General features: G+C 60.4%; 52 protein-coding genes and 2 pseudogenes (1 of these 54 running past the window's edge). 39 read left to right on the top strand and 15 right to left on the bottom strand.

Annotated features, from left to right (window positions below; translation table 11 throughout):
* Nucleotides 1–271: 271 nt before the first annotated feature.
* The 9 genes from NKI79_RS24500 (at nt 272) to NKI79_RS24540 (ending at nt 10,752) form a co-directional block, all read left to right on the top strand.
* On the top strand, nt 272–1,240 hold the full coding sequence (locus tag NKI79_RS24500; RefSeq protein WP_352805186.1) for an SDR family NAD(P)-dependent oxidoreductase: 969 nt from the start codon (nt 272–274) through the stop codon (nt 1,238–1,240).
* Nucleotides 1,241–1,383: 143 nt separating this feature from the next.
* A complete protein-coding gene (locus tag NKI79_RS24505; protein WP_352805189.1) occupies nt 1,384–4,254 on the top strand; it encodes an ATP-binding protein in 2,871 nt (956 codons plus the stop codon).
* Nucleotides 4,255–4,394: 140 nt separating this feature from the next.
* Nucleotides 4,395–5,375, top strand: a complete 981-nt coding sequence (locus tag NKI79_RS24510) for a zinc-dependent alcohol dehydrogenase family protein (protein WP_352805316.1) — start codon at nt 4,395–4,397, stop codon at nt 5,373–5,375.
* A gap of 38 nt (nt 5,376–5,413) precedes the next feature.
* On the top strand, nt 5,414–5,713 hold the full coding sequence (locus NKI79_RS24515; protein ID WP_352805192.1) for a tautomerase family protein: 300 nt from the start codon (nt 5,414–5,416) through the stop codon (nt 5,711–5,713).
* Nucleotides 5,714–5,972: 259 nt separating this feature from the next.
* Nucleotides 5,973–6,797, top strand: coding sequence for an alpha/beta fold hydrolase (locus NKI79_RS24520; protein WP_352805319.1), 825 nt, complete (start codon nt 5,973–5,975; stop codon nt 6,795–6,797).
* A gap of 92 nt (nt 6,798–6,889) precedes the next feature.
* Entirely contained in the window at nt 6,890–7,855 is a 966-nt protein-coding gene (locus NKI79_RS24525; RefSeq protein ID WP_352805193.1) for an MBL fold metallo-hydrolase, read from the top strand.
* 131 nt (nt 7,856–7,986) lie between these two features.
* Nucleotides 7,987–8,424: a DsrE family protein gene (locus NKI79_RS24530; protein ID WP_352805196.1), complete on the top strand. Its 438-nt coding sequence runs from the start codon at nt 7,987–7,989 to the stop codon at nt 8,422–8,424.
* Nucleotides 8,425–8,548: 124 nt separating this feature from the next.
* Nucleotides 8,549–9,394, top strand: coding sequence for an SDR family NAD(P)-dependent oxidoreductase (locus tag NKI79_RS24535; protein WP_352805198.1), 846 nt, complete (start codon nt 8,549–8,551; stop codon nt 9,392–9,394).
* 272 nt (nt 9,395–9,666) lie between these two features.
* A complete protein-coding gene (locus NKI79_RS24540; RefSeq protein ID WP_352805200.1) occupies nt 9,667–10,752 on the top strand; it encodes a Gfo/Idh/MocA family protein in 1,086 nt (361 codons plus the stop codon).
* 233 nt (nt 10,753–10,985) lie between these two features.
* On the opposite strand, the gene NKI79_RS24545 is transcribed toward NKI79_RS24540, so the two are convergent.
* From NKI79_RS24545 to NKI79_RS24560, 4 genes are read right to left on the bottom strand one after another with little or no spacing between them, the layout of a single operon-like run.
* Nucleotides 10,986–12,185, bottom strand: coding sequence for a mandelate racemase/muconate lactonizing enzyme family protein (locus NKI79_RS24545; protein WP_352805202.1), 1,200 nt, complete (start codon nt 12,183–12,185; stop codon nt 10,986–10,988).
* A gap of 17 nt (nt 12,186–12,202) precedes the next feature.
* Entirely contained in the window at nt 12,203–13,564 is a 1,362-nt protein-coding gene (locus tag NKI79_RS24550) for a mandelate racemase/muconate lactonizing enzyme family protein (protein WP_352805205.1), read from the bottom strand.
* A 55-nt stretch (nt 13,565–13,619) separates the two neighbouring features.
* Nucleotides 13,620–14,786, bottom strand: a complete 1,167-nt coding sequence (locus tag NKI79_RS24555; protein WP_352706358.1) for a mandelate racemase/muconate lactonizing enzyme family protein — start codon at nt 14,784–14,786, stop codon at nt 13,620–13,622.
* Nucleotides 14,787–14,840: 54 nt separating this feature from the next.
* Entirely contained in the window at nt 14,841–15,551 is a 711-nt protein-coding gene (locus NKI79_RS24560; RefSeq protein WP_352739431.1) for a GntR family transcriptional regulator, read from the bottom strand.
* A gap of 208 nt (nt 15,552–15,759) precedes the next feature.
* Between NKI79_RS24560 and NKI79_RS24565 the strand changes: the two genes are divergently transcribed.
* From NKI79_RS24565 to NKI79_RS24590, 6 genes are all read left to right on the top strand, one after another.
* Nucleotides 15,760–17,238, top strand: a complete 1,479-nt coding sequence (locus NKI79_RS24565; protein WP_352805208.1) for an ABC transporter substrate-binding protein — start codon at nt 15,760–15,762, stop codon at nt 17,236–17,238.
* A gap of 65 nt (nt 17,239–17,303) precedes the next feature.
* Nucleotides 17,304–18,263 (top strand): carbohydrate ABC transporter permease, encoded by a 960-nt coding sequence (locus NKI79_RS24570; protein WP_352480360.1) that lies wholly within the window; start codon nt 17,304–17,306, stop codon nt 18,261–18,263.
* Entirely contained in the window at nt 18,260–19,150 is an 891-nt protein-coding gene (locus tag NKI79_RS24575; RefSeq protein ID WP_352805211.1) for a carbohydrate ABC transporter permease, read from the top strand. The genes NKI79_RS24570 and NKI79_RS24575 overlap by 4 nt, the downstream gene beginning before the upstream one ends.
* A gap of 10 nt (nt 19,151–19,160) precedes the next feature.
* The gene (locus tag NKI79_RS24580; protein ID WP_352805213.1) at nt 19,161–20,258 is read left to right on the top strand and encodes an ABC transporter ATP-binding protein; all 1,098 of its coding nucleotides are present in this window, start codon (nt 19,161–19,163) and stop codon (nt 20,256–20,258) included.
* 33 nt (nt 20,259–20,291) lie between these two features.
* Nucleotides 20,292–21,455 carry a mandelate racemase/muconate lactonizing enzyme family protein gene (locus NKI79_RS24585; protein ID WP_352805216.1) on the top strand — a complete coding sequence of 388 codons (1,164 nt, stop codon included), beginning with the start codon at nt 20,292–20,294 and terminating at the stop codon, nt 21,453–21,455.
* Between the two features lie 22 nt (nt 21,456–21,477).
* Nucleotides 21,478–22,227 carry a ribonuclease activity regulator RraA gene (locus tag NKI79_RS24590; RefSeq protein ID WP_352480356.1) on the top strand — a complete coding sequence of 250 codons (750 nt, stop codon included), beginning with the start codon at nt 21,478–21,480 and terminating at the stop codon, nt 22,225–22,227.
* A gap of 171 nt (nt 22,228–22,398) precedes the next feature.
* Here the strand turns inward: NKI79_RS24590 and NKI79_RS24595 are convergent, their stop codons facing one another.
* On the bottom strand, nt 22,399–23,538 hold the full coding sequence (locus NKI79_RS24595) for a mandelate racemase/muconate lactonizing enzyme family protein (protein WP_352805219.1): 1,140 nt from the start codon (nt 23,536–23,538) through the stop codon (nt 22,399–22,401).
* Between the two features lie 135 nt (nt 23,539–23,673).
* Here NKI79_RS24595 and NKI79_RS24600 point away from each other — a divergent pair, with 135 nt between their 5' ends.
* The 5 genes and pseudogenes from NKI79_RS24600 to NKI79_RS24620 all read left to right on the top strand — a co-directional run bounded on the left by NKI79_RS24600 (nt 23,674) and on the right by NKI79_RS24620 (nt 28,584).
* Nucleotides 23,674–24,309, top strand: a complete 636-nt coding sequence (locus tag NKI79_RS24600) for a GntR family transcriptional regulator (RefSeq protein WP_352805322.1) — start codon at nt 23,674–23,676, stop codon at nt 24,307–24,309.
* A 116-nt stretch (nt 24,310–24,425) separates the two neighbouring features.
* Nucleotides 24,426–25,664: an extracellular solute-binding protein gene (locus NKI79_RS24605; RefSeq protein WP_352805221.1), complete on the top strand. Its 1,239-nt coding sequence runs from the start codon at nt 24,426–24,428 to the stop codon at nt 25,662–25,664.
* 129 nt (nt 25,665–25,793) lie between these two features.
* A complete protein-coding gene (locus tag NKI79_RS24610; RefSeq protein ID WP_352805224.1) occupies nt 25,794–26,657 on the top strand; it encodes a carbohydrate ABC transporter permease in 864 nt (287 codons plus the stop codon).
* Complete coding sequence (locus tag NKI79_RS24615; protein WP_352805226.1) at nt 26,650–27,495, top strand: carbohydrate ABC transporter permease; 846 nt, start codon at nt 26,650–26,652, stop codon at nt 27,493–27,495. The genes NKI79_RS24610 and NKI79_RS24615 overlap by 8 nt, the downstream gene beginning before the upstream one ends.
* A 10-nt stretch (nt 27,496–27,505) precedes the next feature.
* Nucleotides 27,506–28,584 (top strand): annotated as a pseudogene (locus tag NKI79_RS24620) (ABC transporter ATP-binding protein).
* Nucleotides 28,585–28,707: 123 nt separating this feature from the next.
* Here NKI79_RS24620 and NKI79_RS24625 read toward each other — a convergent pair.
* The 3 genes from NKI79_RS24625 to NKI79_RS24635 are packed head-to-tail and all read right to left on the bottom strand — an operon-like array spanning nt 28,708 to nt 32,271.
* Nucleotides 28,708–29,529 (bottom strand): alpha/beta hydrolase, encoded by an 822-nt coding sequence (locus NKI79_RS24625; RefSeq protein ID WP_352805229.1) that lies wholly within the window; start codon nt 29,527–29,529, stop codon nt 28,708–28,710.
* Nucleotides 29,530–29,538: 9 nt separating this feature from the next.
* Nucleotides 29,539–31,026: an NAD-dependent succinate-semialdehyde dehydrogenase gene (locus NKI79_RS24630; RefSeq protein WP_352805232.1), complete on the bottom strand. Its 1,488-nt coding sequence runs from the start codon at nt 31,024–31,026 to the stop codon at nt 29,539–29,541.
* Between the two features lie 18 nt (nt 31,027–31,044).
* Nucleotides 31,045–32,271 carry an iron-containing alcohol dehydrogenase gene (locus NKI79_RS24635; protein WP_352805233.1) on the bottom strand — a complete coding sequence of 409 codons (1,227 nt, stop codon included), beginning with the start codon at nt 32,269–32,271 and terminating at the stop codon, nt 31,045–31,047.
* A 188-nt stretch (nt 32,272–32,459) separates the two neighbouring features.
* Between NKI79_RS24635 and NKI79_RS24640 the strand changes: the two genes are divergently transcribed.
* Nucleotides 32,460–33,161 carry a GntR family transcriptional regulator gene (locus tag NKI79_RS24640; protein ID WP_352739437.1) on the top strand — a complete coding sequence of 234 codons (702 nt, stop codon included), beginning with the start codon at nt 32,460–32,462 and terminating at the stop codon, nt 33,159–33,161.
* Between the two features lie 153 nt (nt 33,162–33,314).
* Nucleotides 33,315–33,908: a DJ-1/PfpI family protein gene (locus tag NKI79_RS24645; protein WP_352805234.1), complete on the top strand. Its 594-nt coding sequence runs from the start codon at nt 33,315–33,317 to the stop codon at nt 33,906–33,908.
* Nucleotides 33,909–33,962: 54 nt separating this feature from the next.
* On the opposite strand, the gene NKI79_RS24650 is transcribed toward NKI79_RS24645, so the two are convergent.
* Nucleotides 33,963–34,874: a GntR family transcriptional regulator gene (locus tag NKI79_RS24650; protein WP_352480346.1), complete on the bottom strand. Its 912-nt coding sequence runs from the start codon at nt 34,872–34,874 to the stop codon at nt 33,963–33,965.
* Between the two features lie 168 nt (nt 34,875–35,042).
* Here NKI79_RS24650 and NKI79_RS24655 point away from each other — a divergent pair, with 168 nt between their 5' ends.
* The 7 genes and pseudogenes from NKI79_RS24655 (at nt 35,043) to NKI79_RS24685 (ending at nt 40,000) form a co-directional block, all read left to right on the top strand.
* Nucleotides 35,043–36,095: an ABC transporter permease gene (locus NKI79_RS24655; RefSeq protein WP_352480345.1), complete on the top strand. Its 1,053-nt coding sequence runs from the start codon at nt 35,043–35,045 to the stop codon at nt 36,093–36,095.
* Nucleotides 36,092–36,874: an ATP-binding cassette domain-containing protein gene (locus tag NKI79_RS24660; RefSeq protein ID WP_352480344.1), complete on the top strand. Its 783-nt coding sequence runs from the start codon at nt 36,092–36,094 to the stop codon at nt 36,872–36,874. The genes NKI79_RS24655 and NKI79_RS24660 overlap by 4 nt, the downstream gene beginning before the upstream one ends.
* Nucleotides 36,875–36,968: 94 nt before the next feature.
* A complete protein-coding gene (locus NKI79_RS24665) occupies nt 36,969–37,883 on the top strand; it encodes a sugar ABC transporter substrate-binding protein (protein WP_352480343.1) in 915 nt (304 codons plus the stop codon).
* A 95-nt stretch (nt 37,884–37,978) separates the two neighbouring features.
* Nucleotides 37,979–39,004, top strand: coding sequence for a zinc-binding alcohol dehydrogenase family protein (locus tag NKI79_RS24670; protein ID WP_352805324.1), 1,026 nt, complete (start codon nt 37,979–37,981; stop codon nt 39,002–39,004).
* A 75-nt stretch (nt 39,005–39,079) separates the two neighbouring features.
* Nucleotides 39,080–39,205 (top strand): annotated as a pseudogene (locus NKI79_RS24675) (EamA family transporter); the annotation flags it as partial.
* Nucleotides 39,206–39,338: 133 nt separating this feature from the next.
* Nucleotides 39,339–39,566, top strand: a complete 228-nt coding sequence (locus NKI79_RS24680) for a CopG family transcriptional regulator (RefSeq protein ID WP_352479447.1) — start codon at nt 39,339–39,341, stop codon at nt 39,564–39,566.
* The gene (locus NKI79_RS24685) at nt 39,563–40,000 is read left to right on the top strand and encodes a TA system VapC family ribonuclease toxin (protein WP_352805236.1); all 438 of its coding nucleotides are present in this window, start codon (nt 39,563–39,565) and stop codon (nt 39,998–40,000) included. The genes NKI79_RS24680 and NKI79_RS24685 overlap by 4 nt, the downstream gene beginning before the upstream one ends.
* Before the next feature lie 704 nt (nt 40,001–40,704).
* Here NKI79_RS24685 and NKI79_RS24690 read toward each other — a convergent pair.
* The 4 genes from NKI79_RS24690 to NKI79_RS24705 all read right to left on the bottom strand — a co-directional run bounded on the left by NKI79_RS24690 (nt 40,705) and on the right by NKI79_RS24705 (nt 44,085).
* A complete protein-coding gene (locus NKI79_RS24690; RefSeq protein ID WP_254819863.1) occupies nt 40,705–41,160 on the bottom strand; it encodes a type II toxin-antitoxin system VapC family toxin in 456 nt (151 codons plus the stop codon).
* Nucleotides 41,141–41,383, bottom strand: a complete 243-nt coding sequence (locus NKI79_RS24695) for a type II toxin-antitoxin system Phd/YefM family antitoxin (protein ID WP_292653697.1) — start codon at nt 41,381–41,383, stop codon at nt 41,141–41,143. Before NKI79_RS24695 ends, NKI79_RS24690 begins: the two co-directional genes overlap by 20 nt.
* Nucleotides 41,384–41,891: 508 nt before the next feature.
* Nucleotides 41,892–43,019, bottom strand: a complete 1,128-nt coding sequence (locus NKI79_RS24700; protein WP_352479450.1) for an NAD(P)/FAD-dependent oxidoreductase — start codon at nt 43,017–43,019, stop codon at nt 41,892–41,894.
* Between the two features lie 64 nt (nt 43,020–43,083).
* Nucleotides 43,084–44,085, bottom strand: a complete 1,002-nt coding sequence (locus NKI79_RS24705; protein WP_352479451.1) for an SIS domain-containing protein — start codon at nt 44,083–44,085, stop codon at nt 43,084–43,086.
* Between the two features lie 99 nt (nt 44,086–44,184).
* Between NKI79_RS24705 and NKI79_RS24710 the strand changes: the two genes are divergently transcribed.
* From NKI79_RS24710 to NKI79_RS24725, 4 genes are all read left to right on the top strand, one after another.
* On the top strand, nt 44,185–45,051 hold the full coding sequence (locus tag NKI79_RS24710) for a PfkB family carbohydrate kinase (protein ID WP_352805240.1): 867 nt from the start codon (nt 44,185–44,187) through the stop codon (nt 45,049–45,051).
* Nucleotides 45,052–45,198: 147 nt separating this feature from the next.
* On the top strand, nt 45,199–46,005 hold the full coding sequence (locus NKI79_RS24715; protein ID WP_352479453.1) for an ABC transporter substrate-binding protein: 807 nt from the start codon (nt 45,199–45,201) through the stop codon (nt 46,003–46,005).
* Between the two features lie 77 nt (nt 46,006–46,082).
* Nucleotides 46,083–47,612: an amino acid ABC transporter permease/ATP-binding protein gene (locus tag NKI79_RS24720; protein ID WP_352805242.1), complete on the top strand. Its 1,530-nt coding sequence runs from the start codon at nt 46,083–46,085 to the stop codon at nt 47,610–47,612.
* 81 nt (nt 47,613–47,693) lie between these two features.
* Complete coding sequence (locus NKI79_RS24725) at nt 47,694–48,818, top strand: LacI family DNA-binding transcriptional regulator (RefSeq protein WP_352805245.1); 1,125 nt, start codon at nt 47,694–47,696, stop codon at nt 48,816–48,818.
* Between the two features lie 232 nt (nt 48,819–49,050).
* On the opposite strand, the gene NKI79_RS24730 is transcribed toward NKI79_RS24725, so the two are convergent.
* Both NKI79_RS24730 and NKI79_RS24735 read right to left on the bottom strand, forming a co-directional pair.
* On the bottom strand, nt 49,051–50,127 hold the full coding sequence (locus NKI79_RS24730; protein WP_352805248.1) for an FAD-binding oxidoreductase: 1,077 nt from the start codon (nt 50,125–50,127) through the stop codon (nt 49,051–49,053).
* Between the two features lie 91 nt (nt 50,128–50,218).
* Nucleotides 50,219–51,076, bottom strand: coding sequence for a LysR family transcriptional regulator (locus NKI79_RS24735; protein ID WP_352647118.1), 858 nt, complete (start codon nt 51,074–51,076; stop codon nt 50,219–50,221).
* Nucleotides 51,077–51,209: 133 nt separating this feature from the next.
* On the opposite strand from NKI79_RS24735, the gene NKI79_RS24740 reads away from it, so the two are divergent.
* From NKI79_RS24740 to NKI79_RS24765, 6 genes are all read left to right on the top strand, one after another.
* Nucleotides 51,210–52,292 carry an amidohydrolase family protein gene (locus tag NKI79_RS24740; protein ID WP_352647120.1) on the top strand — a complete coding sequence of 361 codons (1,083 nt, stop codon included), beginning with the start codon at nt 51,210–51,212 and terminating at the stop codon, nt 52,290–52,292.
* Nucleotides 52,293–52,303: 11 nt separating this feature from the next.
* Nucleotides 52,304–52,657 carry a Rieske (2Fe-2S) protein gene (locus tag NKI79_RS24745; protein WP_292653661.1) on the top strand — a complete coding sequence of 118 codons (354 nt, stop codon included), beginning with the start codon at nt 52,304–52,306 and terminating at the stop codon, nt 52,655–52,657.
* A gap of 113 nt (nt 52,658–52,770) precedes the next feature.
* The gene (locus NKI79_RS24750; protein ID WP_352805251.1) at nt 52,771–54,378 is read left to right on the top strand and encodes an ABC transporter substrate-binding protein; all 1,608 of its coding nucleotides are present in this window, start codon (nt 52,771–52,773) and stop codon (nt 54,376–54,378) included.
* Nucleotides 54,379–54,478: 100 nt separating this feature from the next.
* A complete protein-coding gene (locus NKI79_RS24755; RefSeq protein WP_352507561.1) occupies nt 54,479–55,525 on the top strand; it encodes an ABC transporter permease in 1,047 nt (348 codons plus the stop codon).
* Complete coding sequence (locus NKI79_RS24760; protein ID WP_352507562.1) at nt 55,522–56,406, top strand: ABC transporter permease; 885 nt, start codon at nt 55,522–55,524, stop codon at nt 56,404–56,406. Before NKI79_RS24755 ends, NKI79_RS24760 begins: the two co-directional genes overlap by 4 nt.
* Nucleotides 56,396–57,671: the 5' portion of an ABC transporter ATP-binding protein gene (locus tag NKI79_RS24765; protein WP_352805254.1), read on the top strand. Its footprint extends 356 nt past the window's final position; 1,276 of the gene's 1,632 nt are visible here — the first part of the coding sequence; it begins with the start codon at nt 56,396–56,398; the stop codon falls past the right edge of the window. The genes NKI79_RS24760 and NKI79_RS24765 overlap by 11 nt, the downstream gene beginning before the upstream one ends.

Raw genomic sequence — 57,671 nt, forward strand, 5'->3', positions numbered from 1 at the left:
GCGTCTCACCTGCGGACTTGCGTGGCCGCCTCGTAAATACGGTCATGAGCTGAATGGCTGCTTTGCCAACTAGATGCTCGAAAGATGCCAGTCCGCTCCCGGCCCCAGTGCCGTCGGCGCTCCGCAAGAACTTTCCTCTCCCGCTCAGTCAAAGGACAGGCATCTATCATATCTCCAACCGTCCCGTCCTTTGGCGACACCGCGTAGGAACATCGCTAAAGAGTCTACCTGTGCTGAGCACTAGACGGGTTGGAATTTTGGGGAACAAAAAATGCGACAACTGCAAAATCCGCTCCACACCGCTTTTGGGCCTGCCGTGACCGCGGAGGAAGTGGCACGTGGCGTGAACCTCACCGGGCAAATTGCACTGGTGACCGGTGGTTCCTCCGGGCTGGGCCTCGAGACTGTCAGAGTGCTGGCAGCATGCGGGGCCAGCATCTGTGTACCCGCGATAGACCCTGTCGCCGCCCGAGCTGCTTTGAGGGGGATTGACGGGGTTGAGGTGTCGCCTGTTGACCTAATCGATCACGTCTCAATCAAAGCCTTTGCCACGGCGTTTCTCGAGCGACAAAGCCGACTTGATCTTCTGGTCCTGAACGCGGGCGTGATGGCGCGGCCGCTGTTCCGCGATTCCGATGGCCACGAAGGCCATTTCTCTATCAACTACCTCGGGCACTTTCGGCTGACGGCGCTCCTGTGGCCAGCTTTGCTTGCGGCGGGAAAATCCCGGGTGGTGGTCCTCTCGTCCCGAGGCCATCAGATATGTGATATCGACCTCGACGATCTCGATTTTGCCCGACGTCCCTATGATAAATGGATGGCCTATGCCCAATCAAAAACTGCGAGCGCGCTTTTGGCGGTCGCGCTCGACATGCGTGGGCGTCGTCACGGCATCAGCGCCTTTTCCGTACACCCGGGAATGATAATGACACCTGGGATTCGTCACCTGACCCGGTCCGAACTCGACGCTTTCGGTGCTGTCGCTCCGGATGGGTCCCCCATAATTGATCCGGCGAGGGATATGAAAACCGTGGAACAAGGCGCAGCGACGACAGTCTGGTGCGCCACGGCTCCTGTATTGGCCTCGGTAGGCGGTGTCTATTGCGAGAACTGTGATGTTGCACGCGTAGAGTCCAATGGAGGGTTCGGGGTGCGGCCTTATGCAATCGATCCGGATGGGGCCGAAAGGTTATGGTGCGCGAGCGTGAGGCTGACCGGACTGGACATCGCAAGCAGTTGAGGCGCGATGCGTGACCCTTCGAAGTCCTGTCCGAGCCAAGGGAAATCATTCGGTCGCCCAGCAACTCGACTCTGGCACACTCGCCCCTTGCTTCGCAGCATCACTCCATATTCCGGGCCGCTCTGTTACCAGTGAAGGATAGAATGCGAGGACAAGCTTTCCCAAACGCAACCGCTGCGGCAGATGTCGCGACCACTTTTGGTTCATTCCTGCTCTATCCGGGGCGACACCTTCTGCTCAAGGACAATGAGCCCGTCACGATCGGCTCCCGAGCGCTCGAAATACTCATCGCGTTGACCGAGCAAGCGGGCGAACTGGTAACGAAGGATGAATTGACCGCGCGAGCCTGGCCCAACACCACGGTGGAGGAGTCGAACCTCAGAGCTCAGATCGCGTTGCTCCGCAGGGTGCTCGGCGACGATCAAGCCGCTCCGCGATACATCGTCGCCGTTCCATCAAGAGGTTATCGGTTCATTGCGCCTCTTACCCGCACTCATGTTGAGAACGAGCCTGCGACGACGGCGGCCCCGAACAACCTTCCAAGACAGCTGACGCACCCCATCGGGCGTGACGAAGCGATCAAGATTGTCGAAGGGCGGTTTCAACGGTTCCGGCTGGTCACCATTGTGGGACCGGGCGGCATGGGAAAGACCACCGTCGGCATCCGTGTGGCAGAACAACTGTCGTCATCGTATGAGCATGGCTTGTGCTTTCTGGACTTAGCACCAATTGCGAATTCGCAACTCCTGGCGTCATTGCTGGCGTCACAGCTTCGGCTCGTGGAGACATCGGGTGATCCGATCGCGAGCATCATCGGGCACCTTCGCGGCAAACGTATGCTGCTCATGTTCGACAGCTGCGAACTCATCCTGGACGCCACAGCCGGGCTCATAGAGACTTTGCTCCGGGAAGCCCCAGAGATCAGTATTCTCGCCACCAGCCGCGAGGCGTTACGAGTTGAGGGTGAAAGCGTCTACAGGCTGCCACCTCTCGATATGCCGCCGTTGGCTGCGGGTCTGACTGCCGCCGGCGCTTTGAAGTTTCCCGCCATCCGCCTGTTCGTCGAGCGGGCAACCTCGTTCGGGAGCGATTACAAATTTGACGACGACGAAGCCCCGCTGGTCACGCACATATGTCGCCAGCTCGATGGAATCGCGCTGGCGATCGAACTCGCCGCTGGGCGGGTGGAGGCTTTCGGTACACGGGGGATCGCGGAACTTCTGAATGATCGTCTACGGTTGCTGACCGGCGGACGGCGCACAGCTCTCCCTAGGCACCAGACATTGGCTGCAATGATCGACTGGAGCTACGGCGCGCTCTCGGAAGGTGAGCGGAAAGTCTTGCGTCGACTTGCGGTGTTTGCTGGCGATTTCAGGCGGGAAGCGGCCGTTGCCGTTGCAACCGACCCAACTGCCCCCGACCGAGATGTACCAGGCCATCTTGCTGACCTCGTCGCCAAATCCCTGGTGGCCGTCGACGCTCAAGGCAAGGCCGCGCGATACCGTCTGCTCGACACGACGAGGGCGTTCGTTCTGGACAAAGTTCGGGAGGAAGGGGAGCTCGATGCCCTCATGCGGCAACTGGCGAACTATCTGTGCGAAATTCTCCAGTATTCGCAGGAGGAAGTCGAAACCCTGTCAAGCGACGAATGGCTGTTCAGGTACGGCTCCCACATCAACAACGTGCGCTTGGTTCTGGACTGGGCATACTCAGATCGTGGCGACGTCGAGATCGGCCTCGCAGTTACCATCGCCGCTATTTCACTATGGTATCAACTCTCTCTGGTTGATGAGTGCCTGAATAACGTCCAACGCGCGTTGCTCGGCATCGACCCGGGAGAGCAACGAGACGGGCGGGCTCGTCAAATCATGCAGCTCTACACGGCTCTCGGGCTCTCCCAGGCGTTCAAGGTCGGCTTCGCGCCACAGGCTCCGGCCGCGTTCGCCAAGGCATTGGAGATATCGCAAGAGTTGGGCGACGTAGACGGCCAGGCCGAGGCCCTTTGGGGCTTATGGCTCGCGCAGGTGGGTATGGGCGAGTATAGAGCATCACTAGAAAATGCGGAACGGTTCCTGGCGCTTGCCCAAAGCGGCATCGATCGGTTCATCGGCGACCGGATGCTCAGCATGACGCTGTTCTGCATGGGAGATTTCCGGGTTGCCCGTCTCCACGCCGATCTCATGCTATCCCACGATGTCTCAGCTGAAATCCCCTCCAAAAGTTCGGTGCGTTTCAGGTTCGGTCAATCGGTTTCAGCGCGAATTCAACCTGCCCAACTCCTCTGGATCCAAGGTTTCCCGGAACAGGCAATCCGGGCTGTCGATACAGCCGTCGAGGCAGCGCGCGCCTCCGGCCACACGATCTCCTTGTGTGAAGCGTTGGCTCGGTGGTCATGTCCAGTCCTTGTTCATGTCGGAAACCTGGCGACTGCGGACGCAGCGATCACCGAGCTCCTCGACCTGGCGAAAATGAATGCGCTTGGACCGTGGGAGGTGTTTGGCCGCTGCTGGAAGGCGGCGCTCCTGATCCAGCGAGGGCTTCCCGAAAGAGGCGTTCCACTTCTACGGTACGGGTTGGCTGAACTGCGACAGGTTAAACTCTTCAACCTATACAACGTCAGATTTTTCGGGTTCCTGGCCGAAGGCTTGTCTTGTCTTGGGCAGCACGCCGAAGCGCGGGCGGCAGTGGAGGCGGCGATCAGTGCCAGCGAAGAAAAGGAAGAACTCTGGTGCGTCGCGGAACTATACCGCGTGAAAGGCGACGTCCTTTGGCGCGGTGGCGGGGGCATCGAGAGCGCCGAGCAGTGCTATCTCCATTCCGTCGACGTGGCGCGGCAACAGGACGCGGTCTCGTGGGAGCTCAGGACGATCATGAGTTTGGCGCGGTTGGCACGTGATCACGGAGACACAATTCGAGCGCGTGCCCTGTTGGAGCCGGTTTATCAACGGTTCTCCGAAGGCTTTGAAACAGCTGACATAGTCACGGCCCAGGCTCTTTTGGTTGAAATGTCCTGACCTTCGCCGCCCCCTGTACGGTCGCCTTCCGTCACAAGATTTCACTACGATTCACTGGCTTGAGACTACGACTCTGTCATCTTCCGCCCGTCGCCGGATCGTCGCCGACGCCGCAGAGAGAGGGCAGACAGATGAAGAAAATGGACGCGCTCGTCTTGAACGAGACGAACTCTGACTTCGTCCGCACCAGCATGGTCTGCCCAGCGCCCGCGGCGGGAGAGGTCCTTGTCCGCGTCAAGGCGAGCAGTGTCAACCCGCTCGATCTCAAGATCAAAAGCGGCCAAGCTCCGCATGCGCGGCATTCCCTGCCCGCCATTCTCGGGATGGACGTGGCCGGGATTGTCGAGGCTGTCGGCCCTGGGGTGACCGCGTTCAAGCCGAAGGACGAGGTCTTTGGCATGACGGGTGGCGTGGGCGGTCTCCAAGGTTCTCTGGCGACCTTCGTTGCCGTCGACGCCGATTTGCTAGCACCCAAGCCCGCGAACCTGACCATGCGCGAAACGGCATCGTTGCCGCTGGTCTTCATCACCGCTTGGGAAGGTCTCGTCGACCGCGCGCAGGTTCAAGCGCGCCAGAAGGTGCTCGTACTCGGTGCGGGCGGTGTGGGCCACGTTGCGATCCAGATCGCACGGGCTTTCGGAGCTGAGGTCTTCGCCGTGGAGAAGGCTGCCAAGCAACGCGAGATCGAGGAGCTCTGCGCCACGGCGATCGACAGGCATCAGACGACTGTCGAGGAATACGTCAAGGACCATACCGGCGGGCGCGGCTTCGACGTCGTCTATGACACCGTAGGCGGGGCCGGAATTGACGCCGCGTTCAACGCGGTGGCGCGTTTTGGCCACGTTGTGAGCTGCCTCGGATGGGGCACCCATTCGCTCGGGCCGCTCTCGTTCCGTGCCGCAAGCTACTCGGGTGTCTTCACGCTCCTGCCGATCCTGACCGGGGAAGGCCGGGCCCATCACGGGCACATCCTGCGAGAGGCCAAGCGGCTCGCGGAAGCGGGAAAGATTACCCCACACGTCGATCCGCGTCGCTTCAGTTTCGAGACCATAGCGGAGGCGTATGCCGAAATCGAAAACCGGACCGCCAACGGCAAGATCGTGATCGACGTCGCCGATTAGAGCAGCACCTTCAACCCTCTGAACAAAGGTAAGATGTCATGCCATTCGTCAATGTGAAACTGGTCGACGGCGTCTTCACGCCGGAAGAGAAACACGCGATGGCCAAGGCCTTGACCGACGTCATGGTGAAGTTCGAGGGATCGGAAGCCTTCCGCGAGGTGGTATGGGTCCTGATCGAAGAATTGCACACCGATGGCTGGCACATTGGCGGCCGGCCGTTCGAAGGGCCCAAGTCGTTGATGACGACGCTTTCGAAATCCAAAGACGTCGTCGAAATGATCGACGGCATGCCTACCACCCGGAAAGAGTGGGCCGCAGCAGCGCCGGTTCAGGGATGACCATTTCGCGATCTCGACACGGGCGAAAAGAGAGCTTCCGGGCAGCACACGCCCAGAGCTGACAGTGGAACCGTGCCGACTCACACAGGGATGAGAAATGGATACGAGCACAGCCATGAAAATGCCCACGGCTACAAGACGGGATGTCCTGATCGGGACCGGAGCCGTTGCCCTCGCCACGACGCTGTCGCTGGAGGCCTTGGCCGCCACTGCATCGTCGAACCCAACCAGTGCAACCATTGAAGACGGGAGTACAACCATGAACAGCATCAAGACGAAAGACGGCGCGCAGATTTTCTACAAGGACTGGGGCACCGGGCAGCCGATCGTGTTCCATCACGGATGGCCGCTGAGCGGCGACGACTGGGACAACCAGATGCTGTTCTTCCTCGGCAAGGGCTTCCGGGTCATCGCCCATGACCGGAGGGGTCACGGCCGCTCAAGCCAAACATCCGGCGGCAACGACATGGACACGTACGCGGCCGACGTGGCGGCACTGGCCGAGGCGCTCGACCTTCGCGATGCGATCCACATAGGTCATTCGACGGGCGGTGGCGAGGTGACGAGGTACGTCGCCCGGCACGGCAAAGGCAGGGTCGCCAAAGCGGTCCTGATCTCCGCCATTCCGCCCGTGATGGTCAAGTCTGAGAAGAATCCTGGCGGGCTTCCTATCGAGGTCTTCGACGGCTACCGCGCGGCTCTCGCGGCCAACCGGGCGCAGCTCTACCTCGATATCGCCAGCGGCCCGTTCTATGGCTTCAACCGCCCCGGCGCGGTTCCCTCCGAAGGGACGATCCGCAATTGGTGGCGTCAGGGCATGATGGGCGGAGCGAATGCGCACTACGAGTGCATCAAGGTCTTCTCCGAGACCGATTTCACCGAGGACCTGCAGGTCATTGACGTTCCGGTCCTGGTGATGCACGGCAGCGACGACCAGGTGGTGCCCATCGCCGACTCCGCCGAACTCTCCGTCAAGCTGCTCAAGAACGGGAAGCTCAAGGTCTACGACGGTTACCCGCATGGAATGTTCACGACCCACGCCGACGTGATCAACGCGGACCTGCTGGCCTTCATCAACTCGTGACCGCCCGGGCAAGCCGAAAGGCCTGCCCTCAACCTCCAAAATCTAATCGACAGCTGTCGGCTCGCCTGAGACCGGCTGCGGAAAGGTATGTCATGAGGTCCGAACACCTGATCTCCCGCCGCGGATTCTGCCTTTGCTGCATGGGCGCGGCGAGTTTCGCCGCCACGGGGGGGTGGATGAGCCCGCGTGAGGCCTATGCCGAGGCACGCGGCCTGGTGAGTCTCATCAAGAACAGTGCCGCCAAGGCAGAAATCGTCACCCACAAGCTGAGGAATGACATCACCATCCTCGAAGGATCCGGGGGCAACGTCGCGGTTCTGGGCGGCAAGGATGGCCTCGTCATGGTCGACGCTGGCATCAGCGTGTCGCGCCCGCAGATAACGAAGGTGCTCACGGCCCTCTCCCCGGAGCCGGTGACCCATCTCATCAACACGCACTGGCATTTTGATCACGCAGACGGCAACCCTTGGGTCGGTGCTGGCGGAGCCAAGATCATCGCGCACGAGAACACCCGCAAGTACCTGTCGCAGGTGCAGCGGGTGGAAGACTGGGATTACAATTTCCTGCCGCTGGAGCAGAGCGGGGTGCCCGAACTCGTCTTCTCAAAGGAGCATTCGCTCAAGCTGAACGGCCAGTCGCTCGACCTGAAATATTACGGTCCGGCGCATACCGACGGCGACATCTCGGTCACGTTCGGCGAGGCGGACGTGCTCCATGTCGGCGACACATACTGGAACGGGATATATCCGTTCATTGACCATTCGACTGGAGGTGGCATCGACGGGATGATCGCCGCCTCAGATGCGAACCTGGCTGCGTCGACCGACAAGACGATCATCATCCCAGGCCACGGGAACCCGGTGAGCAACCGCGCCGAGCTGCAGAAATTCCGCGACATGCTTGTCGCCGTCCGTGAGAATGTCGCAGCGCTCAAGCGCCAGGGACGCTCGAGCGACGAGGCCGTCGCCGCCAAGCCCACGGTGGCGTTCGACGCCAAGTGGGGCAATTTCGTCATCGATCCGGGCTTCTTCACGCGGCTGGTTTACGAGGGCGTCTAGCACGAACCTTCGGTCATCCGACGTTCTCTTCTGGCGCGTTGCTCCCCCAGGTCCCGCGCCATCGGGAGGCCTCTCGAGGCGACCCCGGGGCCGAATCTTTTGACAGAATTCCAAACCCGCAGGAGACAGCTATGTCGGAAACAAAAAGTGCTCTGTTCATCGATATTCCGGTCGAACTGAAGGAAGTGAGATCGGTTCACAGCATCGGGAGTCTTCAGTTCGAAGGGGACCTACCCGCGGCGCTGTTCCATCTTCAGTTGATCACCACGGACATCGCGAACTGGAACGCGGCGTCGGACGTGATCGTGATCTTCCACACCAACGCGGGCCATGTCACGCTGAATGACGCGGCTTACAATGCCTCGCGCAACATCGCCATTGGCAACCCCTACAAGAAGCTGGTTGCCGACCTCGTCGACATTGGGGTCAAGGTCGAACTCTGCGGCGCGACCGCGAAGGTAAACGGCTGGGGAAATGCCGATCTTCTCCCCCGCATCAAGGTCAATCTCGACGCGATGGCCCGCACGATCGAGCTCGTGCAGCAGGGCTTCGTCAAGATCACAGAGTGACGGTCGTTTCACCGATCAAGTCTCGTCACCAGGAGCCAGGGAGTCCGCCATGTTCCAATCGCCCTTCGGGTTCCATTCGACCGCTTCTGAAGTCCTGAGAGGCGTTGACCTCCGGGGTAAGACGATGATCGTCACCGGCGGCGCAAGCGGGATCGGTATCGAGACGACCTCCGCCCTCGCCGCGGCTGGTGCCACAGTTGTCATCGCCGCCCGCCGTCAGGAAGCAGCCGCGGAAGTCGCAGCGAGCCACAGGGTGAGGACCGGCAACTCCACCATCCAGTCGCGTCAACTCGATCTCGCAGACCTACGTTCCGTCGACCGCTTCGTCGATGACTGGGAAGGTCCCGTTCATGCGCTCGTCAACAACGCGGGGATCATGGCGTTGCCGGAGCTGCAACGAACTTCCCAAGGATGGGAAATGCAGTTCGCGACCAACTTCCTGGGGCACTTCGCTCTGACACTGGGTCTTCGCCGAGCTCTCGCCATGGCCCAGGGAGCGCGCGTCGTCTCTGTCAGCTCCGGCGGCAGCCTGTTCGGTCCAGTCTTCTGGGACGACCCGCACTTCCACTTTATCCCGTACGATCCGCTTCTGGCGTATGCCCAGTCGAAGACTGCCTGCACCCTGCTGTCCGTGGGGATCCGAGATCGGTGGGCTGACGACGGCATCGTGTCGAATGCGCTGAATCCCGGAGCCATCGCGACAAACCTTCAGCGTCATACCGGAGGACTACGCACGCCCGAACACCTTCACAAGACACCCGAAGAGGGCGCAGCCACATCGGTGCTTCTCGCGGCCTCGCCGTTAGTCGAGAGAACGAACGGACGGTATTTCGAAGACTGCGCCGAGGCTTCGATCGTGCCGAGCCGCCCCCAGTTGAGGTTGGAAGGCGTTGCCCCATATGTGCTCGACAGCGCCAACGCGCAACGCCTGTGGGAAATGGCCGCGGGCTTTTTGGGTGAATGCAGATGATGGACACGACCCAGCAAGTGAGCCTCATCGGGCTCGGCGACCAGGGCACTCCCATGGCGAGGGCGATCGCGAAATCGCGAAAGCATTCGCTGCATGTCTGGGCCCGAAGGCCGGAGTTGCCGTGAAGCGCTATCGGGTGTCGGGCATTTCAGCCGACTTATTCCAGTTGACCGGAGACCATGAGACGCTGGGAATTCGAGACTGGGCAGTGCGCGTCGCCAAGCTCGAACCCGTCGGTCCATTCTGGAAATCACGCCCAAGGAGCACCTACAATGACCCACGCACCGATCAGAGTCGGTATCATCGGCGTGCACCCCGACCGCGGTTGGGCCTCGACCGCCCATGTGCCTGCGTTGAAAGATTTGCCGCAGTTCCGGCTTTCTGTCGTGAGCCACAGCCGGATGGAAACCGCGAGGACGTCGGCCGAGAAGTTCGGTTTCGAACACGCGGTCTCGTCGACGGAAGAGCTTGTGAACCATGCTGGTGTCGACCTGGTGGTCGTCACCGTGCGGGTGCCGGAACACCTTCAGCTCGTGACTGCGGCGCTCGAAGCGGGAAAGTCCGTGTTTTCGGAATGGCCGCTCGGGATGAACCTCCGTGATGCCGAGACGATGAACTCGCTTGCCGCCGAAAAAGGCGTCTCGACAATGGTCGGCCTTCAAACCCGCGCTAATCCGACCGTCAGGCATATGCGCAAGCTGATCCAACAGGGCTATCTGGGCGAGGTGCTCTCGGCCTCGATCATTGGCTCCGGTATCACTTGGGGGGAGGAGCTCGAAGAGGCTTTCCGGTACACCTTGGATCCGTCCAAGGGCGCGAGCATGCTGCACGTACCGTTCGCCCACACGATCGACGCCTTGCTCTTCGCACTCGACGAGAACTTCCTCAGCGTGTCGGGGGCATTGGTCAGCCGGCATCCAACGATAAGGATGATGGAGAGCAAGGAAGTGGTTCCGCTCAACGTCGCCGACCAAATTGCCTTCACTGGCACGCTCACGTCAGGCGGTGTGGTGACGAGCCACTTCCGCGGCGGACTGTCGCGCGCTACGAATTTCCATGTTGAGATCAACGGCAGCAGGGGCGACCTTTTGCTGACGAGTCCCGTCGGCTACGTCGGCTTGGGCGGGTTCAAGCTTATGGGGGCGCAGGCAGACGAGACCCTTCAGCCGATCTTCGTACCCGAGGACTTCGGCGCCGGCGAGAACGTCCTGACGGGCAACGTGAGAAAGCTCTACGAACTCTTCGCTTCCGACATGACTTCCTGCACGCGTCAGAGTCCGGCATTCGGAGACGCCGTCAACTTGCATCGACTGATCAACGCTGTCGAGCAAAGTAGTGGAGTCTCGCGCAAAGTCTGAGACGATGCAGGAGCTGGTGATGTATCCGAGACAATTTGCTGTCCCATCTACTTGTGGGTGGGAAGCTGATCGGAGATGCCGGAGCGTCCGACAAGAGGTCGGTTGCCGAATGGCAGCTATCCGCTCGACGCGAGTCAAAACCGGACAGTCCGGTCACGGCCCCGAAACGGTCATTCCGGATGACAGGCTGCGTGAAGCGGTCCGCGCGGTGCAGGGTGGCGCAAGAACATGGTTCAGTCGAAGAAGCCCGCATCCTCTTCCGGGAGATACTTCCTGGCTGCTTCGGCGTCGATGTCGAGGCCCAGCCCCGGCGCTTCCAGCAGGTCCACCATGCTGTCCTTCACGATCTGCGACGGCAGGCCGATTACGAGGTCCTCCCACCAGGGGTCGGAGGCGCTCGGGTATTCAAACGCGATGTAGTTGGCGGGCAGGGTGGCGCAGACATTGATCAGCGCGCCGAGACCTAGAAGGCCGTTCGCGGTGCCGTGCGGTGCCATCAGGATCGAGTGCATATAGGCGTGCTCGGCGACCCATTTGAGCTCGGCAATGCCGCCAATATCGGCCGGATCGGGGCCGATGACGCGCACCGCCTGCGTTTCGATCAGCTCCTTGAAATTGTGCCGCAGATAGATCTGCTCGCCCGTATGAATTGGCGTCGAGGTGGAGGTGGTCAGCTCCCGATAGGCCTGCGGATTGACCCACGGCACATAGTCGCCGGTCAGCATGTCCTCGAGCCACATCAAATTGTACTTCTCGACCGCGCGAGCGAACTTGATCGCATCGGGCAGCATCCAGCCAGGGCCGCAGTCGAGTGCCAGGCTGACCTTGTCGCCCATCACTTCCTTCATCGCGATCACGCAGTCGAGCATGTGGTTGAAACCGCGCTCGCTGATCGGGCCCTGATCCATGGCACCGTGATAGCCAGCCTTCTTCTGCGTCACGCCGTAATGGAAGCCCTCGACGGTGTCCTTCATGTTGGAGTGGAACGAGATCCCTTGCTTGATCATGAAGAAGTGCTGCGGCTGCTCCATCATCCATTTCACGTCAGCGGCGTAATCCTCCGGCCGGTCCCCCGTTCGCTTCTGGCGGATCGAGCCGTTATAGACGCGCACCTTGTCGCGCACCTTGCCGCCGAGCAGTTTGTAGGCCGGCACGCCTGCGGCCTTGCCGGCTATGTCCCACAGCGCATGCTCGATAGCGCTTACCGCCGCGCCATAGGGCTTGAAAGAGCCGCGTTGGCGGATCTTCAGCATCGCCCGCTCGACGTCGGTCGGGTCCTCGCCGATCAGCGCCTCGCGGAAATGCAGCACAAAGGGTTTGAGGTAGGTCTTGGTGAACTCGACTTCGCCAAGGCCATAGAGGCCCTCGTCGGTAACGATGCGGACGATGGGATGTTTGCCGATGACGGCGCAGCGGAGGTCGGTGATCTTCATCTTCGGTTCTTTTCGCCTCAGCTCCAGGTGCGGTCCCAGGAATACTCGTTGTCCCAGTGATCCGTGGGCTGCCAGATGCCGGTGACACCCGGCTGCAGATGTTGCGAGATCACCTCGTCGACGACGTCGTCAATCCCCAGGCCAGGTTTGTCCGGAACAGTGATAAAGCCGTCCTTCACGAGCGGCTTGGGAACGCCGGTGACGATATCGTCCCACCAGTCGACATCGGCAGAGTGGTATTCGAGCGCCATGAAGTTTTCGGTCGCGGTCGCGACATGTGCCGCGGCCATTGCGGCGATTGGACTTTCGGCCATATGGATGGCCATTGCGACGCCGTGGTCCTGCGCCATGTCGCCGATCTTCTTGGTCTCGAGGATGCCCCCGCTGGTGAGCAGGTCCGGGTGGACAATGGAGACGCCGCCGCTCTTGAGCAGGGGCTCGAAGCCCTCCTTAAGGTAGATGTCCTCGCCGGTGCAGATCGGCACCGTGGTAGCGGCCTGCAGTTGCCGGTACTGCTCGGTGTACTGCCATGGGATCACATCCTCGAGCCAGGCCGGCACGTATTTTTCAATCCGCCTGGCGAGCCGAATTCCGTTCTGCAGCGAGATGTGGCCGACGTGGTCAATGGCGAGCGGAATATCCATGCCGATCACATCGCGAACCTCGGCAATGTACTGCTCAAGCAGGTCGAGGCCCTTGTCGGAAAAGTGGAGGCCGGTAAACGGATGGGGGACGTTGTGCAAATCGTAGGCGGCATTGCGGGCGCGTCGCTCTTCAAGGGTCTTGACCGAGCCGCGGCCGGGATGGACGCGGTACCCTTCAAGTGAGCCGGCAGGAGACACGACCGCACCGGGTACGTCCGCGATCTGCATCAGCCCCAGATCCATCTTAAGAAACGTGAAGCCGAGCGCCATGCGCTGCTTGAGACGCTTGCCGGTCTCGGTGCCGCTCGGCACGGTAGCGTCGGTGTCGCAATAGACGCGCACCTTCTCCCGAAACCGGCCGCCGAGCATCTGGTAGACGGGCACGCCGTAGGCCTTGCCGGCGAGATCCCACAACGCAATTTCGACCGCCGAGACGCCGCCGCCTTGCCGGCCGTGCCCACCAAACTGCTTGATCCGGCGAAACAGGCGGTCGATGTCGCAAGGGTTCTCGCCAAGCAGCCGGCTCTTCAGCATCAGCGCGTAGGTGGCACTGGCGCCGTCGCGCACCTCGCCAAGCCCGACGATGCCCTGGTTGGTGTAGATCTTGAGCAGGGTCGAGGTGAACGGCGCGCCGACGATTTCGGCTATCCGCATGTCGGTGATGCGAAGCTGGGATGGCTTGGAGTTCGTGTTTACCCGATTGAGCGCTTCGTCGGCGCCACCTGTCTTTGCCATGACTTATCCTCGTTTCGGCTTGTCGCCCCGCACCCTGCGCCGGCACAGAGTGTTGCTAGCCCAGCTCGATCTCGTGGGCCTGCAGGTAGTCGCGGTCCATCTCAATGCCGAGACCAGGCTTCGACGTCAGCTTGAGACTGCCGTTCGAAATGTCGAGTGGTCTGTCGATCAGGTGATCGTATTTGCCCAGGTTCCACTCCGATGTCTCGAGTTTGTAGAAGTTGGGAACGGTCATCATCACCTGCGCTCCCGCAACCACGTTGATTGGTCCCGCGGCGTCATGTGGCGAGACCGGCACGTAGTAGGCTTCGCAGAGCGCAGAAATTTTCTTGAGTTCGGTAATGCCGCCGGTCCAGGTAACGTCGGGCATGATGTAGTCGGCGAGCCTGTTCTCAAGCACCGGCACGAAATCCCATTTCGTGTGGCCGCGCTCGCCCCATGAGATAGCGGTATTGACCTTCTCACGCACCTGTTTGAGCGCGTTAAGGCTCTCGGGCGGGCAGGGCTCCTCAAACCAGTCGATCTGGCCGGCCTCCTCGAGACTCCGACAGAGGCGAATGGCGGTGGGGACGTCGAAGCGGCCATGCGCATCGATGAGAATGTCGATATCGGGTCCTGCCGTTTCGCGGATCAGAGCCGTGAGCTCGGCGGCTTCGCGCTCGTCCTTGCGGGTCATGCTGCCATCGAGGTAGCCGTCCCGCTGTTCGCGGGGCAGGCCATCGGCGCTGCGGCCCTGGTGGGGGTAGGGATCGAACTTGAGCGCAGTGTGTCCGGACTCGACAATGTCTAGAATTTCTCGGACCACAGCCTCCTTGCTGGTGAATTTGGCCTGGTTGGGATGGGTGTAGAGCGCGATTTCATCGCGTACCGGCCCGCCCAGCAGCTCGTAAATCGGCTTGCCGAGGACTTTGCCCCTGATGTCCCAGAGGGCTATGTCGATGGCGCTCACGCATTCGACGGCGGCGCCGCGGCTTCCCATGTAAGTGAAGCTGCGGAAGATCTTGTGCCAGAGATGCTCGATGCGCGCCGGATCCTCGCCTGTCACGGCGACGCCGATCTGCCGCAGGATCGTGCAGAGAGCGCGGTTGGCGAGCCTTGTCGTGGTGGTGATCTCTCCCCAGCCACTCACTCCCTCGTCGGTCGTCACTTCGACGAACAGGAACTCTCCCCAGTAAGAAGCATCGGACTTGATCAGCCACGGCCGAATGCTCGTGATTTTCATCTCAACTACCTTTGCCTGAAAATAGTCAGCTAACGATGTTCTGGACTGGACATTCTATCCGGCCCGAGCGGCGTTGCGGGCTCGCATCTGTTCCAGAATATGCCGGCCCGAACCCTCGACATGGCGGGAAACGAGTTCGGCCGCCTTGTCGGCCTCTCCCGCCTTGACAAGCGCGATGAGTTCGCGGTGCTCGCGCATGATCGCGGCACGTCGCGCCAGCGTGAAATTGAAACGACGGCTCACGGCTCGCAGCACTTCGCGATGCTTCCACCAAAGCTCGGCGGCGTGGCGGTTGTAGTGCCGTTGGTACATCACGGTGTGGAAAGCGGTATCCAGCTCACTATGCCTGAATGTGTCGGCGAAGTTGTTCTCTTCGATCAGGCCCTGGAGACGTTCGAGTTCGGCGATGTCCTCGCTGGTAGCCATGTTCACAAACCATCGTGTCAGGGCTGGCTCGATCAGAACACCGATCTCGTAGATATCCCGGACAAAATCCTGATCTATGGGTCGGACGCGCGCCCCGCGGTTGGCGACAAAGGTGACAAACCCTTCGCCGCGCAGCAGTTGCAGGGCTTCGCGCACAGGATTGGTCGAAGTGCCGTGACGCCGGGCGAGATCGGTGACGACAAGCCGTTCGTTGGGGGCGAGCCGTCCCTCGATGATGTCTTCCCGGATCAATTCATAAAGCGAGGCGCCCTCGCTCGAGGCTCCGATGGGATCGGTCCCCACCGGTGGCATCGCTTTGAAATCGCTTGTTTCGGCCAAGGCCGGCTCCCCATTTTAATACATACCTTGCCCGATATCACACACGGCTTTCGCAAACAATGTACGATTCTGCGCGTTGACAGGCAATCCATGATCTGAAAACGTACCAAGCGATCGAGCGGATACACTGATCTGAAAGAAGCATCCTCGCGATCGAAACGAGCAAGGACCGCTTTAGGGCGGCATGGGAGAACCAGGGAGGATACCTATGACGAGAATTGCCCTCGGCAGTGCCGTCCTGCGCGGCACTGTCGCCACTGCTTTGATCGCATCCCTGACGTCTACATCGGCGCTGGGTGCACCGCCGGTCGACCTGAGCAAGTGGTCGCCGGAATATGTGCGCTCGATTGCGGGCACACAGGATTTTGAAACGGCGGCCGATTGCGCCAAGGTCACCCCGCTCGATTACAAGGGGCGACTGACTTTCTGGTATCAGGGCGTGTTCGAGGGCGACCCCGACCTCCTGCGCCAGTACTACAAGGATTTCTTCGAGACCTTCCGCAAAACCTATCCGAACATCCAGCTCGAGGAACAAGCCCTCACCTATAACGATCTTCTCGACAAGTTCCGGACCGCGCTCCTGGGCAATGCCGCGCCGATGGCGGTTCGCCTGCAAATCCTGGGTGGCACCGAGTTCGCCTCAAAGGGCTATCTGCAGCCGCTCAAGCCAGAGGACGTGGGGTATTCGACCGAGGATTTCTGGCCCGGCGCCATGAAGGCCGTGACCTGGGAGGGCGTGACCTACGGCATTCCGACCAACAACGAGACGATGGCGTTCATCTGGAACGCCGACATCTTCAAGCGTGCCGGCCTCGATCCGAACAAGCCGCCCGCAACGTGGGAGGACGTGGTCAAGTACTCCAAGCAGATCCACGATAAGCTCGGCATTGCCGGATATGGCCTCGTGGCTCGCAAGAATGCCGGCAATACGCCGTACCGCTTCATGCCACAGCTATGGGCCTATGGCGGCGGCGTCTTCGACGAAGCGACGCCGAACCCGACCTATGAGCAGGTCCAGCTCGATAGCCCGCAAAGCAAAGCAGCGCTGCAAGCCTCCTACGACATGTATGTTCGTGACAAGTCGGTTCCGGTTTCGGCACTTACCAACCAGCAGGCCGATAATCAGCCCCTGTTCGTCGCCGGCCAGCTCGGCATGATGATCTCGCACCCGTCCGATTACAACGTGATGCTCGACCTGCAGAAAAAGGCGACGGGCACCGACAAGGACAAGGCGCAGACCGTCATCGACAACATGCGCTACGGCCTGATCCCGACTGGTCCCGACGGCAAGCGCGCCGTCGTGTTCGGCGGCTCGAACATTCACATCCTGAAGCCCGAATATGTCGAGGGCGGCAAGGTGGACGAGCCGGCTGCAAAGGCCATCATCTGCATGTGGACGAGCCCCGAATGGTCGCTGAAGATGGCCTACGCCGGCTCGAATCCGGGCAACCTCAACGGCTTCAAGACCAAGTGGATGAAGGAACGCCTGGACAACATCAAGTTCCTCGATGTCACGACCTCGATGCTGCCATACGGCATCCCGTTCCCAGCGCTGCCGCAGGCCCCAGAGATCATGAACATCATCATCCCGGACATGCTGCAGAACGCCCTGACCGGAGCGATGACCGTCGACCAGGCAGCGGACGACGCAGCCAAGAGGGTGAGAGAGCTGATGGGCGGACTCTAGCCCAAGCCTGACCGGTTGGGCCGATGGTCCAGCCGGTTCGTTCCGAAGAATAAGGGCACCCCACAGTGACGATCGTAACCGGCAAGGCCGAGGCTCGCCGAAGAGTGCAACCCGGCAGGTCCGGCGCGCTGCGGAAGATCTGGCAGCATCGCGCGGACTACGCGTACGTTCTCCCAGCGATCGCCGTGATGCTCATCGTGATCGCCTATCCGATCTACTACACGGTCGAGCTGTCGTTCTTTAAGACACCGCCTGGCCTGCAGCTCCGCGACAAGACCTTCATCGGCCTCGACAACTACACGACCATCCTCACCAGTCAGGTGTTCTGGAAAGTCACCTGGAACACTTTGATCTGGACACTGGGGTCAACTTTCATCTCTTTTGTCCTGGGGTTTGCCACAGCGCTGGCGCTCCACCGCGACTTCATCGGCCGTGGTGTCTTGCGCGCTGTCCTGATCATCCCTTGGGTCATCAGCGCCGTCGCCGCCTCCTACATCTGGAAGTGGATCTACCATTCGGACTTCGGAATCATCGGCGCGGTGCTGGTTGGCCTCGGATTGGCTGACCAGCCGCCGAATTTCATCGACAATGTCAGCACGGTGCTGCCCTCCCTGATCGTCGTCAATATCTGGCGCGAGTTTCCGTTCGCCATGATCATGATGATGGCCGGCCTGCAGACAGTCCCTGACCAGTTGCTGCGCGCTGCAAAAGTCGACGGTGCCAATGCATGGCAGCGCTTTTGGCACGTCACCTTCCCGCACTTGCGCAACGTCTCGGTGGTGACGATGCTGCTGCTCGCGGTGGCCAACTTCAATTCCTTCATCATCCCCTGGATCATGACCGGCGGCGGGCCGTCGAATGCATCGCATATCTGGATAACCCATATTTATGAGCTCGCCTTCGGACGGCAGCGCTGGGGCGTGGCATCGGCCTATTCGGTGCTCCTGTTCCTCACACTGATGACGCTGGGCTACTTCTACGTCCGTGCGTTAAGCGGCAACGAGCGGAAAGAGGGGAGCGCATGAGCACGATTGCCGAGACAGCCCCTCGAGCCCAGGCCCGTCGCCGCATGCGCGTCGACGGATGGCGGTGGGCGGGGCGCATATTCCTCGTGTTCATGCTGCTTTATACCGCGTTGCCGATGATCTGGATGCTGATCACCTCGATCAAGTCTGGATTCGCGGCGACACAATTTCCGCCGCAATGGTGGCCGGACGAACCTACCCTCGCCAGCTATCAGAAACTGCTCGATCCGCAGAACAGCGTCGGCCAGGACTTCCTCCGCTTCTTCTGGAACAGCCTTTTCGTGTCGACCGTCACGACAATTCTTTCGGTGATCGTGGCTGTCCCTGCGGCCTACGCGTTTTCGCGCTTCAGTTTCCCCGGCCGGAATTTCCTGTTCTTTGCCGTGCTGCTGCGCAATATGTTCCCGGCGGTGATCTTTCTCGTGCCACTCTTCATCCTGATGCGCGCCATCGGTCTGATAAACACGCACGGCTCGCTGATCCTCACCTATCTCACCTTCGGCCTGCCGCTGGCGATCTGGCTGCTCAAGGGCTTTTACGACAACATCCCGGTGCAGCTTGAGCAGGCGGCGCGCATTGATGGCGCCACACGGTTCCAGGCATTCATCCTGATCGTGATGCCGCTCTCGACGCCGGGGATTATCGCCACCGCAATCTATTCCTTCATCGGCGCGTGGAACGAGTACATCTACGCCTACACCTTCCTCTCCAAGAACGAGCAGTTGACGCTGCCGGTCGGCATCCAACGCTTCTTCTCGGAAAATACGACGGACTTTCCGGGCCTGATGGCGGCGAGCTTCATGATGAGCGTGCCCGTCGTGGTGCTGTTCCTGGTCCTGCAACGATACTTTGTACGCGCCCTTACAGAAGGCGCGGTCAAGCACTAGGGAGTTGCCGATGGCCCACGTGGTCCTCCAAGATCTCGTCAAGAGCTATGGCAGCTTCAAAGCTGTCAACCACGTCTCACTGACGGTCAATGACGGCGAGTTCGTTGCGCTCGTCGGCCCTTCAGGCTGCGGCAAGACAACCACGCTCAATCTCGTCGCCGGGCTGACCCCGATTACATCGGGCGACATCATCATCGGCGAGCGGGTGGTCAACGACCTCGACCCCAAGGACCGGGACATCGCAATGGTGTTCCAGAACTACGCGCTCTACCCGCAGAAATCGGTCTACAAGAACCTGGCGTTCCCGCTTCAGATGCGCAAACTCCCCAGGGACGAGATCGACAAGAAGGTCAAGGAAGCGGCGCGAGTGCTCGACATGACGCATCTGCTCGAGCGCAAGCCGCGCGAACTTTCGGGCGGACAGCAGCAGCGTGTGGCCCTTGGCCGTGCCCTCGTTCGCGACCCCGCCGTGTTCCTCATGGACGAGCCACTGTCTAACCTCGATGCCAAACTGCGCGTGCAGATGCGGTCGGAGATCAAGCGTTTCCACCAGGACCTCAAGGCGACGATCATCTATGTGACGCACGACCAGCTCGAAGCCGTGACCATGGCTGATAAGATGGCGGTGATGAATGGAGGCTACCTGCAGCAATACGATTCACCCGCGCAGGTCTTTGCCCATCCGGTGAACATGTTCGTGGCCAGCTTCATCGGCAGCCCGGCAATGAGCCTCATTCCGCTAGAGGCCTCGATGGCAAACGGCAACACGGTGCTGACCGGCGCCGAGGGCTGGCGCCTTGAGCTCTCAGCGCGCAATGCCCAGAAGGTGGCGAAAGCGACGACCCGGAAAGTCGTGCTCGGCGCACGTCACTCGACGATCAAGCTCCACAAGAGTGGGGTACCAGGCAGCGTCCCTGCCAAGGCCTATACGGTGGAGCCGACCGGCGACGTCACCTTCGTTCAGGCGTTCCTGTCCGGCGCCATCGTCAACGTCAGCGTGCCGCCGAACATTGCCGTCGCGCCCGACGAGCAAATCTGGCTCGAGTTCGACCAGGAGCGGATGCATCTGTTCGACGGCGAAACCGAAATGGCCCTCAAGGCCAACTGAGATAGCGCGAATGCGCGTGAAACGTGGGCGTGTATGACTGAGAAGCTTAAGATCACCGCGATCAAGCCCTATCCGGTGTGGGTGGGGACCCGCAATCAGATGCTCGTCAAGATCGAGACCGACCAAGGCATCTTCGGCTGGGGCGAGAGCGGCTTGAGCGGTCGCGAGAGGGCCGTGGCCGGCACGGTCGAGCACTATCGCGAGTTTCTCATTGGCCGCGACCCGATGCAGATCGGGCGGATCTGGCAGGAAGTTTACCGCAGCCAGTACTTCGAAGGTGGGCGAGTCCTTCAGGCGGCGATTTCCGCCATCGATATCGCCCTTCACGACGTCAAGGGCAAGGCGCTGGGCGTGCCGGTCTATGAGCTGCTGGGCGGCAAGCAGCGCGACCGCATCCCCACCTTCGCCTCGACCGGCGACGAGGCCGAAGGCGATGTTGCCATCGAACGGGCGCGCGAGCTTCGCGCACAGGGGTGGCAGGCAATCCGCTTCTTCCCTTTCGGGCAAAACAGCAAGGACATCTTCGAGCCGCGCGAGTCGATCGGCGCTACCGCGAGTATGCTGAACAAGGCGCGCGAGGCGTTGGGCGGCGACGTGGTCCTCGGCCTCGACTATCATCATCGGCTGTCGGTGGCAGAGGCGGCGAGCTTCTGCAACAGGCTCGGCCGCGGCGTGCTTGATTTCCTCGAGGAGCCGATACGGGCCGAGACGCCGGAGGCCTATGAATCACTGCGCACGATGACCGACATCCCCTTTGCCATAGGCGAGGAATTTGCCAGCAAGTGGCAGTTCCTGCCCTACATCGAGCGCGGCATCCATCAGTTCAACCGGATCGATGTCTGCAATGTCGGCGGGCTCACCGAGGCGATGAAAATCGCTGGCTGGAGCGAGGCGCATTATGTGGACCTGATGCCGCACAATCCGCTTGGTCCAGTGTGCACCGCCGCGACCGTGCATCTCGCTGCAGCGGTACCCAACTTCGCGTGGCTCGAGACCAGGGCGCCCGAAACAAAGCTGGGCTTCGACAATTCCGACTTCTTCCCCGTGCAACCACGGCTCGACGGGACCGATTACCCGGTCGGCGATCTGCCGGGGCTCGGCGTCGAGGTCAACGAAGTTGCAGTCCAGGCGCAAAGTCTGCGTTTCTGGGAAGCGCCTCACCTTAGGCGCCGCGACGGTTCTGTTACGAACTGGTAGTTCCATTCAATCGGAGTCCACAATGACGCATACTTCCGACATCATGCGGCCGCCTAAAGACCTGATCGACGCACTCAGGGAGATCGGCGCCGCGACGGTTGCCGGCACGCTTGGCCACATGGGCTTCCGCAATCCGCACATGGTCGGTCCGGTGGCGCAAAACCACGGGAAGTCGATCGTCGGGCCGGCGCTGACGCTGCAGTTTCTGCCGCAGCGGCCGGACCTCTTCACCGAGGGAGAATATGCCGATCCGGAGACGCAACTGCACCGGCACGTGCTCTATCACGCGCAGGAGGGCGATGTCGTCGTGGTCGACGCGCGCGGCGACATGAGCTCGGGCGTCTTCGGCGATATGATGTCGACGTATTTCAAGGGCAGGGGCGGGGCGGGTATCGTCATCGACGGGTGCATGCGCGACCGGCCCAATGTCGAAAAGCTCGATTTGCCCCTATGGCTGCGCGGCTGGACGCCAAACTATCATGTGCAGACCAGCATCTATCCCAATGCCGTCAACGTCCCGATTGCCTGCGGCGGTGTCACGGTGATCCCCGGCGACATCATCGTCGCCGACGACGACGGCGTGGTGGTGCTTCCCGTCGTGATGGCCCCGAAGGTGATCGAAGAATCACGGAAGCATCACGATTGGGAGGAGTTTTCGCGAGCGAAGCTCATGGAGGGCGGGCCGTTGCAACGCTACTATCCGCTGCATGACGATGCCCGCGGGGAGTACGAGGAGTGGCGCAAAGCAAACCGCCCCGAGAACCCGAGTTAGCGCATCGGCTACCTCGTGGCGGGCGGCAGAGCTTATGGCGGCTTCGCCACGGTTGCTCCCGCAGAGGAGGTACGTGGGCGGCGAAGTGCCGCTTGGAAGACGCTCTCCCAAAAAACAGTGCAGGCCGTGAATTGCGCCATGCATCGCCAACTCCCAAGCTGGCCCGGTCACTCACTTGGTAGGGAGGCGTGCATTTTCTGGCACGGTACCCAGCTCCGAGCGTATCAGGCGCCTTGGTCTCATCCATTCGCTGCGCGCTTTTTCGGACAGTACCAATCCATGGCCAGGTCGATCGGGCGCATAGGCGTAGCCGTCGCGGATTTCGATGGGCTGCTCCACCAGATGATCGAAGTTCTGAAACGAATATTCCAGCCATTCGACTTCAGGAAGCGCGACCGCCATGTGCACGCCGATCTCCAGAAAGGTGTTGCCGATGCTGACCGGGATGCCGAGCTCGGCGGCCAGCCAACCGATGCGCATAACATCGGTGACTTGACCGTGGACATTCAGGATGTCGGCTGCGTGGGCTTCCAGAAGAAGCCGTTTGCCTTGAAAATCCAGATACTCGCCGCTGTTGATCTGAGTCCATGTTATTGCCTGCCTGAGCATTCTCAATCCTTCGTGGTCATGACGCAGGATTGGATCCTCGACCCAGAGAAGATCGTGACCGGCATCGTGGATCGCCACCAATTTCATTAGCGCTTCCTTCGAAGACCATGCCTCGTTCGGGTCGATCATGATTTCCGAGCCTGCCGGCACACAGGATTTCAACAGCTCCAGGCGCCGCAGATCGCGACCGAAATCCGGGTGGCCGACCTTGATCTTGAAAGCGGAATAGCCAAGCGATGCCGCGTGGGAAAACAAGGAAACGAAAGCATCATCGTCGAGGTGAAAATCAAGGCCACTGGCGTAGGCTTTCACACGGTTGCGACGACTGCCGAGCAGCACGTGAAGGGGCAGGCCAGCTTCCTTTGCCGCAAGGTCCCAAAGCGCCACCTGAACCGCTTCATGAAAAGGCAGGGAGTACGGCCGCTGATTGCCGCCGCGCGGGCGGTTCACGCGATGAATCAGGGCGATCGCCTTGTGTCCTTTCAGGGCCGGCCAAACCTCGTTTTCGAAAACGGTCTCAATCTCGATCTGGTCGGGCAGGGGATTGAAGAGCGTCTGGATGAAGCCAAGTCCCACCTCACCACTTTTCGAAACGAGTTCCAGCGCGGCGACGTTTACATCGTCGGCTCGAACCTGACTGTCCCCGATTACCCGGTCGCGGGCGAACTGAAATCGGGTTATACGAAAATGCGAAAGGCTCATCACAGGGGCTTTCTGATCGTTTAGTGTAAGAAGCTGATCTATCAGTCTAGATGTCTCAGTACCGAATCAACGGAGGTGCCGCAAGTGGCGGGCAAAGCAAAAGCCATCTCTCATACCCTGGTGGCGGCCACCCGAATGAGCGATGTTGCCTACGAAAGAATTCTGGAACGCTTGTTCGACAGGCGCGTTCCGGTCGGGGCATTCGTTTCGCAGAGCGAACTGTCCGCGATCGTTGACGTGCCCGTCGCCCCGCTTCGTGACGCTCTGCGCAAGCTTGAAGCGGAAGGAATTCTCACCATCCATCCACGCTCCGGAATCCAGTTCATAAAACCTGGAATGGAGCTCACGCGCGCCACCTACCAATTCCGCGCCATCATCGAGCGCTCGGCAATTCGCGTCTTTGCCGAGCAGGGCGATGAAGCCATCATGAATGCCTTGGAAATGCGGCACTCCCGGCTGGTCCGGCGCATCGAACGGGAGGGTGTGGGAGAGGAGCAACTGGAGGAGATGGATGCGCTTGAGGGAGAACTGCATGGCGCAATCATCGGCGCGCTGCGCAATCCCTTGATCGACAGCACCTATCGGCGCATGCACAATTATCTGCGCCTGTTGCGGCTGGACAGCAAACTCACCTCGCCGATCATGATCCGGACGCTCAAGGAGCACCTCGACATCCTTGAGGCTTGCAGCACCAGAAATGCCGACGCTGCCGAAGCAAAGCTGCAGTCCCATTTCCAGGCGGCCATGCAGCGGAACCTTGGTCTGGTCTGACACGTCGTCGTTTGCCATTTGCCTCTCCCGCGCGGTTGCACGGCTTGGGAAATGATGTTACCCAACACTCCAACTGATCGATCAGTCTGCTGATCTGATATTTTGGAGGACGTCGCATGGAGTTGAACAAGAGGCAGTTTCTAGTGGGTTCGGCGGCTCTCGCGATGGCAGGGCGCATTGGTGGTGCCCGTGCCGCGAGTGCCATCAGTTACTGGCACCACTTCACCAGTCAGTCGGAAATGGCCAGCTTGCTCAAGATCATCGGGTTGTTTCAGGCGGCGAATGCAGATGTGGCGGTAACCCAGGAGAACATCCCGAACTCGGAATATATGGCCAAGGTTTCATCGGCCGTGCTGGCCGGCGGGCGCCCCGATACCGCCATGGTGATCGCCGAGCTCTTCGCCGATCTTACCGCGATGGAGGGATTGATCGACCTTACCGAGCACGTGAATGGGTGGGCGGGCAAGGCGAACTTTCCCGACAACCGCTGGACCGGGCTTTCCAGCAATGGCGCAATCTATGCGGTTCCCGCCTTCGCCTTCGTTGACTGGATGTACTACCGCGCAGACTATTTCGAGGAAGCTGGGCTGGCGGGGCCACCGCGAAATTTCGACGAATTCCTGCAGGCATGCCGCAAGCTGACCAATCCTTCGAAGGGCAGGTATGCCTTCGGCATGCGCGCCGGCGCCGGCGGTTTCAAATATGTCATCGATGTCATGGAGGCGTTCGGCTCGCCGATCGTCAAGGACGGGCAGCCGGCCATCGACAAGGCCGCCGCGATCAAGGCGATAACGTTCTATTCCGATCTCTTCCTGAAGGAAAAGGTCGTGCCGCCGAGCGCGCCCCACGACAGCTACCGTCAGATCATGGAGGCCTTCCGCACCGGGCAGACTGCGATGGTGTGGCATCATACCGGTTCGCTGAACGAAATCTCGAGTGCGATGAAGCAGGGCGAACAATTCTCGACCGCGCCTATGCCGGCCGGTCCGAAGGCGCATGTCGCTCGCGTCGCGTACGCCGGCAACGGCGTCATGAAGGAAGACAATATCGAGGCTGCCTGGCGGTGGGTGAGTTTCTGGGGCCAAACAGACGCTGCCTTGGCCCTGCTCGAGGGGACCGGCTATTTTCCGGCTTCCGCCGCTGCGCTGCAGGATCAGCGGATAACCGGCAATCCGATCTATAGTGCGGCGACGGAAACGCTCAAGTTCGGACGCCTGCCGAACAATTTCATCGGCGCCGCGGGCTGGTCCGAAAATGTCGTCAATCCCGCTTTCCAGTCGGTGCTGACAGGTCAGTCGACGCCGGAACAGGCGGTGGACCGCATGATCCAGGGCCTGGAGGCGGCGCTCCGCTGATCCCCGCGCCTGCAGCCGTACTCAGAACGCAACGGGACGGTGCTTTCGCATCGCAGATTCATGACAACAACCTCGAGCAGACATCTGCCTTGGCGGGCTCTCGGCGAACTGTCCGAGACCCGATACTGGATGTATTTGCTGCTCCTTCCCAGCCTCGCCCTTATCCTTCTCGTGATCGCCTATCCAACGCTTTACGGCATGGCCATCAGCTTTCGCGAGATGCGTCTGACGCGTCCCGGGTTGGATGGCTGGGTGGGCGTCAAACATTATGTGGCGATGTGGTCAGACCCGGTCTTCTGGATCGCATTGAAGAACACAGTCGTGTGGGTTGCTGCCGCGGTCGCGCTGGAACTGTCGCTTGGTCTTCTCGCCGCGACAGCTCTCAATAGGGATTTGCCAGGCACGAAAATCTTCGCCGTGCTCATCCTGCTTCCCTATTTCCTGCCCAACGTCGTGGCGGGCCATATGTGGGCCTTGCTGCTCGATCCGCGGCTCGGAGTGATCAACGATCTTCTTGTCCGGATAGGCGTCCTGCAGTCCTACAAGGCGTGGTTTGCTGATCCCAACACTGCCCTTGCGGCGACCATTCTCGTCGAGGCCTGGCATGGGTTTCCATTCTTCGCGCTGCTGCTGCTCGCGGGCCTGAAAGGTATTCCCGAGGATCTCTATAAGGCAGCGGCGGTCGACGGCGCGGGCCTGGCGGCGCAGCTCAGGTTGATCACTTTGCCCATGCTCAAGACTGTCATCGCGGCGGCGGTGATCCTGCGCGTCATCGGTCTGGTCAATTCGCCCGATCTGCTCCTCATTCTCACTGGCGGCGGACCGGGAGATGCCACGCAGGTGCTGTCGTTGTATGCCTTTCAGACCGCCTACAAGGAATTCAATTTCGGCTACGCATCCGCCCTGTCGGTGGTGATGTTCGTGACCCTGATGATCTTCGCGGCCGGCTACATCCGCATCTCCAGGATTACCGAAGGACAGGGCGATGATTGAAAGTAAGCGTCAGCGGCGGATGATCGCGAACATCGCCACCTACATCGTGCTCGCAAGCCTGACGGTGTTCTGCATCGGTCCGATGATCTGGATGTTCCTGACATCCCTCAAATATGAGGCCGACATTGTCACCCAGACGATGCAGTACCTTCCGAGCCGCGTTACCTTCGACAATTATGTCGCCATCTGGACGCAGTCAGGTTTCCCGCGGCTTATAGGCAACAGCCTCGTCGTTACCTTCCTGACGGTGACGGTCTGCGTCGTCACGGGCACGCTTGCCGCCTATGCATTCTCTCGCTTCGCGTTTCGAGGCCGGGATCAGCTCATGCTCGGCTATCTTGTCGTTCGCATGTTCCCGGCAGTCATGATAATCATTCCCCTTTACGTCGTTATGCGCGGTGTGGGGCTCGTGGACAGCCGTTTCGGCCTAGCGCTTGCCTATACGAGCTTCCTGCTGCCGCTGTTCGTATGGATGCTCAAGGGGTTCTTCGATTCCGCACCTAAGGAACTCGAGAGCGCCGCACGCATCGACGGCTCGACAAGGCTTGGCGCCATGGTCCGTATCGTCATGCCCCTTGCGCGGAATGGCCTGGTCGCAAGTTCGGTGTTCATTGCTATCGCGGCCTGGAACGAGTTCCTGTTCGCCCTGATGCTCACGACCGGGCAGGGGTCCCGCACCTGGCCCGTGGGCCTGCAACTAATGGTCGGAGAGTTCCAGCTTCCCTGGGGCGTTCTGGCGGCAGGCGGCATTCTCAGCATCATCCCGGTCATCGTGCTCTTCGCGATCGTCCAGCGAACCATGGTCCAGGGGCTGACCGCAGGCGCCATCAAAGGTTAGGAGTAGTCGCATGGCGACACTTTCCATCAGGGACGTGCGCAAGTCCTATGGCTCGGTACAGGTTCTTCACGGAGTCGACATCGAGCTCGAGGACGGAGGCTTTCTGGTTCTGCTCGGGCCGTCCGGATGCGGCAAGTCGACCTTGCTCAACATCATTGCCGGCCTCGACGACACCTCCGGCGGTGACATCCTGATCGGGGGACGCTCGGTCCTCGACCTTGCACCCAAGGACCGCAATATCGCGATGGTGTTCCAATCCTACGCGCTTTATCCCACCATGTCGGTCGCGAGGAATATCGGCTTCGGATTGGAAATGCGTAGCGTGGGCGCCGACCAGCGCAAGCGCGCCGTGGAAGATGCCGCGCGAATGTTGCAAATCTCGCATCTGCTCGACCGACGCCCCGCCAACCTTTCGGGCGGACAGCGACAACGCGTTGCGATGGGCCGCGCGATCGTGCGTGACCCGGAGCTGTTCCTCTTCGACGAGCCGTTGTCCAATCTCGATGCCAAGCTTCGCGTGGAAATGCGCACGGAGATCAAGCGCCTGCACGAGCGTCTCGGCACGAGCATCGTCTATGTCACGCATGATCAGATCGAGGCGATGACGCTGGGCACAAGGTGGCCGTCATGAAAGGCGGCTACATCCAGCAATTGGACGACCCGCGCACCATCTATGAACGGCCCGCCAATATGTTCGTGGCAAGTTTCATCGGATCTCCGGCAATGAACTTCCTTGCCGGACGACTGGTCCCGGATTCGGAGGGTGTCCGGTTTCAAGCGAGCGGAGTATCGATCGTGTTGCCGACGCGGAACCGGCCGGTGGACTCTGAGCGAGCGGTGGTGCTGGGCATACGGCCTGAAGAGCTGAGGACCGTTCCGCACAATCGAGCTTCGATCATGGGGGAGATCGATGTGGTAGAGCCCACCGGGCCTGAAACTATGGTGACGGTGCAGGTCGGCGAGCACGCGATCATCGCGCGCCTGCCGCCGAGGTTTGCCGGCCGGCGCAAAGAGCCAATATGTCTTGCCGTGGATCCAGCGAGCGTCAACCTGTTCGATCCGGATAGCGGACAGCGCATCGACATTTAGGGTTGGATATCAAGCGGCTGGACGCAGTGGCGCAGGGTTCCGCGATCTCGCCCCGAAACTCATCTGGAGCGAGTGCGGACCGCTTGCCGTCAACCTGCGTTGACCGGCATCTCGGCAGGGTAGTCAGCAGGCCGTGGCGATCAGTTTTGCCAGGCAATCGGCAGCCTCAGTCCCCGGCACGCCAAGATCTCTGACACTGTCCATGTGGTTGCGGTTCGAGAGCACATGCGACGTTACCAACGATCCCTGCCGCAGCAAGCTTGCTTTGAATCGATCGGCTTGCTGATGGAAGGGTGGCGTCTCGTTGGCTCCGACCAGAACCGCCGTCTTGGTTCGAGGATCATGCCGATAAGCGAGAGGTGTGAACATGGCGACTTCCTCGTCGGTGATTCCAATCTCGTTGGCGAGAAAGGAATCCTGGAGCGGCTTCAAATCATAGAGCCCGCTCAACAGAAGGGCTGCCCTCACATTCGAGGGGGTATGCTCTCCCTCGAACAGAAACGTTGCAAGATGTGCTCCTGCCGAATGACCACTGACAGTCAGGGCCATCGGGTTTCCACCATGATCGGCGACGTTGGCCAGGACCCACTGCTTGGCGCGGCGCACCTGGTCGACGATCGTCGCCATTCGGACCTTGGGCATCAGAGCGTAATCAAGGATGACGGCAATGGCCCCGGCCTGGGTAATCGTCGTCGCCATATATGAATAATCGCGCTTGGAGAACATTCTCCAGTAGCCGCCATGGGCAAAGATGTGCACTGGCAGGGCCGTTCTTTTGCACGCGGGAAAGAACAGGTCCATGGTTTCGGTCGGATCCGGTCCGTAGGCCACGTCAGCGGTCATCGCAATAGTGGCGCGGGCGGCGTCGCTGCGATCAACGAAGTCCTGCACGATTTCGTCAAAATCCGCGACGTGGTCGCGTATACGAAAGGGGTCGCCTTGCATTTCGTCTGCTCACATGCTGATGGCGAGGTATTTCGCCTCCATGAATTCCGCAACGCCGTGATGCTGCCCTCCCTCGCGGCCGAGCCCGCTCTGCTTGACGCCGCCGAAGGGGGCTGCCGGATCGGACATCAGCCCGCGGTTGAGAGCAATCATCCCGGCCTCGATCCGGGAGGCCACCCGCATCCCGCGCGCCAGATCGCGCGTGTAGATGTAGGCAGCAAGCCCATATTCAGTGTCATTGGCGCGCGCGATGACCTCGGCCTCGGTTTCGAAGCTGGAGATTGGCGCCACCGGCCCGAATATCTCCTCATGCGCCATCTTTGCCTCGCCTGGCACGTCGCGAAGCACTGTAGGGGGGTAGAAGAAGCCACGTCCGGCCAGGACTGAGCCGCCGCACATGACCCGCGCGCCGCGTTCGACCGCGTCGGTGACAAGGCGGTCTATCTTCTCGACCGCCTGTTTCGTAATCATTGGCCCGCATTCCGTGTCCGGATCAGTGCCGGGGCCGACTTTGAGCGACGACATCCGCTTCTCGAGGCCATCCGAGAAGGCTTCGTAGATGCCGGATTGCACGTAGAGGCGGTTCGCGGCGGTGCAGGCCTCGCCAGCGTTGCGCATCTTGGCCACCATTGCGCCATCGAGCGCCGCTTCGAGATCGGCGTCGTCGAACACGACAAAAGGGGCATTGCCTCCGAGCTCCATGGAACACGAAACGACATGCCTGGCAGCTTCTGCCAGCAGAGCGCGACCCACACCCGTCGAACCGGTGAAGGAGAGTTTGCGCACCCGCGGATCGGCCAGCATGGCGGCTGTCAAAGACCCGGGACTGGAGGTTGTCAGGACGTTGACCACCCCCGGTGGAACGCCTGCGTCCTGGTAGAGCGCGGCCAGCGCGTAGGCGGTAAGCGGGGTCTCACTGGCCGGCTTCAGGATCACCGTACATCCAGCGGCAAGTGCCGGCGCGATCTTGCGCGTCGCCATTGCGGCAGGAAAATTCCAGGGCGTGATCAGGACGCAGATGCCGATCGGTTCGTAGTCGACCACGATGCGGTTGGTGCCGGAAGGCGCAGTACCGAATTCACCGGTAATGCGAACCGCCTCCTCGGCATTCCAACGGAAAAACTCCGCGGCGTAAGCGATCTCGCCTCGGGCATCCCGCAGGGCCTTGCCATTTTCCAATGCGATGAGAGTAGCCAGCGCTTCCGATCGTTCCGTCATCAGTTCAAAGCAGCGTCGGAGGATCTCGGAGCGCTTTCGCGGCGACGTTGTCCGCCAGCCATGAGCTGCCTGGGCAGCGGCGGCAACGGCGGCGGCCGCGTCCTCCAAGGTCGCATCGGGTACGGCAGCGATGATGGCTTCCGTCGAGGGATCGATAACCGGAATTACCTTGCCATCCGCGGACCGCCGCCATTGGCCGTCAATATAGAGCCCGTGCGAAATTGTGTGGAAGTCGCTGACGCCCTGATCATCCGACAGAACCTGTGAAAACGTGTTCATCTCGATATTCCCGATTGTTTACACCGCGCAGCTGGCGAGGTCGCCATCAAAGGCGGCCTGGATCAGGCGTCGCATGGACCTCAAATCGAATGGCCGCGGATTGTTCTTGATGAGGCGCTCGATACCGATCGCTTGTTCCGCCGTCCAATCGAGCTTGTCGGCGGGCAGCCCTAGCTCGGCCAACGAGGGGGTGATCCCGATTGCCCCAAACAGGCGACTGACCTCGCCAATGGTCGCGTCGGCCAACTCGTCGGGCGTCCGGCCCTTTCCATCGAGACAGAGCGCGCCGGCGATCTCGGCCATCTCGGTCGCTGCGGCTGTTCTGTTGTACTTCATGACATACGGCAACATGGTGGCGACACCCAATCCGTGAGCGGTGTGGGTTATCGCGCCGACCGGGTATTGTACGGCGTGCGCTGCCGCCGTGCCGGCCGTTCCGAACGCGCAGCCGGCTGCAAGTGCGCCCATCATCACGTCGGCCCGGGCGTCCTCGTCAGAGGGCCGGCGGTATGCCGTTTCGAGGCTTCGGCCAAGCAGCTTGATCGCCAGCAGGGCGAAATGATCGGTCAAGACGGTTTTGCCGATAAAGACATGTTTCTGCGGAAGGCCGGGATCGGTTCCGCGCCTGGCGGCGGTGAAGGCCTCGATTGCATGCGTCAGCGCATCGGCGCCTGCGATCGCCGTCAATCGCGGCGGGCATGTCATCGTCAGTTCAGGGTCGCATATGGCTGCGGCCGCGATCAGATAAGGGCTGGAGATGCCGACCTTCAGTGTGCGATCCGGATCCGAGATCACGGCAACCGGGGTCACTTCAGAGCCGGTTCCGGCTGTCGTCGGCACCGCGATCAACGGCAGCGTTGGACCGGGCACCTTGAACTCGCCGTAGTAATCCTGGAGCTGACCGCCGTGGCTGATGAGCAACGCGGCGCATTTGGCCATGTCGAGACAACTGCCGCCGCCAATGCCGATCACCATGTCGGGAGCGAACTTCCGCGCCTCCTCGACGCAGACGGCAACCGTGTCTCGGGGAACGTCGGGTAGTACTCGGTCATGCACCAGCACATCTATCGCGGCGGCTCGCAGCGCCGCGACAATCTCCGCGAACGGGCCCGTTGCGGCAAAACGTTCATCGGTGCAGACGAGCGCGCGACGCCCGAGCCTGGCCGCGACAACCGGAATGACGTGGCGTTGGCCCTTCCCGAAGAGGATTTCGCGCGGCAGCCTTATGGCAGCGAAAAGGCTCATGACCTGCATCCTGTGATGATGTCTGGAAAGGCTGCGGGCGCGGCACGCTGCTCCCGCAGGGCCACCGCTAACGCCATTGTTTCGTCTCGTAACGGCGCCAAATGATATCCTCTATAAAATCGTATAGGATATAGGATTGCATTGGCCCGAGCATCGTGTTAGCAACTCAATGTGTCAAGAGGCAAAACATGCAGGCCATTAACTTACTCAATGCAGACGATACGAACCTCGGCGGCGGGCGTATCCAGCGCTCCAGCAGCCTGGTTGAGGACGTCTACGAAGCGATTTTTGCGCAACTCATGTCGCTGAAGATTGCGCCGGGCTCGCGCATCACGGTCGACAGCCTGGTCAAGGAATTCAACGTCTCCCACACGCCGATCCGCGAGGCGCTCGGCCGGCTCGAGGGCGAAGGCCTGGTGCTGAAGACGCATCTGATCGGTTACCGCGCTGCGCCGCAGATCACGAAACGGCGGTTCGACGAACTCTACGAGCTTCGCCTGCTGCTAGAGCCTCATGGTGCAGCAAAGGCAGCGGTGCTCATGGATGAGGTAAAGCTCGCACAACTTCAGAAATCCGCCGGCGTCATGGCGCGCCATGAGGGCAAGGACGAGCGCCTGCGGTATTCCAACTTCGCCCGCCAGGATGCCATTTTCCATGACAAGGTCATGGAATTCGCCAACAACGAACTCGTGCGCGAGACACTGGCTCACCAGCATACCCACTTCCACATATTTCGCCTGATGTTCCATTCGCGCGTCACCGAGGAGGCGCTTGACGAGCATGAGGCCATTCTGGCCGCTTTCGCTGCGGCCGATCCTGCTGCTGCCGAGCAGGCGATGCGTCGCCATATCGAGCATTCCCGCGACCGTTTGTTGTTGGCGTTCGACTGAGACTGTCCCGATGTCCCCGTACCCGCCATCGACGATCATCACGCAGCCCAGTGCCAACGAAGACTACTTCCCCGATTCACCCTTCTAGAAACTCAAGCTTACCGGGCGAGTACAGGTCTCGCCCGGCCCCGTTCTCACAGGAAAGGAAGTACCATGCCAGGCAAAAAGATCCTGATGCTGACCGGTGAATTCACCGAGGAATACGAAATCTTCGTCTACCAGCAGGCTATGGAAGCGGTGGGCCACACCGTTCACGTCGTGTGCCCAGACAAAAGCGCCGGAGACCTGATCAAAACATCGCTGCACGATTTCGAGGGCGATCAGACCTACACCGAAAAGCTCGGCCACTATGCACTGATCAACAAGACCTTCTCCGACGCCGAGAAGCAGCTGGAGCAATACCACGCTGTTTACTGCGCTGGCGGTCGTGGGCCCGAATACATTCGCACGGACAAGCGCGTCCAGACGATGGTGCGCCACTTCCACGAAAGCAGGAAGCCGATTTTCACGATTTGCCACGGCGTGCAGATCCTGATCGCGGTAGATGGCGTCGTGCGTGGCAAGAAGGTCGGCGCACTGGCGGCATGCGAGCCGGAGGTGACGCTTGCGGGCGGCACCTATATCGACCTGTCTCCGACGGAGGCATATGTGGACGGGACGATGGTTTCGGCAAAAGGTTGGACGGCGCTTGCTGCGTTCATCCGCGAATGCCTGAAGGTGCTGGGAACCGAAATCCGCCACGCGTAGACCTTTGCTCCGACGCATCTCAAACGGGGGTGCGTCGGTTGCGAAAGTCTTTCGCTATGCATTGATGCTCGTTTCATCAAATCGGGTAAGCGAACGCATCAGTGTTTTCCTTGCTGAAGCCAGATGCGCTCGGCAGGCCACTTCAATCCGAGTGGAGTTGCGGCTCTCAAGCGCATCGATATAGGCGATGTGTTCGTGGATCGCGGCAAGGTTGCGCTGCTTTTCGTCCTGCTTGTTCCATTGATAGTGATAGTGAAAAATGAACGTGATGATGTCGTAGAAATCGTCGATGAAGCGGTTCGGAGATGCCTCGTTTATGAGCCGGTGAAACCGGTTGTCCAGGCCGGAGAAGTCGTGAAAACGGCTTTCAATTCGCTCCAGCAGGTCGGCATGCGCCATCTTGAGCGCGGCGAGTTTCGACCATAGCGGGGAACGGTCCGGCTGCAGTGAAAACAGGTGTGCCGAACGCAGTTCGAACATCACCCGGATCTCGAAGAGCTCAAGTGCAAAGTCTTCGGTGAAACCCTTGAAAAGCCAGCCTGTATTCGGCCTTTTCTCGATCAGCCCAAACCGGCTGAAGCGGATCAAGAATTCGCGAATTCCGTTGGTCGCGACGCCGAATTGGCGCGCAAGCTCGAGCTCATTGATGCTGGTGCCGGGCCTGGTGTCACCCCGCAGCATCCACTCCATGAATTGCTGTTCGACATGCTTGGCGCGAGGCGTGGTTTCGGCGTCCGGATAGTAGTCGTTGTCGCTGACCGGGCGGCCCGTCGACCTGAGGCCGTGGCGTTCGGTGATAAGTTCGCGGTGAACCAGTTCCCGCAAAACCTTTCTGACGGTTGTGCGGCTGACGCACATTCGCCGTCTAAGCTCATTTTCGGAAGGAAGTTCACCGGCCAGTTGCCCGTCGCGCAACATATTCGCAGCTCGATTGAAGGCCTTCTTGTAGACGGTGTCGGTTCTCATCGGATTTTCCTTGGGAACAATACCTTGTCCTTTTTAGCATGAACTTTATCCATAAAAAACAACTTGACCCGGCCGGGCCGGTTGTTTTTTATCGATAAGAAGAGGACCTGAACACAAATTGAGTTTTTGACGACGCGGCTCGTACGGGCCGCGGCGGGGAGGGGAAATTTGCCTGAAACGGGAAACACCGGCACGACTGTCGGCGAGGCCGCGTTGCCAGCATCCAGGAAGTCAGAAGCCGTTCCCGGCCTTGCGCTCGGCCTGATGCTGCTGAGCGCTGGTCCGGTGGTCATCCTCGTGCTGCTGATCGCCGTCCTCAGCTTTCTGTCGCCCTATTTCCTGACAGGTCGCAATCTCGGCAACATCCTGGCCCAGACCGCCGTCATCTCGGTTGTCGCGATGGGTCAGCATCTGGTCATCCTGACACGCGGCATCGATCTCTCCGTCGGTTCGAACCTTGCACTGGCTTCCGTCGTCGGCGCGCTGAGCTTTCATGCCGGCGCCCCTGCCTTCGTTGTGATCGCGGTGATGGTTGGCTGCGGTGGCGCGGTCGGCGCCGTCAACGGGCTGTTCTACGTCTTCGGCCGACTGCCGCATCCCTTCATCATCACGCTGGCAACATTGAGCATCGCCAAGGGGCTGGCCCTGCAACTGGCCGATGGGCGCGCCATCCCTGGCATGCCGGATTCGATCGATGCGCTTGGCCGCGAGGCGGTTTGGGGCCTGCCTGGATCGGTTTTCGTGGTTGCAGGCGTTGCCGCGGTCCTTTTCATCATGGCCAAAACCATGGTCTGGGGGCGCTGGATTTATGCCGTCGGCGGCCGGCCCGACGCCGCGCTGCGCATGGGTATTCCCGTGTCCTGGGTGCTGGTTTCGGTCTATGTGATCTCAGGACTGTGCGCCGGCATCGGTTCCGTCATACTTGCCGGCCGTACCGACGCCGGTTCGCCGCTGTTCGGCAATCTGCTCGAACTGGACACGATTGCGGCCGTGATCATTGGCGGCGCCAGCTTTCTTGGCGGTCGCGGCCACCTCGGCCATGCCCTGATCGGCGCCATCATGATCGGCGTCATTCGCAACGCGCTCAACCTGCTCAACGTCAACGTCTTTTTCCAGCTCATCGTCATCGGCGTGGTCATCGTGATCGCGGTCGAGTCCGACGTGCTGCGCAATTACCTCGAAGGGCGTGTGCGTGTCCTGCAAGCCGGGAGGCAGTCATGAGCGCCGTTGCGGCCAAAGTCGATCACGCCGCCTCCGACCATCCCGTTTTGGCGGTACGCGGTGCTACCAAGCGTTTCGGTTCGGTGCTGGCCCTGGACGACGTCAGCATCGAGGTGCGGCGCGGCGAGATCGTTGGCCTGCTCGGCGACAATGGCGCGGGTAAGTCGACGCTGACCAAATGCATCAGCGGGGTGCACCAACTCGATGCCGGCGCGATCCTGTTGGACGGCGCGCCAACGCAGATACGCTCCCCTGCGGATGCGCGCTTCGCCGGCATCGAGACCGTCTACCAGGATCTGGCGCTGTTCGACAATCTGACACCGGGGCAGAACTTCTTCGCCGGCCGCGAGCTGGCTGGCCCGCAATGGCTTCCGCGCGGCCTGCGGTTTCTGCAGCAGCGCCGGATGGACGCCGAGACCCGCGCTCTGCTGGCAAATCTGAAGGTTACCTTGCCGCGGCTGGATGCCGTCGTCGCCATGATGTCTGGCGGTCAAAGGCAAGCGATCGCCGTGGCCCGCTCGACCGTGTTCGCCCGCAAGGTTGTCATTCTGGATGAGCCGACCGCCGCACTCGGCCTGCGTGAATCACGCCAGGTGCTCAATTTGGTCGCTGCGCTCCGCGACCAAGGCAATGCCGTCATCCTGATCACTCACAACATGGAACACGTCGTCGAGCTCGCCGATCGCGCGGTGGTGCTTCGCCAGGGCCGCAAAGTCGGCGAACTGGTGCCGACCAAGGGCAACAAACAGGAACTGGTTTCCATGATCGTTGGAGCCTGACCCGTTCGAAATTTGGGGACCTTTCAGGTCCGCAAATGCCTGAAGCGTCTCCCGCCGGGAGGCGTCTCAATCCAAGGGAGGAATACAAATGCCAATGAACCGAAAACTCTTCGCAGGGCTGGCGATCGCGATTGCGCTTTCCGTGCCGGCTTCGGCCGCAGACAAGATCAAGGTCGGCCTGATTACGAAATTCCCGGTGCCGTTCTACTCGACCATGGAGGACGCCGCCAAGAAATACGCGGCCGCTCATCCGGAGATCGAACTGGTCACCGGCCAGGGCCAGGCGGCTACCGACATTGAAGGCCAGATCGCTCTGATCGAATCCATGATCACGCAAGGCGTCAAGGGGCTGGCAATCACTCCAGTCGACCCGACGGTCGCGCCGGCGCTCGACAAGGCGGTGGCCGCCGGCATCAAGGTGGTTCTCGTCGACAACAGCATCCCTAACTGGAAAGGCCAGACGGCATTAGTCTCGACCAACAACCTCAACGGCGGCAAGATCGCCGGAGAGTATCTCAAGACGGTGCTCAAGAGCGGTGACAAGATCGGCATCTTGCAAGGCGTTCCCGGCGTGCCGGCTCTGGATGACCGGGTCACGGGCATGATGGAGGGACTGGGCGACGTCAAGGTCGATGTCGTCGGCAAAGGTGCAACCAACTGCACGCTGGAGCTTGGTACGTCAGTGACCGAAGACATCCTGACCGCCAATCCGGATCTCAAGGCAATCTACTCGGCCTGCGGCCCGCCGATCCCTGGCGCCGTCAAGTCGATCAGCAATGCCGGCATTGCCAACGACAACCTCATAGTGGTCGGCTTCGACGCGTGCTGCGGTGAGATCGAAGCGATCAAGTCGGGAGCAGAGGACGCCAGCGTAGCTCAATTTCCCGCGAAAATGGGTGAGCTTGGCATCGACACTGTCGTCAAGGCCATACGTGGCGAATCCGTCGAGGCCAATGTGGATACCGGCGCCGGACTGGTGACGCTGCAGAACGTCAAGGACTTCGAGTGATCCACCAGCGGGTCCGGCGGATTGCACCGCCGGACCACTTCCTGTTGCCGGACTCCAGCTTAGCAAGGGCGTGAACTGCAGTCATGGACCCCACCATCAAAGTCGTGCGATGCGCTGAGCCGGGCAGGCTGGTGTTTGAGGAGCAGCAGGCACCAGGCACTCCGCCCGAAGGCTGGGCACTGGTCGATGTCGCCTTTGTCGGGATATGCGGAACCGACTACCACATCTTCGAGGGCAGGCATCCTTATCTCGCCTATCCGCGCGTCATGGGCCATGAGGTTTCGGGAACGATCGCCGCAATCAACGCGCCTGTGGACCTGTCGGTCGGAGAGCAAATCCTCGTCAATCCCTATCTTACCTGCAGAAATTGTGCCGCCTGCCGCCAGGGCAAGCCGAACTGCTGCATGTCGATCGAGGTGCTTGGCGTGCACCGTGACGGTGCCATGAGTGAGCAGATTCTCGTGCCGGCGCAGAATTTGATTCCAGCGGCCGGCCTGTCACCGGTCGAGGCTGCCGCGGTCGAGTTTCTGGCCGTTGGTGCTCACGCGGTCCGCAGATCCATGGCGGGGCCGGGCAATCGCACCTTGGTTATCGGCGCCGGGCCGATCGGCCTCGGCACCGCGCTCTTTGCGCGTATGGCGCAACTCAACGTGACCGTCATGGACGTCGATGCCCAGCGGCTCGCCTTCACCGCAAGGCAATTGGGTTTCCTGGTGATCGACGGGTCGAAGGGATCGATCATCGAAACGATAGCCGAGCGAACTGCGGGAGCAGGTTTCGACGTCGTCTTCGACGCAACGGGAAACAGCCGTTCGATGCAGTCTGCCTTTGCCTATGTTGCCCATGGCGGTGTCATGGTGATGGTCAGCGTCGTGCCGGACGACATAACCTTCTCCGATCCAGAGTTCCACAAGCGGGAAATGATGCTGATCGGCAGTCGCAACGCGACGCGCGGGGATTTCCAGCACGTCATTGCCTCGATCCGCGCTGGGAAAATACCAATCGACCAGCTCGTCACCCACCGCACCACCCTGCGCGACAGCCCACGCGATATTGCGATCTGGGCGCAGCAGAAGCCCGGTCTGATCAAGGCCATTGTCGACGTAGCGGGATCTGGCTGACGTCAGCAACACAATCAAGATACTTCATCGCAGCCCTGGTGCTCCATTATGGGAGGGGGGTTGCTTGGTGACGCCAAGCTAAGTGTCGCGCTTGACACGGTATTCGGCGTGGTTTTCCTCAGTAAGCAATTCTCCCTGCCGAACTGGCTTGGCGTTTCACTGATTGCAGCGGGCGCAGTTCTCGTCGCATACAAAGGTTGAAGCCGCGGAGCGACGATGCTTCCGGCGCAAAACGTGTTCCCCGCAAAGTCTGCCGGCTTTTCGCACCGCTTGAGTATCCGACGTCGGTAATCTATATGATGCGTGATGTTTGATGCGCCCCAAGGAGGGCGATATGAGAACCACACTGGCGATCGATGACGATGTCCTGGTCGCGGCCAAGGCCATCGCCCAGCAGCAGGATCGCAGCCTCGGCGAGGTCATCACCGATCTCGCACGGCGCTCGCTGCGCCGGCCTCAAGCCGGCGGCGAGCGTAACGGGATTCCTCTTCTGTCGCCTCGGCCGGATGCACCTCCTGTCACGCTTGAGACGGTCAACGCCTTGCGAGACGAACTGCCTTGACGTTCCTGCTCGATGTCAATGTACTGGTCGCGCTGATCGATCCTGGCCACGTCGCCCATGACGACGCCCATGGCTGGTTCGAAGTGACCGGTAACGGCGCATGGGCTACGTGTCCCATCACCGAAAACGGCGTCCTGCGCATCGTCGGCAACCAAAGATATCCCAATTGTCCCGGCTCGCCCGCCGTCGTTGCGCAAATCGTTAGCAAGTTGCGGACTCTGCACGGGCACAGCTTCTGGCCCGACGATGTGAGCCTGGTTGGCTCTGGCGATATCGATGCAGCGAAAATCCTGACCTCGGCACAGGTCACCGATACCTACCTTCTCGCGCTCGCCAAGGCGCGTGGCGGCCAGCTTGCAAGCTTTGACCGCAAGCTGTCGACGGCGGCTGTGAAGGGCGGGAAGTCTGCACTCCACCTGATTCCCACAAGGTAGACCACCGGGGTCTTAGTGTCTGTTCCCGCAGTTGAGGTAGGCGTAGCCGCGCAGCACCATCAGGCCGTTGCGCTCAGGCGCAAACGCGCGACCGTTGCTCGAAGGCCCGATTGTCTCGATATACCGCCTCTCATCGAAAGCGGTTGTTCTTGGGCTCCAGAAAGCCCGGCTCGGATTCTACACCGCGGCCACGATCCAAGGTCGCCTCAGCGTCGTTGGCCGGCTCGCGCTTCTTTCTGTTCCGGCCGCTTTTCCGGCGCCGGCCGTTTCGATGCTGCGCTCGCCGACAGTTGGATACGTGTGGATCGTCCCGACGCGGCTTGTGTCTGGCGCGCGGCTGCCTTGTCGGCGATGGTTCAATGGGTCGGCTATACCACTCCGGCCTCGTCGAAGGGATGAGGCGGCATGCCAGGAAAATCTGGCCCCCAGCATTGCAGCCACCCTTCCGCATATCGGCGCGTTATTGAATGCCAAGGCCCCTTGTGCCCTTTTTTGCGCAAACAGGATTTTTCCGTGTTGCCGGCCGACCGGCGGGGCAGGCCCCTCTGGGCACAAATGCCTTCCTGGCCAGATGCGCAGGTTGCCCAGGTCGTTGTCGGTCAAAGTTCGGCGAGAAAATCGCGGCGTCCAAGGGCAGCTCGGAATCGAGAGGGTCGAAGGCTTCGGCACGTCGAACAACATAGGCAGGTGGTCGAGCAAAGAGGTCAGTTTCCATTCGCGAGCGGCCCGAGAATTCGGACTCCCTGGCGGCGCGCGGCAAGTGCGAGCTTGCGATCGAGGGTGGCCAGCGGCAACTCGGTTTCGATTGCCAGCGCAAGATAGGCGGCGTCATAGGCGCTGAGCCCGTGCGAAGCCGCTAGCGTCAGCACCGCGCCGTCCGACCCGCCACCCGCATCCTCCAGCGGCAATCGGCGCAGCCGTGCCATGGTGGTGGCAGCTTCGCCCGCCGCGATGCGGCCACGCCGCTCGGCAATCAGTACGACGTTCCGCGCCTCGTGCCAGAACAGGGAAGGGACAGGCGCTGTTGTTCCCGGCAATTGTCGCATCAGGGCGGCCGCCGCCTCGCTGTCTTCATCAGGAAGAATCCAGGCAGCCGCCATGGAAAGGTCGACAACGAAAGGCATCAGACGATGATCGCCATCAAGCGCGGCGCCCTTCATCGCGCCAGGCCCGAATTTCGTCCTGCGTCACGGGCTTGGCGCGGGCGCGGGCAGCGCTGATCTCTTCGATCACGGCTTCGACGTCGTTGCGCCGTTGAATCCGCGACAGTTTAGCGATGGGATCGTTGCCGCGCGAAATAATCACCTCCTCGCCTGCTTCGACCCTTGAAAGCAGTTCCGAGAGATGCGTCTTGGCCTCGCCAACTTTCACCGTGATGGGCATTTCCTGTCCTTGTACGCGTCGGGGCCCTCGTGGCGAGCCGTGTTCATTACCGTTGAGCTGAGTGTGGATTACCCGACAATCGCTGTACACGACAATAGGCGCAATGCTGACACTTGGTCAAGGCTTGGTCAAGTCACTGGCCTGGACACTGGCGACCCCTCGCACGCCGCAAGGCGGGCCCTCTCTCAACAAGGTGAAATTTGTTCGTTCTGGTGGAACGGGGCTCATGATCGTGCGGGGTTATCTGGTTTTCGCGGATGCGGAGGCTTGCAACTTGTCGCGGTCAGCGCACTCCAGTGGATCGCGAGTGGCTATCTGACCATAATTTGCGGGGCATTCATCTTTGGGCGTGTCGCGCTTGGACGCGAAGCGCCGACATTCCTCGCCGTCTCTGTTGCCGTAAGACGACGTCCTGATCACGCGATCCTGTCACCCCTCTCTCGGTAAGGGCAAGATTCCCCAGGCCCGCGGCCCATCTGGACGGTTCGGCCTTGCCCCAATTGCCCTTTCAGCTGAAACGATTAGGGCGGAACGTTGCAAGCATGGGATGCGGATTGCCTGAGGCGATTTCTTTGGCAAGCAATTCGCCGACGATCAGTCCAAGCGTGGCGCCGCTGTGGCTAAAGGCGACGTGAAGCCCGGCAACGGTCTCGACGGAGCCAAGCACTGGCTCGCCGTCGCCAGGGATGGGCTTCGGGCCAACTGCATAGGTAGCGAGTTGGAGCCGCGGATTGCCCTCGAGCACGGCGCTGGCCTCCTCGAGCAGTCCTTTGACGGTCTTGTCGTGCACGGTGTAGGTTCCGTCGGAGTTGACCACGACTTCTTCCTCCGACCACGCCGAATCCAAAACAAGTGCGCCATCCGGCGTCGGGCGCACCGCCACGCGGGGCGTATTCAGCACGGCACGGAGCTCGGTCTTGATCGGCTTGGTCTTCAAGAGAAGTGAAATCGGGGTGGCGTCGGGGACATGAACTCCGATCTTCGCAAGCATGGCGGGCGTCGCTGGCCCAACGGCAAGCACCACTGCATCCGCCTCTAACGGCATACCGTCGGCAGTGACGACGCCACACGCGCGACCATCTGTGGTATCTATCCGCACGCGTCCAGCGTTCTGAACGAGTTTGCCGCCGCGGGAGCGGAACTCATTGAGCAGCAGATCGATCAGGCAGGGCAGGTCAACCCATCCTTCGCCAGGATTGAAAATGGCACCCTGCGGGGTGATGGCGCTGGCGTTGACGCCGGGCACCACTGCACCGACTTCGGCAGGGCCGATCAGAAGCGCGTGATAGCCAATATCCTGCTCCAGCTGGCAGATGGACGCGATCTGGTTCGTCTCATCATCCGCATCCCAGGTGAGGCCGCCGTCAAAGCGAAGCCACGATCCCGTTTCCGGCCTTGTGGCGGCCAGGGTCCGATAACGGTCGATGCCTGCAAGCCTCAAGCGGTGGTAGGCAGTGTCGGTACGTCGCGCTGAGTTCAGCCAGGAAAGTGAACGGCCGGATGCGCCATTGGCGGGCGCGCCGTCGTTGACAATGGTTACATCAACGCCAAGACGAGCAAGGTGCAAGGCGGAAGAGATTCCGAAGATGCCCGCGCCGATAACAACGACATGGCGGGGCTTTGGGAATGCAGTCATAGAGAAATCCTTCTTTGCAGAAGACGGGCTGGGGGTTGTTGGATCGCTGCAGAGTGCGGCGGAACTAGTAATCGGTGAGCTTCTTCATGTAGCGCCGGCCCTCAAGCATTGGCCGGCCGCGCAAACTGGCCAGCTCGTAGGCAAAACGCCATAGACTGTCGAAGAAGACCAAGGGCACGAGATAGGGTTTGATATGTTCGTACATACCGCTGAGGTCGAGTTCCGCTCCATCGAGCACCAGGATGTTTTCCCGGCTGCCGTACTTGAAAAGGAAATCGCGGGCGCGTTCGGAAAGGCTCCGCGTTTCGTCCAAACCCAGCAAGACCACGAAGCAAGCGTCCCGGTCCACCACCTCAAATGGGCCGTGAAAGAATTCGTTGGCGTGTATGGCTTGCGAGTCGTACCACTGCATCTCCATCAACACGCAGATGGCGTACGAATAAGCCGCACCATAGCTGGCACCGCCGGCCAGTGTGTAGATCGCTTTGCGCGGCGCGAAACGGGGTGCGAAGGCCTGAAACCGGGCGGCATAGGTCCGGTGCGCACGTTCGATCGCCGGCTGAAGATGGCTCAGGCTCATCAGCAGATCGGCGGTTAGCCCGGCATTTTCCCGAGCATCGATCAAGCCGGCGAGCAACATATAGAGCACGCCGTAATTGCTGCAGGCTGAATTGATTGCTTTGCCCGTCGTGTAGGAGGCCTGATAGGCGACTGCGTGGTCGACGGCGCGCGCGAGGGGCGACATCTGGTCGAGCGTCATACCGATTGTCGTTGCGCCTCGATTTCTTGCGTGATTTGCCGCTCGCACGGTCTCCTTGGTGGTTCCGGTCTGCGAGCAAAGGACAACGAGCGTGTCAGGCCCCAACCGTCGTGGGTCTCGGCAGACGAACTCATCCGCGTTGTAGATGTCGCAGGCGAATGTGCCGCTGTGACGGTCGACGAAGTATTTGCCTGCCATCATGATCGAGAGCGAGCCGCCGCACGCCACGAGGAATAGATGCGAAAACTGCCTCCCCGCCGTCGCGGTCAGGGCGCGTTCTACGTCGGCAGGCAGGGCGGAAATCATGAGCTTCCTCGTCTCGTTGACAAGCTTGGCCGGGGCACAATTGACAGGTAGTGCTGATTGTGCGAACGTTCTCATATCCTTTAAACTGAAAGTCATGCAATGGTCAAGATTGCCGCGATGGGCGATAACGTGGTCGATTGTTATCTTGCTCGCGGCGAGATGTTCCCCGGAGGAAACTGTCTCAATGTCTCGGTCTATGTCAGCCGCTTCGGCGGGCAGTCGGCCTATGTTGGAGCGATCGGCAAGGACCGGGCAGGGGACTTGATCCACGCCGCACTAGCGTCGGAGCGCGTGGACGTCACCCGATTGCGGCGCCTCGAAGGGCCGACCGCCTATTGCGTCATAGGTCACCGAAACGCCGATCGGATCTTCCTGGACTTCGACCTCGGCGTCTCGATGTTCACGCCGACGCAAGAAGATCTGCATTTTCTCTCGGGCTTTCAGGCCGTCCACATCGGCCAATCCAGCGGGTTAGACCCGTGGGTTGCCGCGGTATCGAGTAAATCCCTGTTATCTTACGATTTTTCTACACGGCGGGAGCCGGGACACCGGCGCGAGATTGGGCGCTATTGCTATCTGGCCTCCGTCTCGGGCGACGGTCTCAACGACGATAAATTGGCTGCAATCGTATCCGAACTGCTTGCATGTGGTTCAAAATGGGTTCTGGTGACTCGAGGTCGAGCTGGCGCGGTGCTTTACAGCGACACCGTCTCCTACAGCACCCCGGCGCGGCTGGTCGAACCCGTCGACACCTTGGGCGCGGGCGACACCTTCATCGCCAGAACGCTATTCGGCCTGCTCAGGGAAGAGGCGCCTCAGGACATCCTCGGTCATGCCGCGGAGGCAGCGGCCGCGACCTGCCGATACTACGGGGCGATTGGCCATGCGACAGCAATCGACATAGGGAAGATGACGCCGGAGATCCTCCGCGGAACTCTGCACGTGCAAGACGGAAAAACCGTTTAGGCGCGAAATTCTCCGGAACAATTGACGCGAGAAATGGACAATGCTAAAGGAAGTGATAACGTTCTCATTCATACTGAGCGCCGCCTAAGAGCGTTTTGATGGATAAGAGGAGAAGACATGCAAACGAGTTCGAGCAGGCGCCAACTGATGAAATCCGGTCTGGCGCTGACTATCGCGCTGGTGACAGGACTTGGCACGTTGGCCTCGTCAACACAGGCAAAAGCGGCCGACAACCCCTACAACCTCATCGACCCGGCGGTGATCAGCGTCGGAACCATGGGCGATGCGAAACCCTATGTCTTCACCGATGCCAACGGCAACTTCACCGGCTTCGATGCTGAACTCTTCCGCGACGTGGCGCGCCGGCTCGGGTTCAAGGAGGAGCAGGTCGTTTTCACCGGCCAGGAATTCTCGGCGCTACTTCCGTCTGTCGCCAACGGTCGCTTCGACGTCGCTGTCGCAGCCATTGGCACGACCGCGGAGCGCAAGAAGACCGTGGATTTTGGCGACGGCTATCTCGCCGGCTACCTGTCGATTATTTCGGCCGATCCGGCTCTGACGAGCAATGAGAGCACAGCGGGAAAGCGCATCGGCGTCATCCAGGGGACGCTGCAGGAGATCTATGCAGAGAAGAATCTCAAGGGCGACATCGTCAAATTCCCCGACAACAACACTGCGGTGGCGGCGCTGAACAACGGAACGATTGATGGCCATTTCACTGACTATGAGTCGGCCAAGCAGTATGTGGAGCGCTATAAGAACCTGAAGATAACAATGAACGTGCCGTCCTTCGATGCGCCCGCCGGCTTCGTCGTCAAGAAGGGCAACGACGCCTTCCGCGAGGCGCTGAATAAGGCGCTGCGAGAGGCCATGGACGACGGCACCTGGAAGCGGCTGCACGAAAAATGGTTCCCTGGCACCCCGATGCCGGATCAATATCTGCCCAAGAAGTAAATTCGCGCGACTTCGTTACAATTTTCCGGCCGGGCCCGTGAGCAACGGTGCCCGGCCGAGTTATAGATGGACTTGATATGAGCTGGTTCGATACCTTCTCGCGCAGCTTCCTAGATTTCCAGGCGATGGCAGAAGTTCTGCCAAACATGGTTATGGTGGGCCTCAAGAACACCCTGATCCTGGCCCTTGCCTCGACGTTTTTCGGGACGCTGATCGGTATCGTCCTCGCCGTCATGGGGATTTCCGAAAATCGGCCGCTCAAACTCCTTGCCCGAGTCTACACCGATATCTTCCGCGGGCTTCCCGCCATTGTCACGATCCTGATTATTGGCCAAGGCTTCGCGCGGTTGGGCCGAGATCTGTTCGGTCCATCGCCTTATCCGCTGGGCATTCTGGCACTCAGCCTGATTGCCGGCGCCTACATCGGAGAGATTTTTCGCGCCGGCATTCAGAGCGTCGAGCGTGGTCAGATCGACGCAACGCGCACTCTCGGTATGACGTACGGCCAAGGCATGCGCCTGGTGGTGATCCCGCAAGGCATCCGCCGCGTCCTGCCTGCACTGGTCAACCAGTTCATCGGTAACGTCAAGGACTCCAGCCTGGTCTATTTCCTTGGCCTTCTCGCCTCCGAACGCGAACTGTTCCGCGTCGGCCAGGACCAGGCCGTGCTGACCGGCAACTTGTCACCGCTCTTGCTGGCCGGCGTGTTCTATCTCGTGATCACGGTGCCGCTGACCCACCTCGTCAATTACATCGACGCGCGCATGCGCGTCGGCAAACGTATCACCGCTGTGCAGAGCGGCCTCAAGGAAGTCGCCGAGCTTGCCGAAGCCGTCGTGCCGGGCTCAGCGAAGTTGCCCGTAGCGGCGGCCACGCGCTTCAAGGGCGGCGGCATCGAGGTCAAGAATATCGACATGGCCTATGGCGCCGTCCAGGTGCTCCATGACGTCAGTCTGAAAGTGGAGCCCGGGACTGTCACCTGTCTCATCGGGCCGTCCGGCTCGGGCAAGTCGACCTTGCTGCGTTGCCTCAACCGCCTCGTAGAGTGTCGAGCCGGTGACATTCTACTCGATGGCGAAAGCATCTACAAACAGACCCCTGACCAACTCCGGCGGCGCGTCGGCATGGTTTTCCAGCAGTTCAATCTGTTCCCGGACCGCAGCGCGCTCGCCAACATCACCCTGGCGCTGCGCAAAGTTAAACGCATGTCGCGGGAGGAGGCTGAGGGCGCCGCCCTAGCCAGGCTGCATGAAGTCGGACTGCTGGAGCGCAAAGACCATCGGCCGGCCAATCTCTCGGGCGGGCAACAGCAGCGGGTGGCCATCGCGCGTGCGCTCGCCCTCGAACCCGAAATTATGCTGTTCGACGAAGTCACCAGCGCCCTCGATCCGGAATTGGTCAAAGGCGTCCTGAACTTGATGGCCGATCTCGGTCGGGGCGGGATGACGATGGTGGTCGTAACACACGAGATGAATTTCGCCCGCAAGGCCGCGAACCAGGTCGTATTCATGGACGAGGGCCGGATCGTCGAGGTAGGGCGACCTGAGGACCTTTTCGACAATCCGCAGAGCCCGCGTCTTCGGCGCTTTCTGTCGGAGGTGCTGTGATCTAAATGGTTTGTGCGCAACGGCGGGTGCTGCAGTGTTCGGCCTTGCGGGTGTGCCTAACTGGTCGGCGGGACTGGCTGAGTGACTCAAAGATCCAAGAACGCAACTATCATCGAAGTCGCTCGCCGGGCTGGAGTGAGCTCCGCCACGGCTGGGCGTGTTCTTGGTGGCTACGGCTACAGCAGCCCTGAGGTCCAGGAGAAGGTGCGCGCCGCAGCAGCTGCGCTGGGTTATCGCCCCAATCGCGTCGCCAAAGGTCTGATCACCGGTAAGACGCAGACTATCGGGGTGGTCGTGGGCGACATCGAAAGCCCATTCTATGCAAGCGTGCTGCGCGGAATAGGGGACGTCGCGCGCCGCGGCGGTTTCGGGGTTATCGTTACGAATAGTGACGAAAATGCCGAACTCGAGCGAGAGGCGGTGCAGCTGCTGCTGGAAAAGCAGGTAGACGGTTTGGTCGTTTCGTCGACCTTCGTGAACGAGCCGGATCATCTTCGTGAGGCAGTCGCAGCCCGCTGTCCCGTCGTGCAGTTCGACCGCATTGTGGCGGGCCTGGAAACCGATTCGGTCGTAGTCGACAACGTTTCTGTAACGCGAAACAGCGTCGCGGCGATGATCGCGGCCGGACACAGCCGCATTGGAATACTGGCGGAACTTGGGCCGGACCAACGCGATGATGTTGGCTCCTTTGTGGCAAACGCTGATCTCTCCAGCTCGGACGTTCGCTACCATCATCCAAGCTGGCAACGGTTGTTGGGTTATCTCGAAGCCCATCGCGCCGCGGGCATTTCGCCGGATCTGCAGTTGATCCGCCGTGTAGCGGTCTATTCCAGCGAGGCAGCCCGCAAGGAGGCACTCGATCTGCTGACAATGCGCAATGCGCCGTCCGCCCTGTTTACCGCCGACGGTGTGATGTCGACAGGCGTTCTGGAGGCGACATCCGCACTGAAGCTTGCGATTCCGGGAGACGTTTCGCTGCTTTGCTTCGACGATCTCGACTGGATGCAGTTCGTGGCCCAGGGTATCACAGCCATCGCACAGCCGGCGCATCTGGTCGGCGCGACGGCGGCCGAGCTTCTCTTGAAGAGGCTCGCAGGAGACACCGCATCTTTTGAACACCATGTCCTCGCGGCCCGCTTGGTGAACCGTAATTCGATTGCGGTTCATCTCAACCGCAAGGCCCCTGATCCGGCCGCGACGGTTTAGCTGGAGCGGAACTGCACCGCCTCTTTTGTCCAGGTCGATCCCATGCAACGGCTGAATGAGAGCTCGAACCTACTGCTGGGTAGGACTGTTGTTGCTTGTGATGCGCAGCGTGAGCTGCGCCAGAATCGGCGAGCGCATCCGGGTCGGAAATGCAAATCACTTGCAGTCGCAGCGCTACGGCTTGGTCATTGAACGCAAGGCTGCCCCGATTTGGTTCCGCGACGGGGTAGAATCAGAGATCAAGCAAAACGTCGCCTTGCGGGCGGCTGCAGCACGCCAGGACGTAGCCTGCCGATTTTTGTTCCAATGTCAGCCCGCCTAGGTCGTCCATGACGACTTCGCCGGACAGCTTGGCAATCCGGCACGTACCGCAAATCCCTTGCTGGCAAGCGGTGGGAACGTAGACCCCACATTGGCGCGCCGCTTCCAGCAAGGTCTCTCCGGGCGCGCAGTGATGCGCAATGCCGGAGAGGGCGAAGCGGACCGAAGACGAAATCTTTGGAGCCAACGCCGAGCGCGAAACGTTGCCGCCTCCGAAGCTCTCTTCATGATACTGGGAAGGAGCGAGGCCGATTGCGCCGAGGCAGCTGCGCGCCGCCTTCATGTAGGATTCCGGCCCACAGGCAAACACCGTGCGGCTGTGGAGATCGGGAACCAAGGTCAGGAGCATCTCACTATTCATTCGCCCGGTTGGACCCGTCCATGCCGGGTCTTCCTGACTGCAAATGCAAGTCACTTGAACATTGGGAAAGCGAGCGGCAAGTGCGTCCAGTTCTAGCCGAAAGATGATGTCGCCCGGCGTTCTCGCACTGTGAATGAAGCGGATATCCTGGTCGGCTGCGCGGTCGGTAAATGCGCGCAGCATCGACATGACGGGCGTTATCCCGCTGCCACCCGAAAGGAAAAGGGACTTTCCGTGCGGCAGATCGTCGAGATTGAACGAGCCGAGCGGCCCTTCGATCTCGATCCCATCGCCGGGCTTCAAATTGTCATGCAGCCAATTCGAAACGAGCCCGCCCGGCGTTCGTTTCACGGTAATCTGCAGGTCGAGCGGTCGCGTCGGCGGTGACGAAACAGAGTAGGAGCGCGTCACTGCGGCACCGTCGATCGTAAGGTGCACCAGAACATACTGGCCAGCGCTGAAGCAGAACATCCGATCTGAAACGGCTGTGAGAACGAATGTTTTCACATCGTGCGTTTCGTCGATCACGCGCCGGCAGAGCACAAGTTGCGGCGTGCTCTGGGCCCAATGCCGATGACGCTTCGTCGGGACGAAGCCGGAAGGCCCAAAGGCGGCGTGTGCGTTCATCATTCAACTCGGGTTTGAAGTCGAGCCAAGATGCCATTTCAAAACCCGCTGAACAGCCGCGCAATCCTACCTTTATGATCGGCAATTTCGATTAAACTTCCAGTGACATGACAGCCACCTGGAGAGCTCGGATGCCTTTGCGAATGATGGGTTCGTGTTTGCGGCGCGCAAGTATCGCGGTATGGACTGGCTGGTGCAGCGTCGGCGCTCCCTCGACGAGGAACGATGGGAGTTCAGCTGTGAACCTGCGCGCATCATCGCTGCGCATGTAGCAGGTGCCGCCCGTTCGCCGCAGCATGATCTCCGCAAGAGTTTCCGATCCCGTCGAAAGCCGGCAGATCGCCAGTTGGGCCAGCAGTTCTGCGTGCGTCTTTTCCAGCACGGCGGTGTAGCCCGGGCGAATGTAGGTTTCAGGGTCGACGTCGGACAGCGTTCTGGCAGCCGTCGAAACCATTACATATTCCTCCACCATCAGATGTTCGTAGGCGATCTCAGGCAGATAGCGAGGCGCATAAAGGACGGCGATATCCAGATTTCCCATGCTTAGGTCGCTGACCATCTGGTTCGAATAATCTGACTCGACATGGATCGAGGATTTTGGAAGCGCCTGGCACAATGTCTCGACCCATCCGGGCAGGACCGAGCGGGTCATGCCCACCTGTGCGGCGATGCGCAAGGTGCCCTCGAAGCGGTTGAACGCTCGTACGTCGTGTCGAGCTTGCGACCAGGTCGACAGCAAGGACCTGGCGTAGGCCTCGAACCGCCGCCCTGCGGCTGTCGGCTCAGCACCGGCGCGCCCGCGCTGAAAGAGCTCCGACCCGATCGCACTCTCCAGATTCTTGATGCGGGTGCTGATCGTCGACTGGGTCAGTCCCAACCGATCGGCGGTGCGGTTGAAGTTTCGCGACTCGATGATGTCGAGAAAGGTTTCGATGTGATCTAGCTGCACGCGACCTCCGATCGAAAAAGTCGATCATATTGCGCAGGATCATAAGCTTGATCAAACAATACTCAAGGCTGAAGCTGGACTCGGTGAAATCGGCCGGCAGATCGACCAGGCTGAAGCTACGGAGCTGAGCAACGTGTTCATAGTCGACTGCGATTGTCACAATTACTGGTCAAGCGCGACCGTGCTGGAGCCTTACCTTTCCGGCCTATGGAAGGACATGTTCGTTGAAGGCGAGAAGACAGGTCCCGTTGGCGCCTTCCCGCATGGCCATCGTCCCTGGTTTCATCCGCAGGACTTCTCCCGCAAGGACGTCCGTCCGAAGACGGAAGCCGACAACTATCTCATCATGAAGGAGAAGCACCTCGACAAGTACAAGGTCGATGTGGCGATCCTGACTGGCGATGAGCCGATCGAGGCTTCCACTCTCGCCAATCCCTATTATGCCAGCGCCCTCGTCAGCGCCTATAATGACTACCAGATCGACCAATGGCTGCCGAAGGACGACCGCTTCATGGGCTCGATCATCATCGCGCCACAGGATCCGAAGCTCGCGGCCGCCGAGATACGCCGCCTGGGCAATCATCCGCGCATGGTTCAGGTTCTTGCCTCGCAAGGCTCCGTCAAGCCCTATGGCGATCCGTTTTACCATCCGATCTACGAAGCATGCGCCGAGGTGGGGCTGCCCTTTGCCATACATCTGGGCGGCCATGGCGGCGTGAATTCGACTGCGATCGCTCCTGCGCCGACGACATTCTTCTGGGAGACCCATGCTATCCTGCACATGTCGGCAATTTCGCATGTCGCAAGCATGATTGCGCATGGCGTCTTCGAAAAATGGCCGGACCTCTACTTCGTGGTCATCGAATGCGGCGTCGCCTGGGTGCCGTCGGTGCTGTGGCGCCTGGACGCAGATTACAAAGCCCTACGAAAAGAGACGCCATGGCTGAAGATGCTGCCTTCCGAATATTGCCGGCGCAACATCCGCTTTTCCACACAGCCGCTGGAGCAGCCCGCAAATATTCAGCATCTCTGGTCCACTCTCGAAGCGATGGACGGTGAAAACACGCTGATGTTTGCCTCCGACTATCCGCATTGGGACTACGACGATGCCAACACGCTGCAAATCCCTCCTGCCTGGAAGAACAAGATCATGGGGCTGAACGCGCTGGAGGTCTACAAGCGCATCCCCCGCGCGCAAGCGGCGAATGCCGCCTGAGGAAGCACACGATGCCCGAGAAGACATACATCTGCAGAGTCGACGAGATCGAAACCGGATCTCCCTTCATCGCCAAGATCCGCAGCCTTTCGGTCGGCGTTTTTCGCATCGGAGATTCATTCCACGCGCTGCTGAATGTTTGTCCGCACCGTGGAGCTCCGCTTTGCGAGGGGCCGCAATGCGGAACAACTGCACCGGTCGAAGAGGCGCAATTCATCTATCACCGCGAAAACGAGATCGTGCGCTGCGCCTGGCATGGCTGGGAATTCGACATCAAATCAGGCGCGGCCCTGGTCGATCCGTCCGTTCGCGCGCGCACATTTCCAGTCACTGTCGAGGCGGGCAGCATCTATGTGACGGCCTGATTGAGGTGCGGATTTCAGCAGTCAGAAGAAAGGGTGATCGCAGCTAACAAGCAGATTTCTACACAGGGTGCGTGACGAACAATAACGCGGAAAATCCGCAATGGGAGAGTCAAATGTCAGAATCTGAATACAAGCTTGGTATCGCTCAAAGCCTGATTGGTCGCGGCAAGATTTCCCGTCGCGACTTCATTCATCTTGGGCTGGCCGCTGGGCTGACGCTCACCGCTGCGGACAAGCTCTTCGTCAGCACGGCTCGGGCCGAACCGCTGCAGGGCGGCTTCGCCAAGCTGGGCATGGCACATGGCGCAACGACAGATTCGATCGATCCAGCCGGCTACCTGGATACGTTCACACAGACCGCGTTCTCGGGCTCGATGTCCAACAGCCTCACCGAGGTCGACGCGAAAGGCAACGTCCAACCGGACCTTGCCGAGAGCTTTGAATCGTCGGACGGGGCCAAAACCTGGGTCTTCAAGCTACGCAAGGGCGCAACCTTCCACAATGGCAAGAATGTCACGGCGGACGACGTCGTGGCTTCGCTGCGCTATCATATGGGCGACGAAACCAAGTCGGCGGCGAAGCCACTGCTTGAGCCTGTGGCGAGCATCAAGGCGGATGGCCCGGAGACGGTTGTCTTCACGTTGAAGAGCGGCAACGCCGATTTCCCCTACATCATGAGTGACTACCATCTGGTCATCATGCCGTCCAAAGACGGCAAGGCGGATTGGGGATCGGGCGTTCGCACCGGAGCTTTCGTGCTCGAGAATTTCCAGCCCGGCGTTTCGGCCAAACTCAAGCGCAATCCGAACTATTTCAAGAACGGCAAACCCTACCTCGATGAGGTGGAGTTCATCGCCATCACCGATCTCGCCGCCCGCATGGCCGCGCTATCGACAGGGGAGGTGGACTATATTGGCCGCGCCGACCTCAAGACACTCGGCATGCTGAAACGCAACCCCAAGGTGGAGATCGTCGAGGTCACCGGCTATGGGCACTATACCTTACCGATGAATGTCACGATGGCGCCGTTCGACAATCCGGACGTCCGAATGGCTTTGAAATGGGCGATCGACCGTCAGGAGATCGTCGACAAAATCTTTCTCGGTCACGCCACCGTGGCCAACGACAACCCGATCGCGCCGGCGATCAAATTCGCCACCAATCCGCAGCCGCAGCACAGTTTCGATCCGGAAAAAGCCAAGCATTACCTGAAAAAGGCAGGAATGGAAAAACTGAAGGTGGACCTCTCGGTCGCCGATGCCGCTTTTGCAGGCGCGGTGGATGCGGCTGCGCTCATCCGCGAGACGGCAGCCCAGTGCGGCATCGACGTAAACGTCGTACGTGAGGCCGAGGACGCCTACTGGGACAACGTCTGGCTCAAGAAACCTTGGTGCGCTTCGTATTGGAGCGGTCGCGCGACAGCCGACTGGATGTTCACGCAAGCCTTTGCCGCAGACTCCAGCTGGAACGAGTCGTTCTGGAAGAATCCCCGCTTCAACGAGTTGCTTGTCCAGGCGCGCGCCGAAACGGACGAGGCCAAGCGGGCGGCAATGTATGCCGAGATGCAGCAACTGACCCATGATGATGGCGGCAGCATCGTGCTGGTCTTCAATAATTTCGTCAGCGCCAAATCCAACAAGCTCGCACATGGCGAAGTGGCGCCGAACTGGGAGAATGATGGATTGAAGATGGCCGAACGCTGGTGGATCGCCACTGCGTGAGATTGCGGGCTGGACCCGCGATGGCTATTGGGCTCCGGCTTGCAGCCGCGGGCCCTGCCTGGTGTGGCAGGGCAGCGACGGCAACGGGAAACGCGTGCAAATGAACCCCGTCGCAAGAACGGTCCTGCAACGCCTTGGCCTCGGCCTGGTCACGCTGTTCATCGTGTCCATCATTATCTTCTCTGCGATTGCAATGCTGCCGGGCGATTTCGCCAAGGCGATGCTCGGCCAATCCGCGACACCCGAAACGGTCGCCGCCTTCCAGCGAGAAATCGGCATCGACCGTCCGCCTGTCGAGCGCTACTTCGTCTGGGTCGGGCAAATGCTCCACGGTGATTTCGGCTCTTCATTCGCCAGTCGCACCGGGTACCGGCGTACCGTCGCCGAGATCATCGCGCCACGCCTCTACAATACGATGTTCCTTGCATCGATGACCGCGCTGATTGCAGTTCCGCTAGCCCTGGGACTGGGCATCCTCGCTGCGCTCTACCGCAATGGCTGGTTCGACCGGCTGGTGAACGCAGTGACGCTGACAACGATTTCGTTCCCGGAGTTTTTCGTCGCCTATATGCTTGCCTATCTCGTCATCTCGCGCGACACGTTCATCGGATCCGAGTTCGCACAATCACTGCCACACTGGCTTGCGGTCTCATTGAACTGGATACTCAATGCAGTTCCCAAGTTCCCGACATTGTCGAATGTGAACGACCAGACGCCGTTTTGGGAGCATGTTTGGAGAGTAGCCTTGCCGGCGATCACGCTTACGCTCGTCATCGTCGCCCATATGATGCGCATGACACGAGCGGCGATCATCAACATGCTGGCAAGCCCCTATATCGACATGGCGCGTCTCAAGGGAATGTCGCCCATGACAATCGTACTCAGGCATGCGTTGCCCAACGCATGGGCTCCGATCGTCACTGTGGTGGCGTTCAATCTGGCTTATCTCGTCGTCGGAGTGGTCGTGGTCGAAGTGGTGTTCGTCTATCCCGGCATTGGTCAGCTGATGGTTGATGCGGTCAAATCCAGGGATGTTCCGGTTGTCCAGGCCTGCGCCCTGATTTTCGCGGCGACCTATATCCTCCTCAATCTAACAGCCGACATCATTTCCATCGCCACCAATCCCAGGCTCCTGCATCCACGATGACCAGCTACGAACCCATCGCTCAGGTTCACAGGCTGAGGCGCTCGCGCGTCACCCGGGCCAAAACGGCGCTGAAGAAGGCACCCTTCAGTGCCTGGTTCGGCATCCTCGTGATCATCGGCTATGTCATCGTTGCGATCTTCGCGCACTGGATCGCCCCATATGGCGAAACGCAGGTCTTCAGCGAAGCCTTCGCGCCGTGGAGCCAGCAGTTCAAATTGGGAACCGACCAGCTCGGCCGCGATATGCTCACACGCTTGATTTATGGTGCGCGCAACACCATCGGTATCGCCGTCGCGACGACACTGTTGTCCTTCGCAGTCGGCGTCTCGCTAGGCCTTCTAGCCGCATTGTACAGAGGATGGCTCGACCAGATACTGTCGCGTGCGGTGGACGTGTTGATGTCGATCCCAAGCCTGATCTTCGCCCTGGTGCTGCTTTCGATCTTCGGCTCGTCGATCACCAGCCTGATAATCATCATTGCGCTGCTCGATTCCACCCGTGTCTTTCGGCTCGCACGCGCTGTCGGGCTTAACGTGGCAGTAATGGAATACGTCGAAGTGGCGCGATTGCGCGGCGAAGGCCCGAAATGGATCATCGCCAAGGAAATCCTTCCCAACGTGATGCCCCCGCTGGTCGCGGAATTCGGCTTGCGATTTTGCTTCGTATTCCTCACGATCGCGGCACTGTCCTTCCTGGGCGTCGGTATTCAGCCACCGACCGCCGATTGGGGATCGATGGTGCGCGAGAATGCGACCCTGATCACCTACGGCGATGTCACGCCGCTGCTGCCGGCCGGCGCGATTGCCCTCCTCACTGTCTCCGTGAATTTCGTCGTCGACTGGTTCCTCCACGCAACAAGTGGGTTGCGGGATGAAAAATAGCGCCCCCGGATTGCGCGAAAAAGGCAAGGATCTGCTTCAGATCCGCAATTTGCATGTGGAGGGTTTCTCGGATGAGCGGTGGCACCCCATTGTCCGCGGGGTCGATCTGGCGCTGAAGCGGGGGGAGGTTCTTGGCCTGATCGGCGAGTCAGGTGCCGGAAAATCCACCATCGGCCTCGCCGCGATGGGCTACGCCAAGCCGGGCTGCCGGATCACAAAGGGCTCGATCCTGTTCGACGGTATCGATCTTCTGGCAATCAGCGAAACAGGACGTCGCCGCCTCCGAGGCTCGCGCATCGCCTATGTCGCGCAAAGCGCCGCGGCCTCTTTCAATCCAGCCCACCGACTCCTCGATCAGACTGTCGAAACTGTGGTGGCTCATGGGATTGCCAGCCGAGAAAAAGCGAACCGGAGTGCGGTCGATCTCTATCGCCGTCTTCAGCTTCCAGATCCGGAGACCATCGGCTTTCGCTATCCTCATCAGGTTTCCGGCGGACAGTTGCAACGGGCAATGACCGCGATGGCAATGGCTTGCCATCCGGACCTCATCGTCTTCGACGAACCAACGACAGCGCTCGATGTGACGACACAGGTCGAAGTTCTCGCCTCCATTCGCAATATCGTGGAGGAATTCAACACCGCTGCAATCTATGTGACGCATGACCTGGCGGTGGTGGCGCAAATGGCGGACCGCATCATGGTTTTGCGCCATGGACTTACCGTGGAGGAGGCAGAAACGCGCCAGATGCTCGCCTCGCCCAGCCAGGAGTATACCAGAACGCTCTGGGCCGTGCGCAAGCTCGCAAAGCCCGAAGTTCCGGCCGATGACTATCTGCTCACGATAGACAACGTCACGGCGGCCTACGGCCAAGCGGTCAAGGTGCTCCAGGATGTCTCCATCAAAGTTCCACGTGGAAGAACAGTGGCCGTGGTCGGCGAATCCGGTTCCGGGAAATCGACGCTCGCCCGCGTCGTTACCGGCCTGCTGCCACCGCTTTCGGGGTCGATTTCCTTTGCCGGCCAGACCCTTTCCAAGACCCTGAAGACGCGCCCAAAAGAGATCCTGCGCCGCATACAGATGATTTATCAAATGCCCGACAACGCACTAAATCCGCGCCAGACGGTCGAAGAAGTCATAGCACGGCCGCTTGAGTTCTATCTTGGCCTCCAGGGTGCGCAGAGGGACCGGCGGATCGACGAACTCATGCACATGGTCGAGATGAGCGAAACTTACCTTGACCGTCTGCCGGCCGAACTATCGGGGG

The organism is Mesorhizobium sp. M0340, from assembly GCF_040321535.1.
In the GTDB taxonomy this organism is placed as follows: Bacteria; Pseudomonadota; Alphaproteobacteria; order Rhizobiales; family Rhizobiaceae; genus Mesorhizobium.

Coding starts and splice junctions, on each gene's coding strand:
- NKI79_RS24660 (WP_352480344.1), top strand. CDS start 36,092: ATGAGCGCCGTTGCGGCCAAAGTCGATCACGCCGCCTCCGACCATCCC.
- NKI79_RS24615 (WP_352805226.1), top strand. CDS start 26,650: ATGATTGAAAGTAAGCGTCAGCGGCGGATGATCGCGAACATCGCCACC.
- NKI79_RS24505 (WP_352805189.1), top strand. CDS start 1,384: ATGCGAGGACAAGCTTTCCCAAACGCAACCGCTGCGGCAGATGTCGCG.
- NKI79_RS24605 (WP_352805221.1), top strand. CDS start 24,426: ATGGAGTTGAACAAGAGGCAGTTTCTAGTGGGTTCGGCGGCTCTCGCG.
- NKI79_RS24710 (WP_352805240.1), top strand. CDS start 44,185: ATGGTCAAGATTGCCGCGATGGGCGATAACGTGGTCGATTGTTATCTT.
- NKI79_RS24535 (WP_352805198.1), top strand. CDS start 8,549: ATGATCGTCACCGGCGGCGCAAGCGGGATCGGTATCGAGACGACCTCC.
- NKI79_RS24580 (WP_352805213.1), top strand. CDS start 19,161: ATGGCCCACGTGGTCCTCCAAGATCTCGTCAAGAGCTATGGCAGCTTC.
- NKI79_RS24555 (WP_352706358.1), bottom strand. CDS start 14,786: ATGAAAATCACGAGCATTCGGCCGTGGCTGATCAAGTCCGATGCTTCT.
- NKI79_RS24745 (WP_292653661.1), top strand. CDS start 52,304: ATGCCCGAGAAGACATACATCTGCAGAGTCGACGAGATCGAAACCGGA.
- NKI79_RS24650 (WP_352480346.1), bottom strand. CDS start 34,874: ATGAGAACCGACACCGTCTACAAGAAGGCCTTCAATCGAGCTGCGAAT.
- NKI79_RS24600 (WP_352805322.1), top strand. CDS start 23,674: ATGAGCGATGTTGCCTACGAAAGAATTCTGGAACGCTTGTTCGACAGG.
- NKI79_RS24590 (WP_352480356.1), top strand. CDS start 21,478: ATGACGCATACTTCCGACATCATGCGGCCGCCTAAAGACCTGATCGAC.
- NKI79_RS24595 (WP_352805219.1), bottom strand. CDS start 23,538: ATGAGCCTTTCGCATTTTCGTATAACCCGATTTCAGTTCGCCCGCGAC.
- NKI79_RS24520 (WP_352805319.1), top strand. CDS start 5,973: ATGAACAGCATCAAGACGAAAGACGGCGCGCAGATTTTCTACAAGGAC.
- NKI79_RS24565 (WP_352805208.1), top strand. CDS start 15,760: ATGACGAGAATTGCCCTCGGCAGTGCCGTCCTGCGCGGCACTGTCGCC.
- NKI79_RS24715 (WP_352479453.1), top strand. CDS start 45,199: ATGAAATCCGGTCTGGCGCTGACTATCGCGCTGGTGACAGGACTTGGC.
- NKI79_RS24680 (WP_352479447.1), top strand. CDS start 39,339: ATGAGAACCACACTGGCGATCGATGACGATGTCCTGGTCGCGGCCAAG.
- NKI79_RS24760 (WP_352507562.1), top strand. CDS start 55,522: ATGACCAGCTACGAACCCATCGCTCAGGTTCACAGGCTGAGGCGCTCG.
- NKI79_RS24510 (WP_352805316.1), top strand. CDS start 4,395: ATGGACGCGCTCGTCTTGAACGAGACGAACTCTGACTTCGTCCGCACC.
- NKI79_RS24645 (WP_352805234.1), top strand. CDS start 33,315: ATGCCAGGCAAAAAGATCCTGATGCTGACCGGTGAATTCACCGAGGAA.
- NKI79_RS24730 (WP_352805248.1), bottom strand. CDS start 50,127: ATGAACGCACACGCCGCCTTTGGGCCTTCCGGCTTCGTCCCGACGAAG.
- NKI79_RS24515 (WP_352805192.1), top strand. CDS start 5,414: ATGCCATTCGTCAATGTGAAACTGGTCGACGGCGTCTTCACGCCGGAA.
- NKI79_RS24545 (WP_352805202.1), bottom strand. CDS start 12,185: ATGAAGATCACCGACCTCCGCTGCGCCGTCATCGGCAAACATCCCATC.
- NKI79_RS24500 (WP_352805186.1), top strand. CDS start 272: ATGCGACAACTGCAAAATCCGCTCCACACCGCTTTTGGGCCTGCCGTG.
- NKI79_RS24585 (WP_352805216.1), top strand. CDS start 20,292: ATGACTGAGAAGCTTAAGATCACCGCGATCAAGCCCTATCCGGTGTGG.
- NKI79_RS24695 (WP_292653697.1), bottom strand. CDS start 41,383: ATGCCCATCACGGTGAAAGTTGGCGAGGCCAAGACGCATCTCTCGGAA.
- NKI79_RS24665 (WP_352480343.1), top strand. CDS start 36,969: ATGAACCGAAAACTCTTCGCAGGGCTGGCGATCGCGATTGCGCTTTCC.
- NKI79_RS24630 (WP_352805232.1), bottom strand. CDS start 31,026: ATGAACACGTTTTCACAGGTTCTGTCGGATGATCAGGGCGTCAGCGAC.
- NKI79_RS24755 (WP_352507561.1), top strand. CDS start 54,479: ATGAACCCCGTCGCAAGAACGGTCCTGCAACGCCTTGGCCTCGGCCTG.
- NKI79_RS24720 (WP_352805242.1), top strand. CDS start 46,083: ATGAGCTGGTTCGATACCTTCTCGCGCAGCTTCCTAGATTTCCAGGCG.
- NKI79_RS24700 (WP_352479450.1), bottom strand. CDS start 43,019: ATGACTGCATTCCCAAAGCCCCGCCATGTCGTTGTTATCGGCGCGGGC.
- NKI79_RS24540 (WP_352805200.1), top strand. CDS start 9,667: ATGACCCACGCACCGATCAGAGTCGGTATCATCGGCGTGCACCCCGAC.
- NKI79_RS24525 (WP_352805193.1), top strand. CDS start 6,890: ATGAGGTCCGAACACCTGATCTCCCGCCGCGGATTCTGCCTTTGCTGC.
- NKI79_RS24550 (WP_352805205.1), bottom strand. CDS start 13,564: ATGGCAAAGACAGGTGGCGCCGACGAAGCGCTCAATCGGGTAAACACG.
- NKI79_RS24625 (WP_352805229.1), bottom strand. CDS start 29,529: ATGCAAGGCGACCCCTTTCGTATACGCGACCACGTCGCGGATTTTGAC.
- NKI79_RS24690 (WP_254819863.1), bottom strand. CDS start 41,160: ATGAAGGGCGCCGCGCTTGATGGCGATCATCGTCTGATGCCTTTCGTT.
- NKI79_RS24610 (WP_352805224.1), top strand. CDS start 25,794: ATGTATTTGCTGCTCCTTCCCAGCCTCGCCCTTATCCTTCTCGTGATC.
- NKI79_RS24705 (WP_352479451.1), bottom strand. CDS start 44,085: ATGATTTCCGCCCTGCCTGCCGACGTAGAACGCGCCCTGACCGCGACG.
- NKI79_RS24530 (WP_352805196.1), top strand. CDS start 7,987: ATGTCGGAAACAAAAAGTGCTCTGTTCATCGATATTCCGGTCGAACTG.
- NKI79_RS24750 (WP_352805251.1), top strand. CDS start 52,771: ATGTCAGAATCTGAATACAAGCTTGGTATCGCTCAAAGCCTGATTGGT.
- NKI79_RS24640 (WP_352739437.1), top strand. CDS start 32,460: ATGCAGGCCATTAACTTACTCAATGCAGACGATACGAACCTCGGCGGC.
- NKI79_RS24635 (WP_352805233.1), bottom strand. CDS start 32,271: ATGAGCCTTTTCGCTGCCATAAGGCTGCCGCGCGAAATCCTCTTCGGG.
- NKI79_RS24575 (WP_352805211.1), top strand. CDS start 18,260: ATGAGCACGATTGCCGAGACAGCCCCTCGAGCCCAGGCCCGTCGCCGC.